Origin of the sequence: Actinoplanes sp. NPDC049118 (assembly GCF_040648555.1) — a bacterium.
In the GTDB taxonomy this organism is placed as follows: domain Bacteria; phylum Actinomycetota; class Actinomycetes; order Mycobacteriales; family Micromonosporaceae; genus Actinoplanes.
Window position 1 is genome coordinate 1 of record NZ_JBEZDY010000020.1, and the last position, 56599, is coordinate 56599.

A 56599-nucleotide genomic window follows, 5' to 3' on the forward strand; every position below is an offset into this window, starting at 1 on the left:
CGGTGGCGGTCTGTACGAGGTCGTCGGTGGGTTCGCCGCGGCCGGAGTAGCGGTGGGCGAGGTGGCGGGCGAGCGGCAGCCACGCCTCGATCGCCGCGTCCCGCAGGGCGGCACGCCGGCGGTCCCGCAGCGGGGTCACGGCCATCTGGTTGAGTAGGTCGGCGGCGCTCTCCTGCGCGGAGGCTTCACTCACCGTGATCGATGAAACGGAGACGGCGGTCATCTGAGGTGGTCCTCCATCAGCGGGCAGAGAGCCGTGCCCGCACGCGGCGACCGTTCACGTCCCCTCACGCTAGCCGAGCGGCCGAGGCTTGACTAGCCGAAAGTATGAGTGACATTCCGTTACCAAGCGCCGTTCCGCGTGATGAACTCTTCCGGGGGATGATCCCGGCCAAAGCGGTCATCGAGCGCCATCCGTTAGGGGTTGCAGCTCGCGCGTGTACCCCTTACCGAGGCCGATGACACGGCCTGATCGGCGGGGATGGCACGATTCGGTTCCGGGTGTGTGTGGGTACACGCATCGGAAACGCACCGGAGACGGAGTACTGGCATGGCCATCCTGGGCATCGACATCGGCGGTTCCGGCGTGAAGGGTGCGCCGGTCGACACGGTGCGCGGAGAGCTGCTCGCGGAGCGGCACCGGGTACCGACACCGCAGCCGTCCGACGTCGGCGCCGTCGTGGCGGCGGTGGCCGAGGTGGCCGCGCAGTTCGACGGCTTCGACGGCGTCGGCGTGACCTTTCCGGGCGTCGTCGTCGACGGGGTCACCCGGACCGCCGCGAACGTGGACAAGTCGTGGGTCGACGCGCCGGCCGCGCAGCTGTTCAGCGAGCGGCTCGGCCTGCCCGTGTCCGTACTCAACGACGCCGACGCCGCGGGCGTCGCCGAGGTCGCCTTCGGCGCCGGGCACGATCAGCGCGGCCTGACGATGATGCTGACCTTCGGCACGGGCATCGGCAGCGCCCTGTTCCTCGACGGCGTCCTGATCCCCAACACCGAGTTCGGCCACCTCGAGCTGGACGGCGGCGACGCCGAGCTGCGCGCCTCCGACCGCGCCCGCGAGCAGGCGGACCTGAGCTGGGAGAAGTGGGCCGGCCGGGTGCAGGACTACCTGCGGCACGTGGAGATGCTGCTGTCGCCGCGGCTGTTCATCGTCGGCGGCGGGGTGAGCAAGAAGTCGGACCGGTGGCTCCCGCTGATCGAGATCCGTACCCCGATCGTGCCCGCCGTCCTGCTCAACAACGCCGGCATCATCGGCGCGGCCGTCACCGCCGAGCAGGCGCACGGCCGGCCCGGCGCCATCGCCGTCGACGCCGCCATGCGGGGCTGAGCGCCGCCGTGGCCCGCACAGTCGCGACCAACACCGAGGTCGGGCGCGCGGAACTGCTCGAGTTCCTCCGCACCCGGCACCAGGCGATCCTGATGACCACCCGAAGGGACGGCCGCCCGCAGGCGTCGCCGAACACCTGCGGCGTGGACGCCGAGGGGCGCATCGTCATCTCCACCTATCCGGAGCGGGCCAAGGCGGCGAACATCCGCCGCGACCCCCGGGTCAGCGTCTGTGTGCTCTCCGACTCCTTCGGCGGGCCGTGGGTCCAGGTCGACGGCGTCGCCGAGGTCATCGACGTGCCGGAGTCGGTCGAGCCGCTGGTCGAGTACTTCCGGGTGATCTCGGGCGAGCACCCGGACTGGGACGAGTACCGCCAGGCGATGCTCGCGCAGGGCAAATCCCTCATCCGCGTGACGATCGAGCGCTGGGGCCCGGTCGCGACCGGCGGCTTCCCGGCCCGCCTGGCCTGAGCCGAACCGCCGGCACGGCACGCGACGCCGGCCGGTGTCCCCCGTTCGGCACCGGCCGGCGTCGCGGGTCTCAGCTGCGCCAGGCCTCCAGGCGCTCGGCGGCCCTGCGGGCGAAGTCCCCGGCGACCGTGCGCTCGGCCGAGATCGACTCGTAGCCGGTGTTCTCCACCAGCGCGACGGAGTCACCGATCCGGACCGCCGCGAGGTAGATCCGGTACGTCGACCCGTCGCCGGACGGTTCGCCGTCGTCACCGCGGGCCGGCGTCGACCCCTGCATCAGCACCGACTCGTCCCCCACGCCGAGCGAACCCAGCGACCGGTAGGTGAAGGTCAGGCTCTCCCGCTTCCCCCGCGGGCATTCGCGCACCGCCGCCCGGAACTCGTCCATGAAGTCCCCGGCGCCGTCGCCCCGGTAGACGGTGACCGTGTCGAAGACCTCGCCGGACGGGGTGTGGTCCGGCCCGTCGCCGGGCGCCCGGTAGAGGATCGCGACCGTGTCGCGCACCCCGGCCCGCGCGTCGGACGGGTAGTCGGCCGCCGGGCAGAGGTCCGGCGGACCGGCCGGGGAGTCGAGCCGCCGCAGAGTGGCCACATTGGCGTCCGAGCGGCCGAGGAACGCCCGGGCCGGGATCGAGGCCGGGATCGACGGCGTCCCGGACTCCACCGACGGCGGCGTGGACGTGCCGCCCGGCGGCGACGAGGGCGTGGACGAAGTGGACGGTGACGGCGCCGGCGAAGGTGTGGCCGTCGGTGCGGTGCTCTGCGCCGGCGGGAGCGGCGGGCGGGCATCGTCGGCCAGGACCAGGCGGGCGCCGACGGACACCCCCGCCACCAGGACGGCGGCCGCGGCCACGCTGGTCAGCGTGCGGGTGAGCACGCGGCGGTCGGCGCGGCGGCGCACGGCGGCGGCGGGAGCGAGCCGGGCCCGGCGGGCGTCGCCGGACAGCGCGGCGAACGCGCTCTCGAGATCATTCGGCATCCTGAACCTCCATGGGTCGTCCCGCCGAGAGGATCGCGGCCAGGTCGGTGCGGCCGCGGTGCAGCCAGGACGTGACCGTGCCGACCGGCGAACCGGTCTCGGCCGCGATCTGGGCGACGGACATGTCGAACAGGTAGTGCAGGGCGACCGCCTGGCGCAGGTGGGCCGGCAGGCGGCGCAGGGCGGCGGTCAGCACGACCGTGTCCTCGCTCGGCGGCGGCGCGGGTTCGGGTGGGCCCGTCCGGCTCAGCGCCGCCCGCCAGCCACTGAGCCGCCGCCACCGGTCGGTGGCCAACCGGGAGATCGCCAGCCGGAGCCAGCCCTCCGGTGCCGGGTGCGTGGCCACCGTCCGCCAGTGCCGCCAGGCGCGCGTGTACGCCTCCTGCACGATGTCCTGCGCCTCGGCGAGATCACCGGTCAGGGCGTAGCCGTAGCGCACCATCCGTAGCGACGTGTCCCGGTAGAACTCGTCGAACCCCTGCGCATCGCGCATCCGTCGTCCCCCGTCGTCCTGCACTGTTATCACCGAAACGGGTAGGCGCGGAGAAATGCTGCGCGGCACGCCGACTTTCCCGGGCGATTCTGCGAGAGGTTGGTGCGGTGACATCCGCTCGCGTGCGCCAACCGGGGACGAGGGAGCGGACGACGGCAAAGGAGCCGATCATGACCGACGTCGCGAGCAGGGGTCCCGCACCGGACGACCGCCGGGAGGTGCTGACGACCCGGCAGGGCCATCCGGTCTACGACAACCAGAATCAGCGCACGGTCGGCGCCCGGGGGCCCGCGACGCTGGAGAACTACCACTTCCTCGAGAAGATCAGCCACTTCGACCGGGAGCGGATCCCCGAGCGGGTCGTGCACGCGCGGGGCGTCACGGCGTACGGCTACTTCGAGGCCTCCGGCCGGTGGGGCGACCGGCCGATCGCGGACTTCACCCGCGCCGGGCTCTTCCAGGAGGCCGGCCGGCGCACCGACGTGGCGGTGCGCTTCTCCACGGTCATCGGCGGCCGGGACTCCTCCGAGGCGGCACGGGACCCGCGCGGCTTCGCGGTGAAGTTCTACACCGCGGACGGCAACTGGGACCTCGTCGGCAACAACCTCGGCGTGTTCTTCATCCGCGACGCGATCAAGTTCCCCGACGTGATCCACGCGCTCAAGCCCGACCCGGTGGACTTCGAGCAGAAGCCGAACCGGATCTTCGACTTCATGTCGCAGACGCCCGAGTCGATGCACATGCTTGTCAACCTCTTCAGCCCGCGCGGCCTGCCCGCCGACTACCGGCACATGCAGGGCTTCGGCGTGAACACCTACAAGTGGATCAACGCGGCCGGCGAGAGCGTGCTGGTCAAGTACCACTGGATCCCCGACCAGGGCGTGCGCAGCATGACCGGTGAGGACGCCGCGAACCTACAGGCGGGCTGCCTCGGTCACGCGACCAGGGACCTGTACGCCGCCATCGGCGCCGGCGACTTCCCGGTGTGGGAACTGCGGGTGCAGATGATGAGCGACGACGCGCACCCGGAGCTGGACTTCGACCCGCTCGACGACACCAAGACCTGGCCGGAACAGGACTTCCCGCCGCAACCGGTGGGGCGCATGGTGCTGGACCGCATGCCGGAGAACTTCTTCGCCGAGAACGAGCAGATCGCCTTCGGTACCGGCGTGCTGGTCGACGGCCTGGACTTCTCGGACGACAAGATGCTGGTCGGCCGCACCTTCGCGTACTCGGACACGCAGCGCTACCGGGTCGGCCCGAACTACCTGCAGCTCCCGGTCAACCAGGCCACGAACGCCGAGGTGCGCACCAACCAGCGCGACGCACAGATGCAGTACGTCGTTGACAGCAGCGGCGCGAACCCGCACGTCAACTACGAGCCGTCGATCACCGGCGGGCTGCGCGAGGCGCAGTACCCGACCCACGACGACCAGGGTCCGGAGATCACCGGGCGGCTCACCCGCAAGCGGATCCCGCGCACCAACGACTACCGGCAGGCGGGCCAGCGCTACCTGCTGATGGAGCAGTGGGAACGCGACGACCTGGTGCGCAACCTCGTCGACCAGCTCTCGCAGACCGTGCCGGCGATCCGGGAGCGGATGGTCTGGCACCTGCTGATGGTCGAGAACGAGCTGGGCCTGCGGGTCGGCGAGGGCCTGGAGATCAGCCCGGACGACGTCCGTCAGCTCAGGCCGCTGCCGGGGCAGACCCTCACCGACGAGGACCGCGAACGCCTGGCCAACCTGGGCAAGAACCCGCAGCGCGACGTCGCTCGCCTGAAGATGACCCACTGCGTACCGAACGAGCGCGCCAAGATCACCCGCTGACTAGTCGCAGAGCAGGTACAGGAGGTCCTCGCGGTGCAGGTCCGACACGGCCTCGAGCAGGTCGGGGTGGCGCAGCAGGGCGGCGGCCTCAAGGTCACGGGCGTCGGGGGCGGTCAGCCGGCGGAACTCGTACGGCAGATCGCCCACCCGGCGCGGCCGCGGCCTGGGCCGGGTGTCGGTGGCCGGCACGGCCGCGGCGACCGAGTCCACGGCGCGGGCGGCCAGCAGCGGGTCGGCGAGCAGGCAGGCGGCCCAGCTGACCACGACCTCGTCCACCCACGTGCGCCAGCCCTCCCCGTCGGCCAGGTCGTCGTCGGGCTCGCTGCCGGCCCGCCAGTCCAGCACCGCGGAGCCGCCCGGGCCGGCCATGGCGACCAGCTCAGCGTCGAACGGCGTCGGGTAGCGCAGCCAGGCGGCGACCGTCACGGCCTGCCGCGCCTGCAGCTCGGCGAGGGTGTCGGCGGACCGGTCCGCGCCGCTGGACGGGTACGCCCGGACCAGCCAGTGCGTGCTTGCCGCGATGACCGGCGACAGCGCGGTGGAAGGTCCGGCCATTGAGAGCCCCCAGGGTTCGGTGCGCACCCCGTACCGGGGTGTGTCACCCGTACCTCTCGGCGCTGAGCGGGCCGGGATGAGTAGCCTCGCCCGATGGCAACGCACGGCAACCGACGCGCAACGAGCTTCACACGCGTCGCCTCCGGTACCGCCTCGCTCGTGCCGGACCGGGCCCGGGAGCGGGGCTGGACGCTGCTCGTCGAGGGGGTGCCGCAGTCGTACGTCGACCTCGGCGACCCCACCTATCTCGCGTTCGAGTACGTGCGCCGGCTGGCGACGGTGCTGCGGCTGGCGGCGCCCGCGGGCGTACCGCTGACGGTCCTGCATCTCGGCGGCGGCGCGCTGACGCTGCCCCGCTGGGTCGAGGCGACGCGGCCCGGGTCCGCGCAGACCGTCGTGGAACGCGACGGCCTGCTGCTCGCGCTGGTCTCCCGGTCGCTGCCGTGGCCGGCCCGCTTCGAGGTGGTGGCCGGTGATGCCCGCGAATTCGCGGACAAGGCCGAACCGCAGGGGTACGACGTGATCGTGGTCGACGTGTTCGAGGGCGCGGCGATGCCGGCGAGCGTGGCCGGCGTGGGCTTCGCGGCGGCCGCGGCCCGGCTGCTGCGCGCCCGCGGCGTGCTCGCGATGAACCTGACCGACGTGCCGCCGCTGAGGAATTCGCGGATACAGGCGGCGACCCTGCTCGCCGCGTTAGGCGACGTGGCGCTGATCGCCCCGCCGGGCATGCTGCGCGGCCGCCGGGCCGGCAATGTGGTGCTCGCGGCGACCCGGGAGCCGGGCGTCCTGGACATCGAGCGGCTCACCCGCTCGATGGCGCGCGACGCCGAGCCGGCGCGGGTCTGGCACGGCAGGGAATTGACCACCTTCGTGGCGGGTGTGAAGGCGCGCCACGAGGGGCCGCGCTGACCGGTCTCCGGTAGGTTTAACGCCACCGGGTGCGTGGCCGTTCGCGGTTGCTCCATACCGGAGAACCGATGGTCGACGGCTGCCCGCAATTCGCCCGTCGCCATGCCCGCCCCTGCGCTTTCTGATTACGGTGGAGATCATGACCGGTCGCTTTCCCATCGAAGATGTGACGCCATCGGTGTCCTGTGGCCGCTATCCCGCGAAGGCGGTGGTCGGCGAACTCGTGCCCGTTTCCGCGGTGTCCTATCGGGAAGGCCACCACGCCCTCGGCGTGAACGTGGTATGGAAGGGACCACACGGCGCGGTCGAGCCGTTCACCCGGCTCGTGCCCGGCGAACCCGGCCTGGACCGGTGGCACGGGGTGATCAGGCCGGACCGGGTCGGCCGGTGGACGTTCACCGTCGAGGCGTTCGACGACCCCTACCTGACCTGGCGTAACGCGGTCACCAAGAAGATCGGCGCCGGGCAGGGTCTCGAGGATCTGGCCAACGACCTGGCCGAGGGCGCCGACGTGCTGGACCTCGCCGCCAAGATCGTGCCGGCCGCCGACGAGGAGCGGGTCCGCGCCGCGGCCGCGGCGATGCGCGACGAGGGCCGCTCGCTGTTCTCCCGGGTCTCCCCCGCGCTGGAGTTGGAGAAGCTGCTCTGGCAGAACCCGGTGCGCCACCTGGTGACCACGACCCGGTCGTACGCGATCTGGGCCGACCGGCAGCGCGCGCTGTACTCCTCGTGGTACGAGTTCTTCCCGCGCTCCGAGGGCGCCGAGATCGGCCCCGACGCCACGCCGATCAAGCACGGCACGTTCGCGACCGCGGCCGAGCGCATCCCGGCCGTCGCGGCGATGGGCTTCGACGTGCTCTATCTGCCGCCGATCCACCCGATCGGCAAGATCAACCGCAAGGGCCGCAACAACACCCTGGTCGCCCGCGAGGGCATCGACGTCGGCTCGCCCTGGGCGATCGGCTCCGACGAGGGCGGCCACGACGCGATCAACCCGTTGCTCGGCGACCTGGCGGACTTCCGCGCGTTCATCGCGGTGGCCCGGGACAACGGCATGGAGGTCGCGATGGACCTGGCGCTGCAGGCGGCGCCGGACCATCCGTGGGTCAAGTCGAACCCGGAGTGGTTCACCACCCGGGCCGACGGCACCATCGCGTACGCGGAGAACCCGCCGAAGAAGTACCAGGACATCTACCCGATCAACTTCGACAACGATCCCAAGGGGCTGCGCGAGGAGGTACTGCGGATCGTCCTGCACTGGGTGGAGAACGGCGTCAAGATCTTCCGGGTGGACAACCCGCACACCAAGACTCTGACCTTCTGGCAGTGGCTGATCTCGAAGGTCAAGGCGGTCGACCCGGACGTGCTGTTCCTGGCCGAGGCGTTCACCCGGCCGGCCATGATGAACGGGCTCGGCAAGATCGGTTTCACCCAGTCTTACACCTATTTCACCTGGCGCACCACGGCCTGGGAGATGCGGGAGTACCTGGTACAGCTCAAGGCCTCGATCGACTGGATGCGGCCCAACTTCTGGCCCAACACCCCGGACATCCTGCACGAGTCGCTGCAGCACGGCGGCCCGCCGATGTTCAAGATCCGCACGGTGCTGGCGAGCATGCTCTCGCCGTCCTGGGGCATGTATTCGGGACTGGAACTCTTCGAGCACATCAACCGGCCGGGCGCGGAGGAGTACATCGACAACGAGAAGTTCGAGCTCAAGCCGCGGGACTGGGCCGGCGCCGAACGGTCCGGGCTCACGCTGGCGCCGTACATCACGAAGCTGAACGCCATCCGGCGCGACAACCCGGCCCTGCACTGGCTGCGGAACCTGGAATTCCACGAGATCGACAATCCTTCGCTGCTGTGCTGGTCGAAACGCGATCCTGAGACAGGCAACACCGTTCTGGTGATCTGCTCGTTCGACTCGGCAAACGTGCAATGGGGGAACACGACGCTCGACATGCCGGCCCTGGGCATGGACTGGCACGAACGGTTCACCGTCACCGACCAGTTGACCGGGGCGACGTACGAGTGGGGTCAGCACAACGCGGTCCGGATCGACCCCTTTGTCGAACCGGCACACGTCTTCGTGGTGCACCCTCGCCGCTAGCGGCACAAGCGATTCAGTTCCTGCGGGGTGGGGTAGGTGAACGTCTGATGGATCTGACGAGCGAACTCGGCGCGAGCGTCGAGCACAATCCCGCGGAGGGCAGCCACGTCGAGGACGGTGTGGTCGAACATCCCACCGCCGACGACTTCGGCCATGCCCGGACACTGCCGGCGGACCGGACCTGGTTCAAACGCGCCGTCTTCTACGAGGTTCTGGTCCGGGCCTTCTACGACTCGAACTCGGACGGGGGTGGCGATCTACGCGGGCTGATCGAACGCCTCGACTACCTGCAGTGGCTCGGCGTGGACTGCCTCTGGCTGCCGCCCTTCTACGACTCGCCGCTGCGCGACGGCGGCTACGACATCCGCGACTTCTACCGGGTGCTGCCCGAGTTCGGCACGGTCGACGACTTCGTCGCCCTGCTCGACGCGGCGCACAAGCGCGGCATCCGGGTCATCACCGACCTGGTCATGAACCACACCTCCGACTCGCACGCATGGTTCCAGGAGTCGCGCCGCGACCCCGACGGCCCGTACGGCGACTACTACGTGTGGAGCGACACGAGCGAGCCGTACTCCGACGCCCGGGTCATCTTCGTGGACACCGAGGAGTCGAACTGGACGTTCGACCCGGTGCGCCGGCAGTTCTACTGGCACCGGTTCTTCTCGCACCAGCCGGACCTCAACTACGACAACCCGGTCGTGCAGGAAGCGATGATCGACGTTCTGCGCTTCTGGCTCGACCTGGGCATCGACGGCTTCCGGCTGGACGCGGTGCCGTACCTGTTCGAGCGCGAGGGCACCAACTGCGAGAACCTGCCCGAGACGCACGCGTTCCTCAAGCACTGCCGCAAGGTGATCGACGACGAGTTCCCGGGGCGGGTGCTGCTCGCGGAGGCGAACCAGTGGCCCGCCGACGTGGTCGAGTACTTCGGCGACTCCGACACCGGCGGCGACGAGTGCCACATGGCGTTCCACTTCCCGCTGATGCCGCGCATCTTCATGGCGGTGCGGCGCGAGTCGCGCTTCCCCATCTCCGAGATCCTGGCGCAGACGCCGCCGATCCCCGACATGGCACAGTGGGGCATCTTCCTGCGCAACCACGACGAGCTGACGCTCGAGATGGTCACGGACGAAGAGCGCGACTACATGTACTCCGAGTACGCCAAGGATCCGCGGATGAAGGCCAACGTCGGCATCCGTCGCCGGCTGGCGCCGCTGCTGGAGAACGACCGCAACCAGATCGAGCTGTTCACCGCCCTGCTGCTGTCGCTGCCCGGCTCGCCGGTGCTGTACTACGGCGACGAGATCGGCATGGGCGACAACATCTGGCTCGGCGACCGTGACGGCGTGCGCACCCCGATGCAGTGGACGCCGGACCGCAACGCGGGCTTCTCCACCGCCAACCCGGGGCGGCTCTACCTGCCAGCCAACCAGGACCCGATCTACGGATACCAGTCGGTCAACGTGGAGGCGCAGCGGGACAGTTCGACGTCGCTGCTCAACTGGACCCGCACGATGCTGGCGGTGCGGCGCCGCCACGACGCGTTCGCCACCGGGACGTTCCGCGAACTCGGCGGCTCCAACCCGTCGGTGCTCGCGTACCTGCGCGAGGACGGCGACGACGTGGTGCTCTGCGTCAACAACCTCTCGCGCTTCCCCCAGCCCATCGAGCTGAACCTGCAGCACTGGAACGGGTACACGCCGGTCGAGCTGACCGGGCACGTGAACTTCCCGCGCATCGGCCAGCTGCCGTATCTGCTGACCCTGCCGGGACACGGGTTCTACTGGTTCCAGCTGTGCGGGTCCGAGGAGAAGCAATGACGCTGCCCTACGCCGACTGGCTCTCCCAGCAACGCTGGTACGCGGGCCGCAGCCGGACCCTGCAGGACGTCAGGCAGGCCTCGTCCACCCCGCTCAAGGACGACCTGGACCTGGTCCTGCTGGACGTCTCATACACCGACGGCAGTTCCGAGCGCTACCAGGTCCTGGTGGCCTGGGACTCGGGACCGATCTCCGAATTCAGCACCGTGGCGACGATCGGCACGGACGGCGAACGCACCGGCTACGACGGCCTGTACGACCCGGCCGCCGCGGCCTACCTGCTGTCGCTGATCTCGTCCGACGCCACCGTCGGCGACGTCGTCTGCCAGTCCGAGCCCGGCGCCTCGTTCCCGCTGGAGTGCGAGGCGCGGGTCTTCGACGCGGAGCAGAGCAACACCAGCGTGATCTTCGAGCAGGAGGCCATCCTCAAGGTCTTCCGCCGGGTCGAATGCGGCATCAACCCCGACATCGAGCTGAACCGCGTGCTCGGCCGGGCCGGCAACCCGCACGTCGCCAAGCTGCTCGGCTCGTTCGAGATCAACTCCGGCGGCGAGCCGTGCCCGCTCGGCATGGTCACCGCGTACGCGGTTAACTCCGCCGAGGGCTGGGCGATGGCCACCGCCAGCGCCCGGGACCTGTTCGCCGACGCCGAGATGGGCGCCGACGAGGTCGGCGGCGACTTCGCGGGAGAGTCCTACCGCCTCGGCGAGGCGGTCGCCTCGGTACACCGGACCCTCGCGGCCGAGCTCGGCTCGGGTCCGTCGCCGTTCCCGGTCGACGCCGTCATCGCGCGGCTCGCCACCGCGGCCGCGGCCGTGCCCGAGCTGGGCCCCTACGTGCCGGCGATCGAGGAGCGGTTCCGCAAGCTCGCCGGCGAGCACGTCGCCGTGCAGCGGGTGCACGGCGACCTGCACCTGGGCCAGGTGCTGCGGGTGCCCGAGGCGTGGCTGCTCATCGACTTCGAGGGCGAGCCCGGACAGCCGCTCGACCAGCGGCGGCTGCCCGACTCGCCGCTGCGCGACGTCGCCGGCGTGCTGCGCAGCTACGAGTACGCGGCATACCAGCTGCTGGTCGACTCCGACGGCGACGAACACCTCGCCGCCCGGGCCCGCGAGTGGGTCGACCGGAACCGGGACTCCTTCTGCGACGGGTACGCCGCGGCGGCCGGGCACGACCCGCGCGAGCACGGGGCGCTGCTCGCCGCGTACGAGCTGGACAAGGCGGTCTACGAGGCACAGTACGAATCACGGCACCGGCCCGGATGGCTGCGGATCCCGCTGCGGTCGATCTCCCGGCTCGTCGGCTGATGACCCCCGGAGAAGGAGTACCGATGATCGGGCAGAGCACCCCGCCGCCCTCCGTGGCCGGCGACCAGCGCGCGATGAACGCGGTGATATCCGGAGACACGCACGACCCGCACGGGCTGCTGGGCGCGCACCCCTCGGGTGGGCACACGGTCATCCGCACGATGCGCAAGGGCGCCAAGGAGGTGTCCGTCGTCGCCGGCGGCGAGCGGACGGCGATGACGCAGGTGCACCCCGACGGCATCTTCGCCGTCGAGGTGCCCGGCACGGTGCTCGACTACGAGCTCGACGTCGACGGCACGGTCTGCGACGACCCCTACCGGCACCTGCCGACCCTCGGCGAGCTCGACCTGCACCTGATCGGCGAGGGCCGGCACGAGAAGCTGTGGAAGGTGCTTGGCGCGCAGCCCAAGGGCGACGGCGTCGGCTTCGCCGTCTGGGCGCCGAGCGCCCGCGGCGTGCAGCTCATCGGCGACGTCGCCGGCTGGGGCCCGTTCGACGGCTGGCCGATGCGCTCACTCGGCAGCAGCGGCGTCTGGGAGATCTACATGCCGGGCGCGTCGACCGGCACCAAGTACAAGTTCAAGATCCTCGGCCGGGACGGCATCTGGCGGGAGAAGGCCGACCCCCTCGCGCAGCACACCGAGGTGCCGCCCCGCACGGCGTCGGTCGTCTACGAGTCCTCGTACCAGTGGCAGGACGCCGACTGGATGTCCGAGCGCGCGACCAGGCAGTGGCACCAGGAGCCGATGAGCGCCTACGAGGTGCACCTCGGCTCGTGGCGGCCCGGCCTGACCTACACGGAGCTCGCCGAGCAGCTGGTCGACTACGTGGTCGAGACGGGCTTCACGCACGTCGAGCTGATGCCGGTGATGGAGCACCCGTTCGGCGGCTCGTGGGGCTACCAGGTCACCGGCTACTTCGCGCCGACGGCCCGGTTCGGCTCGCCCGACGAGTTCCGCTACCTGGTCGACAAGCTGCACCAGGCCGGCATCGGCGTCATCCTCGATTGGGTGCCCGCCCACTTCCCCAAGGACGAGTGGGCCCTCGCCCGCTTCGACGGCACCCCGCTCTACGAGCACGGCGACTGGCGCCGCGGCGAGCACCCGGACTGGGGCACGTACGTCTTCGACTTCGGCCGGCGCGAGGTCCGCAACTTCCTGGTCGCCAACGCCCTCTACTGGTGCGACGAGTTCCACGCGGACGGGCTGCGCGTCGACGCGGTCGCGTCGATGCTCTACCTGGACTACTCCCGCAAGGACGGCGAGTGGACGCCGAACCAGTACGGCGGCCGGGAGAACCTCGACGCGATCAGCTTCCTGCAGGAGATGAACGCGACGGTCTACCGCAACTACCCGGGCGTGGTGACCATCGCCGAGGAGTCGACGGCCTGGCCGGGCGTCACCCGGCCGACCCACCTCGGCGGCCTGGGCTTCGGCTTCAAATGGAACATGGGCTGGATGAACGACACCCTCACCTACATGGGTAAGGAGCCCATCCACCGGCAGTGGCACCACCACCAGATGACCTTCGCAACCGTGTACGCCTGGAGCGAGAACTACATCCTGCCGATCAGCCACGACGAGGTGGTGCACGGCAAGGGCTCGCTCACCGGCAAGATGCCGGGCGACCTGTGGCAGAAGCTGGCGAACACCCGCGCGCTGCTCGGTTTCATGTGGGCCTTCACCGGCAAGCAGCTCCTGTTCATGGGCGCCGAGCTGGGCGACGAGGCGGAGTGGAGCGAGGAGCGCGGGCTGGACTGGAACCTGCTGGCGGACCCCGCCCGCGGCGGGGGCATCCACCGGCTGGTGCAGGACCTGAACCGGGAATACCGGCGGACCCCGGCGATCTGGTCACAGGACACCACCCCGAGCGGCTTCCGCTGGATCACCAGCGAGGACTCGCAGCACAACACGTTCTCGTTCCTGCGCCTCGGGCCGGACGGCGACACGATGGCCTGCGTGGTGAACTTCGCCGCGATACCGCACGACGGCTACCGCATCGGCCTGCCACACGCCGGCGTGTGGCGCGAGGTGGTCAACACCGACAGCACGCTGTACGGCGGTTCCGGCGTGGGCAATCTCGGCGAGGTGCACGCGGAGCGGATGCCGTGGCACGGGCTCGACGCGTCGGCGTCGCTGCGGGTGCCGCCGCTTGGCGCGGTCTGGCTCCGCTTCGAGGGTTAGGTGACACGGGCGCATCCCCAGGCGGGATGCGCCCCGTTCCCGGTCGGGCGGCTTATCCACAGGCGGGTGAACGGGCCTCCGCGAGGGTCTATCGTGCGAGGGGTGGTTTGCTGCTGATCTCGGCAAAGGAGCCGGTCATGCCCGTTCGCCTGAACCCCTACATCGCCTTCTCGGGCGGCGACGCCCGCGCCGCGATGGAGTTCTACCACTCCGTCTTCGGCGGGACTCTCGTCATCAACACCTTCGGTGAATTCGGCGCCCCCGACCCCGCGCTCGCCGACAAGGTCATGCACGGCATGCTCGAGACCGGGGACGGGCTGGCGCTGATGGGCGCCGACTCGCCGCCCGGCATGGAGCACACGCCCGGCAACAACATCGCCGTCAGCCTCAGCGGGGACGACGCCGACACCCTGCGGGAGTGGTGGGCCAAGCTCTCCGAGGGCGGCTCGGTCAGCACGCCGCTGGAGAAGCAGATGTGGGGCGACGAGTTCGGCGCCTGCCGCGACCGGTTCGGCATCGAGTGGATGGTCAACATCGGCGCGCCCCGGTCCTGACAACCCGCGCCCCGGGTGCGCTCAGGAGGGCGCGCCCGGGCCGAGGTAGTCCACCTCCAGCAGGCCGTAGAGCAGGTCGTCCGTCCACTCGTCCTTGATCCAGGTGTGCCCGCGCAGCAGGCCCTCGCGGGTGAAGCCCAGCCGCTCCAGCACCCGGGCCGACGCCACGTTGCGGGCGTCGCACTCCGCGGAGACCTTGTGCAGTCCCCGCACCCGGAAGAGCTGGTCGAGCACGCCCCGGACGGCCTCGGTGGCGTAGCCGCGACCCTGCCGCTCCGGGGCGACGGTGTAGCCGATCTCCGCCTGCCTGAGGTTGTCGTTCAGGTTCACCCCGACGTCGCCGATGTGCGCCCCGCCGTCCTTGAGCTCGACCGCGTACTGGAACCAGCCGGGCTGCTCCGGGTCCGCGGCGGCCATCGTCTCGATCGCGTAGCGGGCGCGCTCCACCGAATAGGGCGCCCGCCACGACTGGTAGCGCGCCACCTCCGGCGCCGACCGGTAGGCCGCCAGCGTCTCCGCGTCGCCGGGACGGAACCGGCGCAGCACCAGCCGTTCGGTCGCGATCAGCACGGCTCCGAGCCTAAGCCCTGCCTTGCCGGGGCCGGTTCCAGCCCGCGCCGGGCCGTCAGCGCCGCCTACGGTCCCGGCGTCCGGCGACGGTGTAGGCCACGGAGCCGATCAGCAGTCCGGCGAGCGCGCACAGCAGACCCGTGCCGAGCATCGAGTCGCCGGCCTCGTAGCCACCGCTGCCGAACCAGCCCCAGAGCACGCCGCCGATCCCACCCAGCACGAACCCGACGACGGGCCGACCACTCCGTCCCATGTGGTCATCGTGTCCGGCGCCCGGTCGGTGCGCCAGCGTCCGCCGGCGCGAGGAGGGTTGCATCCCGCCGTCCGCCCCGCGCCCCGAGGCGGAAGCCGGCCCGGGCGCAGGTCGCCATGGTCCGCGAGCCACCCCGAGGGCGGGCGCGGAGCGGCGCCCCCGTGGCAACCGCGCTCCGCGCCCACCGCGCCACCCGCCGGCCCGGGCGCAGGCCGCCATGATCCGCGAGCCACCCCCAGGGCGGGCGCGGAGCGGCGCCCCCGTGGCAACCGCGCTCCGCGCCCACCGCGCCACCCGCCGGCCCGGCGACGGTCAGTCGGCCGCCCGGCGACGGTCACGCCGCCAGCCCGGCGACGGTCAGCCGCCGGCCGGGGGCGCCGTCAGGTCGGCGTGGCGCACGGTGTAGTCACCGCTGGTCACCGGCGAGAACGCGGCCGGCGCGACGCAGGTGCCGACCCGGGCCGGGCCCCACTCGCCGGCATCGCTCTGGTCCGCGCTGAATGCCCAGCTGAAGCCGACGCGGTCGCGGCTGTGGCCCCGCCGGTCGTGGCCCCCGTCCCGCACGCTGAAGCCGACCCGTTTGCCGACCCAGTCCCGGACCGGCTCGTCGGCCCTCGTGACGACGGCGGTCAGCGTCGCGGCGCCCGGACTGGTGATCAGACAATCGACCGCCGCCTCGAAGGTGACCGTCCTGCCGTCCTGCGCCAGCCGGTGCGCGACCCGGACCGTGCCGGTGGCGTCGGCGGGCGAGCCGCCCGGGAGCCCGGGCAGCGGCCGGCTGTACGGCGCGGCCCGCGCGTCGAACGCGAACGAGCGCACGTCGTCGTCGGGCCAGTAGGGCAGCGCGAACTCCGCCGTCCCGGTCACCCGGGCGGGTGCCGGGGCCGGCGCCGAGTACGCCGCGCCGGCCGTCACGGCCAGCGCGGTACCCACCAGCGCCGTTGTGACAGCGCACCAGAGCGTGGTCTTCTTCATCGTGTCCTCCCGATCCGGCCGCGCCGTTCGCGGCCCCGTTCGCATCCACGCTCGCGGAACCGGCCCCAGGGTGGATCCCGTGCGCGGGGGGCGCGCGCTCCCCCGCGGGAGGGAGCACGGCGGACCACCGGGCGGGTCAGAATCGTGGCCGTGAGGATCCCGGCGCCGCTGGCGCCCCTGGTGAGCGGCGCGACCTACCGGCGCGGGGTGCACCTGTTGCTCGGCGCGGTGCTCCTGCTGCCGTATGTGCTGCTGGGCTTCGGCTTTCACCGGATCATGACCGACGGCGATTCGCCGGGCGGCATCCTGCTCTCCCTCGGCGCCGCCGTGGTGATCGGCACGGTGCCCGCGTTCCTCGGCGGAACCCGGGAGCTGGAGATCTCCGCCGCCCGGTCCCTGCTCGGCGCCCGGCTGCCGGAGCCGGCGCCCGCGGTGGGGAGGCCGCGGCCGCTGGAGCCGGAGACCCGGATCCGTGCTGCACTGTGGTTCGCGCTGCATCTGCTGTTCGGCGGCGTGATCTCCGCGCTGCTGCTGCTCGCGGTCCCGATGGCGTTGACCTTCATCGGGCAGCGGTTCGGGATGCCGGCCGGGCCGCTCGACGAGCTGCCCGGCCCGCTCGGCGCCGACGACCCGTGGGGCTGGACGCTGGTCGGCGTCGGGCTGCTCGTGGTGACGGTCTACGCCGTGGCCGCCCTCGGCGCCCTCGCCGCGCTGATGGCGCCGGTCCTGCTCGGGGAGTCGGCGACCGAACTCCGGGCGGCGGCCGAGGCCCGCTCGCGGCGCCTGGCGGAACGCAACCGCCTCGCCCGCGAGCTGCACGACTCGGTCGGGCACGCGCTGACGGTGACCACGCTCCAGGCCGGTGCGGCGCGGGAGCTGTTCGACGCCGATCCGGAGTTCGCCCGGCGGGCGCTGGCCGCGATCGAGGAGGCCGGCCGTACCGCGATGGACGACCTCGACTACGTGCTGGGTGTGCTCCGCGAGCGCGAGCGCGAGCGGGGGCCGGCCGGGCCGCTCCGGCCACAGCGCACCCTGGCCGACCTGGACCGGTTGCGCGCGGACGCGCGCGCCGGCGGCCTGCCGGTCCGGCTCGAGGTGACGGGGCCGGTACCCGCGGTGCCCGCCGCGGTGTCCCGGGAGGGGTACCGGATCGTGCAGGAGGGGCTGACGAACGCCGCCCGGCACGCCGGCCGGGTGCCGGTGACGCTGCGGGTGGACGTCGCGCACGGTGCGCTGGCCATCGAGATCGTCAACCCGGTCGCCGCGGAGGCGCCGACCGGCGGCGGCCGCGGACGCGGGCTCGACGGCATGCGGGAGCGGGTCGGGCTGCTGCGGGGAAGGCTCGACGTGGGCCGGGCCGGCGGGACCTGGCGGGTGGCCGCGTGGCTGCCGCTCGGCGATCCGGAGGACGGCGCGTGACCGCGGTGACGACGGTGCTGCTCGTCGACGACGAGGAGCTGGTCCGGGTGGGGTTGCGCGCCGTCATCGACGCCCAGCCGGACCTGCGGGTGGTCGGCGAGGCCGCCGACGGCGCGGAGGTGCCGCCGCTGGTGGCCCGGCTCCGGCCCGACGTGGTGCTGATGGACGTACGGATGCCGGCGATCGACGGCCTCCAGGCCACCCGGCACCTGCTCGCACACGCCGCCGCCCCGCCGCGGGTCCTGGTCATCACCACGTTCGAGAACGACGAGTACGTCTACGAGGCGTTGCGGGCCGGCGCGAGCGGCTTCGTGTTGAAGCGGGCCCGGCCGGCCCAGCTGGTGGACGCGGTCCGGGTCGTCGCGCGCGGCGACTCGCTGCTGTTTCCCGCGGCGATCCGGCGGCTCGCCGGCGCGTACGCCGGTGGCGGCGAGGCCGGCCGGCTGCCCGGTGTCCCGCTGACCGGGCGCGAGCTGGAGGTGCTGCGCCTCATGGCGACCGGCCGTTCCAACGCCGAGATCGCCGCCGACCTGGTGCTCGGGCTCGAGACGGTCAAGACGCACGTCGGTAACGTCCTCGCCAAGCTCGGCGCCCGGGACCGCACCCAGGCCGTGATCGCCGCGTACGAGTACGGCTTCGTCACGCCGGCGCGCTGACCCCGGCTCAGGACTCCTCGACGTCCGCGACGATCACCGAGACGTTGTCGGGCGCGCCGGCCTCCAGCGTGCGGGCGATCAGCTCGGCCGCACAGACCTGCCGGTCCGGGTACGACCGCAGCGTCGTCGCGATCACCTCGTCCTCGACGTAGTCGCTGAGCCCGTCGCTGCACAGCAGGAACCGGTCGCCGACCCGGATCGGCACCATCCGCCCGGCCGGGCGGAACGGCCCGCCCTGCACCGCCTGGGTCACCAGCGCCCGCTGCGGGTGCCGCCGCGCGTCGGACGGCGTCAGCACGCCCTGGTCGACCAGCGCCTGCACGTACGTGTCGTCGCGGGTCAGCTGCGTCAGCTCCCCGTCGCGGCTCAGGTAGCAGCGCGAGTCCCCGACGTTCAGCGCCGCCACCCGGTCGCCCGACAGCAGCAGCGTGGTCACCGTCGTGCCCATGCCGTCGCGGGTGTCGTCGTCGGCGACCGCCGCCTCGATCCGCTCGTTCGCCGTGTCCAGTGCCGCGACCAGGTCCTGCAGCGGCTCGCCGGTGTCCGGCAGGTCGTCGACCTCGGCCAGGGCGCGGACCAGGATGTCGCTGGCCAGTTCCCCGGCCGGCAGCCCGCCCATCCCGTCGGCGACCACCAGCAACCGGCCGCCCACGAAGACGGCGTCCTCGTTGTTCGACCGGACCAGGCCCTGGTCGGAGGCGGCCACCGCACGAAGCACGACACTCATGTCACAAGACTGCCAAAGGGCTGAGGCCGTGTCTGTAGTACGTAGTACGTAGTGTTGAGAGGTGATGCCGGTACCGATGGTGGGTCGAACGGGCGCGCTGGACGAGCTCCGGGGCGCCTGGGAGCGCGTGGACGCGCGCCGCAGGTGCGTTCCCGCCGTGGTCACCGGCCTGCCCGGCACCGGCAAGAGCACCCTGGTCGCCGCCGCCCTGCAGGTCACGACGCCGCAGGTGGTGCTCTCCGGCTCCGCGCGGCTGCACTCGCCCGCGCCCTACGACTGGCTGGCGGCCGTGCTGGCCGGGCTCGGCCCCCGCCCCGACCTGCCGGTGCCGCCGGACGCGCTGGCCTGGCTGGCGCAGGACCCCGATGTCCCCCGGGAGCGGTACACGCCCGACGCGCTGCTGCGGCTCGCCGTCACCACGGTGCGGACGCTCGTGGCCGGCCGTCCGGCCGTACTCGTGGTGGAGGATCTTCATGCGCTCGACCCGGCCAGCCTGAACCTGATCGGCGAGCTGGCCGCCGCGGAGCTGCCGGCGCTGCTGCTGGTGACCAGCCGGCCGCCGGACGCGGCGGTCTCCCCGCTCCTCACGGCCCGGGTCCTGGCCCGCCTGTCGGGGGCACCGGGCGCCGTGCGCCAGCATCTGGGTGCCCTGAGCGCCGGGCAGGTGGCCCAGATCCTCGACCACGTGTACGCGGACAGCCGCCCGCCGGCCGACGTCGCCGAGGCGGTGTGGCGCCGCACGGGCGGCAACCCGTACCGGCTGACCGAGCTGCTCGCGATGGCCGGCGGCCCGGAGGCGCTCGCCGACGCCACCCTGCCGACGTACCTGCAGGAGCAGCCCGACCTGACCGCCCGCGAGCGGGAGGTGATCGGCTGCCTGGCCGAGGGCATGTCCAACAAGCAGATCGCCCGGGCGCTGGGCATCTCGGTGCGCACGGTCACCGTGCACGTCTCGAACCTGCTGCGCAAGACGGGCGCGGTCTCCCGCACGGAGGCCGCGCTGTGGGCCGTTCAGCGCGACCTCAGGGCCACAGCAGCGTCTTGATCGACCGGCGCTCGTCCATCGCCGCGTACGCCTCGGCGACCTGCTCCATCGGCAGGTGCAGGTCGAAGACCGCGCTCGCGTCCAGCGCGCCGGCGAGCACGTCCGCGAGCAGCTCCGGCAGGTAGGGCCGCACCGGCGCGACGCCGCCCGCCACCGCGATGTTGTCGTCGAACATCTTCCGGATCGGGAGCTCGGCGCCGCCCAGCGGCACGCCGACGTAGCCGATGTTCCCGCCCGGGCGCACCGACGCCATCGCCTGCGCCATGGACTCTTTGTTTCCGACGCACTCGAGCACCGCGTCCGCGCCCTCGCCGCCGAGCAGGTCGTGCAGGGCCGCGGCGCCCTCGTCGCCGCGCGCCGCGATGATGTCGGCGGCGCCGAAGCGGGTGGCGACCTCCTGCCGGTCGGCGTGCGAGGAGAAGGCGATCACCCGTTCCGCGCCGAGCCGGACGGAGGCGAGAACCGCGCACAGGCCGACCGCGCCGTCGCCGACGACCGCCACCGTGCGGCCGGGCCCGGCGCCACCGGACACGGCGGCGTGGTGGCCGGTGACCAGCACGTCGGAGAGGGCGAGCAGGGCCGGGATCTGGTCGGTGTCGGGCAGGCCCGGCGTCGCGAACAGCGTGCCGTCGGCCAGCGGCACGCGCACGTAACGGCCCTGGCCGCCGTCGAGGACGCGGCCGTCACGGTCCGTGCCGCCGTACCACTGGAGCTGGTCGCACGACGTGGTGACGCCCCGCCGGCAGTGCGCGCAGGTGCCGTCGCTGATCGAGAACGGCGAGATGACGAAGTCGCCGGTGCTGAGCGTGCCGACCCCGGCGCCGATCTCCTCGACCACGCCGACGAACTCGTGGCCGACCGGGTGCGGGTCGGCGGGCGGCCGGGCGCCCCGGTACGTCCACAGGTCCGAGCCGCAGACACAGGCCGCGACGACCCGCACGACGGCGTCCGTCGGCAGCTGGATCGCCGGATCGGGGCGTTCTTCCCAGCGGATGTCCCGGGGGCCGTACCACATGGCAGCGTGCATGAGCTCGACCCTACCCGCGCCCGGCCCGGGTGATCATTAACTGCTGTTTCGTGGGGCGGGGCGACAAGCGTCGGACGCCTGGTTCACAATCGTCGGCGTGACGACCACCATCCATCAGCGCATTGCCCAGGAGCTCGGGGTCCGCGAGGGCCAGGTGACGGCCGCGGTCGACCTGCTGGACGGCGGTGCCACGGTGCCGTTCATCGCCCGGTACCGCAAGGAGGTCACCGGCACCCTCGACGACCAGCAGCTGCGTACGCTCGAGGAGCGGCTCGGCTACCTGCGGGAGCTCGAGGACCGCCGGGCCGCCGTGCTCGAGTCGATCCGCTCGCAGGGCAAGCTCGACGACGCCCTCGAGGCGCAGATCCTCGGCGCCGAGTCCAAGGCCCGGCTCGAGGACATCTACCTGCCGTTCAAGCCGAAGCGCCGGACCCGGGCGCAGATCGCGCGCGAGGCCGGCCTCGAACCGCTGGCCGACCTGCTGGTCGCCGACGCGACCCGGGACCCGAAGGCGGAGGCGGCGGCCTACGTGGACGCCGACAAGGGCGTCGCGGACGTTGCGGCCGCCCTCGACGGCGCCCGGGCGATCCTCGTCGAGCGCTTCGCCGAGGATCCCGACCTCATCGGTGAGCTGCGCGAGCGCATGTGGACCAAGGGCCGGCTGATCGCCAAGGTGCGCGACGGCAAGCAGACCGACGGCGCCAAGTTCGCCGACTACTTCGACTTCGCCGAGCCGTTCACCAGGCTGCCCTCGCACCGCATTCTGGCCATGTTCCGCGGCGAGAAGGAGGACGTCCTCGACCTGACCATGGAACCGGAGGCGGGCGCCGAGGACGGTGTGCCGTCGTCCTTCGAGGCGTCGGTGGCCGGCCGGTTCGCCATCTCCGACCATGGGCGCGCCGGTGACCGCTGGCTGCTCGACACGGTCCGCTGGGCGTGGCGCACCCGGATCCTGATCCACCTCGGCGCCGACCTGCGGGTCCGGCTCTGGCAGGCGGCCGAGGACGAGGCCGTGCGCGTCTTCGCCGCCAACCTGCGCGATCTGCTGCTCGCCGCGCCGGCCGGCACCCGGGCGACGATGGGGCTCGACCCCGGTTTCCGCACCGGGGTCAAGGTCGCCGTGGTCGACGCGACCGGCAAGTGCGTCGCGACCTCGACGATCTACCCGCACGTACCGCAGAACAAGTGGGACCAGTCGCTGCACACCCTGGCCAAGCTCGCTCAGGAGCACAACGTCGACCTGGTGGCGATCGGCAACGGCACCGCCTCCCGGGAGACCGACCGGCTGGCGGCCGACCTGATCAAGCTGCACCCCGGCCTCGGGCTGACCAAGGTCATGGTCTCCGAGGCGGGCGCGTCGGTCTACTCGGCCTCGGCGTACGCGTCGCAGGAGCTGCCCGGCATGGACGTCTCGCTGCGCGGCGCGGTCTCCATCGCCCGCCGCCTGCAGGACCCGCTCGCGGAGCTGGTGAAGATCGACCCCCGGTCCATCGGCGTCGGGCAGTACCAGCACGACCTGTCCGAGGTGAAGCTCTCCAAGTCGCTCGACGCGGTGGTCGAGGACTGCGTCAACGCGGTCGGCGTCGACGTCAACACCGCGTCCGCTCCCCTGCTGACCCGGGTCTCCGGCATCGGCGCGGGCCTGGCGGAGAACATCGTCCTGCACCGCGACGCCAACGGCCCGTTCCGGAACCGCTCGGAGATCAAGAAGGTCGCCCGGCTCGGCCCCAAGGCGTTCGAGCAGTGCGCCGGCTTCCTGCGCATCCCCGGCGGCGACGACCCCCTGGACGCGTCCAGCGTGCACCCGGAGTCGTACCCGGTGGTCCGCACGATCCTGGCCACGGCCGGCGGCGACCTCAAGACGGTGATCGGCAACAGCCCGCTGCTGCGCGGCCTGCGCCCGGAGAGGTTCGTCACCGACACCGTCGGCCTGCCGACCGTCACGGACATCCTGCGCGAGCTGGAGAAGCCGGGCCGCGACCCGCGACCGGCGTTCACCACGGCCACGTTCGCCGAGGGCGTCGAGAAGATCGCCGACCTGCGGCCGGGCATGATCCTGGAGGGCGTGGTCACGAACGTGGCGGCGTTCGGCGCGTTCGTCGACGTCGGCGTGCACCAGGACGGCCTGGTGCACGTGTCGGCGCTGTCGAACACGTTCGTCAAGGACCCCCGCGAGGTGGTGAAGTCCGGCGACGTCGTGAAGGTGCGGGTCGTCGACGTCGACGAGGCCCGCAAGCGGATCTCGCTGACGATGAAGCTCGAGGACAAGCCGGAGCAGCGCGCCCCCCGCGAGCCGCGCGAGGGCGGCGGCGAGAAGCGCCACGGCGGCGGACAGCCCCGGCAGGGCAGCGGACAGCCGAGGCAGGGCGGCGGACAGCGGCAGCCCCGGCAGGGCGGCGGGCAGCGCTCGGGCGGCGGCGGCCGCGGGCAGGGCTCGTCGGGCGGCGACTTCAACGGCGGCGCGATGGCCGACGCCCTGCGGCGCGCGGGACTGACGAAGGACTGAACCGGTGCGGCCGGGCCCGGGCGGGCCCGGCCTCAGCGGTTGATCGGCCAGATCCGGATGTCGTTGAAGGCGACCTCGTACGGCCCCTGCAGCGGCGCGTCGCGCTCGGTGTAGATGCCGAGCACCACCCGGCCCCCGGTGATGTCCTTGTCCTGCACCGGCACGCTGCCGACCAGTTCGCCGTCGCGCAGCACCTCGAGCGTCTCGCCGACGATGCTTACCGTGATCCGGATCGCCGGGGCGCCGACGCCGATCGCGTTGTCGTCCAGCGGGAACGTCTTGTAGACCTTCAGCTCGGTCGACTTGTGGGTGCCGACGTACACGTTGTGCTCGCACACCCGGACCTGGTAGCCGCGGTACGGGCTGTACCGCAGCCAGATCGAGGCGCAGCTGTCCGGGGTCAGCAGCCGGACGCCGACCTCGGCCTGCAGGTCGTCGGGCTCGGCGTCCTCCGGGCCGCGGCAGCGGAAGACCCCGCGGGTCTCGCGGCGCACGACCAGGCCGCCGTCGAACGAGCAGCTCGCCTTCTCGCGGGCGTCCGACGAGGGGTGCCACAGCCGCTGCTGCAGCAACGGGTCGGCGAGCAGCACGTCCGCCTCCGGGTCCGGCTCCGGCGGCACCGGGGTCGGGCTGCCGCCGATCGTGCGGCCGGTCGCCTCGTCGCGCGGCCAGTACGTCGCCGCCGCCCCGCCGATGGCGAGGACCGCGAGCACCAGGAGCGCGACGGCGGCCGGCAGCACCCAGGGGCGGCGCGGCGTGGGGTCGTGGCCGAACGGGGTCGTCGGTCCGGCCGGCGAGGTCGGCACCGGCTGGGTGACGATCGAGTTCTCGTCGTACCCGACCAGGTGCGACGGCGTCACCGCCGCGGTCAGCTGCCGGGCCGAGTGGTACCCGGTGACCGCCTGCGCCTCCTCGGCGGCGATCCGCAGCCCGGGCTGGTGGTCGAGGGCGGCGCCCGCGGCGGCCGGCCGCTGCGGCCCGGTGATCAGCAGGTCGAGCAGCTCACGGGCGCTGGGCCGGTTGGCCGGGTCCTTCTCCAGCGCGTGCCCGATCAGGTCGCGCAGCGGACCGCTGAGGCCGGACAGGTCCGGCGGCTGGGTGAGGATGCGGGCCGCGGTGGCCGGCGGCGAGTCCGCGCTGAACGGGGTGCGCCCGGTCCCCGCGTACGCGACCACGCCGCCCCAGGCGAAGACGTCCGCGGCCGGGGTGAGCGGGGTGTCCGAGCCGAACCGCTCGGGCGCCATGTAGGCGACCGTCCCGACCATCTGATCGGTGCGGGTGTGCGCGCTGGTCGCCTCCATCGCCCGGGCGATGCCGAAGTCGATGACCTTCGGGCTGCCCGGCGCGAGCAGCACGTTGCGCGGCTTCAGGTCGCGGTGGATGATCCCGGCGCCGTGGATCGCCGTCAGCGCGGTCGCCACCCCGATGGCGACGCTGTGCAGGTTGGAGGCGGTGAGCGGGCCGCGCTCCTCGACGACCTCGGCGAGGCTCGGGCCGTCCACGTACTCGACGACCAGGTAGGGATGCTCGTGGTCGGGGTCGGCGTCGAGCACTTCGGCGGTGCAGAACGGCGGCACCTCGCGGACCCGGTTGACCTCGCTGCGGAACCGGCGCCGGAACTCGTCGTCCGGCGCCAGGTCGGCGCGGACCATCTTGACCGCGACGAGCACACCGGCGGCGCTGCGGGCCAGATAGACCGTGCCCATGCCGCCCTCACCGAGCCGGCTGAGCAACTCGTAAGGACCGAGCTTACGAGGGTCGAGTGGGCGCAGCGGGCTGGTCCGCTCGTCCGACATGCCATTACTCCTACGCCCCCGGCGGCACAATGCCGACCGCCCGCCCCCGACAGAAAGGTCACCCTATCGGGCGCTGTCAGTACCTGCGAAGACCCATCCACCTGTTGCCGCCTAACCGACACAGATTCGCGCCCGGGTGCGGATCAACCGGGGCGGCCGGCGGGGCCCGGTGCGGGTTAGATTTACCGGCATGAAAGCGCGCGCATGACGCCCACGCAGTTGCGGGCGTACTCGGCCGTCGTGCGACTCGGGTCCGTCAAGCAGGCCGCCGCCCAGCTCGAGGTCTCCGAGTCGGCGGTCTCGCTGCACATCGGCCAGCTCCGCCGCGAGCTGGGCGATCAACTGTTCTCCCGGACCGCGGCGGGCCTGGCCTTCACCCCGGGCGGGCTGCGCCTGGCCAGCCGGGCGGCGGAGCTGCTCGGCCTGCAGGACCGCACGGTCCTCGAGGTCAGCGCGGCCGGTCGCGGACGGCGGCTGCTGCGGGTGGCGTCGTCGAGCCTGTTCGCCGAGCACGCGGCGCCCGGCCTGATCGAGCTGTTCGCCAAGCGGGCGGCGGACCTGGACGTGGAGCTGAGCGTGCGCGACCCGGCACAGTTCGACACGCTGCTGCTGACCCGCACCGTCGACATCGCGATCGGCCCGCAGCCGGCGGTGGTGGACCCGGCGCTGACCTGCCGCGCGGTGATGAACCACCGGATCGTGCTGGTCGTCGGTCCGACGCACCCGCTGGCCGGGGTTCCGGCGGGACCACACCGGCTGCGCGAGCAGACGTGGCTGATGGGCCCGTCGGCGGCGGGCGCGGGCGCGGTGCCGGCGCTGCTGCGCCGGCTGGGCGTGCCGGAGGACCGCCAGCGGATCTTCCAGAGCCACGCGGCGGCGCTGGAGGAGGCGAAACGCGGCAAGGGCGTGGCGGCCGGCCTGTCGTTCACGGTGGCGCAGGACGTGGCGCGCGGGCAGCTGGTGCAGCTGGCGGGTCCGCAGGTGACGTTCGACGCGGTCTGGCACTCGCTGATGCTCACCGAGCAGGGTGGCCCGACGGCCGCGGCGGAGCTGAGCCGGTTCGCGGCAACGCCCCGGGCGATCCAGGCGATGATGCGCGGCGCGGGCGTCACGGTCGGGCACTTCCGGCCGTCGATCCACGTGACCCTCTGGAGCTGACCGCGGCTCGCCGGGCGCCCGGGCCGGCGCCGGCGGCGATCTCCGCGGCGACGCGTTCCAGGTCGTGGAACGTGCCCGCGGGCAGCAGCCGGTCGCAGAACGGCAGCGCGGCCGCCATCGAGCCGACCAGCGGCGCGAACCCGGGCACGCCGGCGCGCGGATTCATCCAGACGATCCGGTGGGCACGCCGCCGCAGGCGTGCCAGCACCGCCGCCAGCTCCGCCGGCGGATCGCTGTCCCAGCCGTCCGAGCCGATCACCACGACCGCGCCCCGCACGGCGTTGCCGTGATGCGAGGCCAGCAGCGAGCGCAGGTTCGCCGCGATCCGGGTGCCGCCGAACCGGTCGGTGACCAGCTCGCCGGCCCGGGCGACGGCGGCGACCGCCGAGGCGTTGCGCAACACCACCGTCAGCCGGGTCAGCGTCGTCGCGAAGGCGAAGACCTCCGCGTCCGCGACGGCGGCGAAGGCGCGCATCAGGTGCAGATAGGCGGCGGCCTGTGCCTGCATGGACCGGCTGACGTCGCAGAGCAGCACCACCCGGCGCGGCCGCCGCAGCGGGCGGGACCGCACCAGGACGACCGGCTCCCAGCCCGTGCGGCGGGCCCGGGTCAGCGTCGGCCGCAGCGCGATCCGCCGCCCGGCGACGCCGGTCCGCCGCCGCCGCGTACGCCGGGTCGGCCAGTCGGCGGCGCGCAGCCGCTCGCCCAGCAACGCCACCTGCGCGGCGTCCAGCTCCTCGAACGGCCGGTCGGAGAGCGCGGCGAGCGCACTCGGCCGCCGCTCGGGCACGCCGCGCTCCCCCGCGGCACCCTCCGCGTCGGCGACCACCGGCGGCAGCGTCGCCCACGGCAGCCCGCCGGAGTCGGGCGAGCCCTCCGCGGCCGGCAGCGACACGAACGATTCGCCGCGCGGCGCGGGCCCGCGGCGCCCGGAGACGGCCGGTGCGTCGTCGAAGACCCCGGCGAACGCCCGCTCGAACGCGGCCAGGTCGGCCTGGCGCCGGACCAGGGTGACCCGCGCGGTCCAGTAGAGCCGTTCGCGCGACAGCGGCGGGCAGGCGCCGAGCGCACGCACGAAGTCGTCCACATCGGTCAGCCCGCAGGGCACCCCGGCGCGTCGCAGCCGCCCGGCGAGGCCGACCGCGAACGCGGCCCGGTCGACGCCGCGCAGGAGGACGTCAGCGCCGGACAACGACCCAGACGATCACGGCGGCGACCGCGACCCCGATGCCGAGCGGAATCAGCCGCTTGTAGACGGACCGGCCGCCCAGTTCGAGGAGATCGAGGGCCGGCGCCTGCGCGGAAGGCGTCTCCGCCACGGGCGGCACGACCGACGGAGCCGGTGCGGGTTCCCCGGCGGCGAGCTTCGCCTCCAGATTCGCGACGAACTGGCCCAGCAGCCGCCCCGACACCTCCTTGATCATGCCGCTGCCGAACTGGGCCAGCTTTCCCGATATCTTCAGGTCCGTGTCCACGCTGACCAGCGTGCGGTCGCCGTCCGGCCGCAGCTGCGCGGTCACCACCGCCGCCGCGTTCCCCGCCGAGCGGGAGTCGCGGCCCTTGGCGTCGATCACCGCGCGCCGGGCCTGCTCGTCCTTCTCCAGGAAGCGGGCCGTGCCCGCGAAGTCCGACACCACCGGGCCGACCTTGACCTTCACCCGCCCGGCGTAGGTGTCGCCGTCGACCCCCGTCAGCGAGGCGCCGGGCAGGCACGGCGCGATGCCCTCGAGGTCGGTGAGCACCGCCCAGGCCCGCTCGATCGGGGTGTTCACGGCGAACTCGTTGGTGATCTTCATGGTTGCCTTTCCTGTGGTGCGGCCGGAAGGGCGGCCGTGATCAGATCACGGTCGTCGAGGGTCTTCGCGATGGCACCGAGGGTGCGGATCACGTGGTCCGGAATCAGTTCGGTGACGCCCAGCGCCGACAGCGCGGCGACCCAGTCGATGGTCTCGGCCATGCCGGGCGCCTTGTCGAGCTCCAGCCCGCGTACGTGTGCGATGAACGCCGTCGCGGCGGTGATCAGCGCGCCGTCCGCGCCGGGCACCGTGCGGCGCAGGATCTCCGCCGCCCGCCCCGCCGACGGGTAGTCGATCCAGTGGTAGAGGCAGCGGCGGCGCAGGGCGTCGTGCAGCTCGCGGCTGCGGTTGGAGGTCAGCACCACGATCGGCGGCCGTACCGCGGTGAAGGTGCCCAGTTCGGGAACGGTGACAGCGGCCTCGCCGAGGAACTCGAACAGCAGCGCCTCGAACTCGTCGTCGGCCCGGTCGATCTCGTCGATCAGCAGCACCGGCGGCACCGGCCCGGCGTCCCGGACGGCGCGCAGGATCGGCCGCTCGAGCAGGAAGTCCGCGGTGAACAGGTCGGCCTCGCCGAGCCGCTCCGAGCGCGCCTCGGCGAGCCGGATGGCCAGCAGCTGCCGCTGGTGGTTCCACTCGTACAGCGCCTCGGGAACGCCGAGGCCCTCGTAGCACTGCAGCCGGATCAGCGTGGCGTCGAGCGCGCGGGCGAGGGCCTTGGCCGCCGCGGTCTTGCCGACGCCCGGCTCGCCCTCGAGCAGCAGCGGCCGCCCGAGCCGCAACGCCAGGAACAGCGCCATGGCCAACCCGTCGTCGACCAGGTAGTCGACGGCATCGAGGCGGCGCCGCACCTGTTCGGGCGACGGGATCGGGCAGTCAGCGGGCAAGGCGGTCTCCGGCCAGCAGTCGCTCGTAGTCCTCGCGGGTGTCGACGTCGATCGGCACCGGCCCCGGCACCGCCACCTCGACCACCGGATGCACGCCCGAGTGCAGCAGCTTCCACACCGCCTTGTCGCCGTGCAGGCCCGCCAGCGCGCCGAACACCTCGCGAGCGAACCAGAACGGATGGCCGAGGCCGTCGTCGTACCGGCAGACGCCGAGCGGGCCGCCGCCGGCGGCGGCGAGCAGCGCGGCCACCGACGACGCCCGCACGCCGGGCTGGTCACCGAGCAGCAGCACGAAGCCGTCGGCGCGCGGGTCGATCGCGCCGACCGCGGTGCTCACCGAGGCGCCGCAGCCGGTGCTTCCCGCCGGCACGTCCACGGTGCCGAACCCGCTCAGGTCGACCCGCGCCCGCACCGCGCCCGCGGAGCCGCCGAGGGTGACCAGCCGCTGGTCGAACGCGCACCGCCGGGCCGTGTCGAGGGCCGCGTCCAGCAGGGTCCGGCCGCGGTACGGCAGCAGCTGCTTGGCCTCGCCCAGGCCGAGGCGCGCCGAGTTGCCCGCGGCGAGGACCACACCCGACACGTACACGGCTCAGCCCCGCGCGAGGAAGGCGTCGCGGCACCCCGTACCGCAGAAGTAGTCACCGTCCGCCGAGACCGAGTCCGGACCGATCAGGACGGTCATCCCGCAGATCGGGTCCGTCGCCGCCGCCGGCGGCGCGGCCGCGGGCGCGGCGGCCGCCGGCGCCAGGCCCTCGGCCCGGATCGCCCGGACCACCTCGGCCATGATCGACAGGGCGATCTCCTGCGGGGTGCGTGCGCCGATGTCGATACCCGCCGGCGTGTGCACGCGGCCGCGCTCGCCGGGCGTCAGCGCGAGCGCGTCGAGCACCGCCGCGCCGCGCGTGCGGCTCGCCACCAGGGCGATGAAGCCGACGCCGGCGTCCAGGGCCGCCCGGATCGCATCCTCCTCGCCCCGGCCCAGCCCGGCCACCACGGCCGCGGTCGCGCCGGCGTAGCCGCCGTCGGGCGACACCTCGAAGTCGAGGAAGGCCGCCAGCGTGGCGACCGCCGCGCCGATCGGGGTGTCGCCGGCCAGCCGGAGCACCGGCCGGGGCAGGACCGGCCGCAGGAAGATCTCGATCGCGCCGCCGGAGTGGCACGGGTTGACCACGACCAGCGCGCCGGGCGTCTCCGGGAACGCCGACCCGCCGTCGGGCAGCACCCGCAGCAGCAGGGTACGGCCGTCCCGCAGGGTGTCGAGGGCGGCGGAGCGCACGGAGCTCTCCGCGCAGTGTCCACCCACGAAGCCCTCGATGGAGCCGTCGTCGAGGATGACGGCGTCGTCGCCCGCGCGGGCCGAGGTCGGCTGCTGCGCGCGGACGACGGTGGCGTGCACGAACGGGCGCCGCTGCTGGGTCAGCGTCCGGGCGCGCTCGGCGATGTCGGTCATGGGTCGCTCAGATCGGCGGCCGGGCCGCGCCGCGCATCGCGTCCCAGACCCGGGACGGGGTGAGCGGCATGTCGGCGTGGCGGACACCGAAGGGCGCGAGCGCGTCCACGACGGCGTTGACGATGGCGGGCGGCGAGCCGACGGTCGCGGACTCGCCGACGCCCTTGGCGCCGATCGGATGGTGCGGCGACGGGGTGACGGTGAAGCCGGTCTCCCAGTCGGGCACCTCGAGCGCGGTGGGGATCAGGTAGTCCATCAGCGACGCGCCGAGGCAGTTGCCGTCCTCGTCGAAGGAGATCATCTCCATCAGCGCCATGCCGACGCCGTCGGTGAGGCCGCCGTGCACCTGACCCTCGATGATCATCGGGTTGATCCGGGTGCCGCAGTCGTCGACGGCGATGAACCGGCGAACCGTCACCTCGCACGTCCCCGGATCCACGTCGACGACGCAGATGTACGCGCCGTGCGGATAGGTCAGGTTCGACGGGTTGTAACAGATCTGGGCCTCCAGCCCGCCCTCGACCCCGTCCGGCAGGTCGCCGGCGCCGTGCGCGCGCATGGCGACGTCCTGGATCGTCACCGACCTGCCCGGGTCGCCCTTGACGTGGAACGCGCCCTTCTCCCAGTCCAGGTCGGCGACCGAGACCTCGAGCATCGCCGAGGCGATCAGCCGGGCCTTGTCGCGGACCTTGCGGGCCACGAGCGCGGCCGCCGCGCCCGAGACCGGGGTGGAACGGCTGCCGTACGTGCCGAGCCCGAACGGCGTGTTGTCGGTGTCGCCGTGCACCACGTCGATGTCGGCGGGCGGTATGCCGATCTCCTCGGCGACGATCTGCGCGAACGTGGTTTCGTGCCCCTGGCCCTGCGACTGCACGCTGAGCCGGACGACGGCCTTGCCGGTCGGGTGCACGCGCAGCTCGCAGCCGTCCGCCATGCCCAGCCCGAGGATGTCCATGTCCTTGCGCGGTCCGGCGCCGACCGCCTCGGTGAAGAACGCGATGCCGATGCCCATCAGCTCGCCGCGGGAGCGCTTCTCGGCCTGCTCCTTGCGCAGGTCGGCGTACCCGGCCATGTCCATCGCCAGGCGCATCGTCGGCTCGTAGTCGCCGGAGTCGTACACCCAGCCGGTCTTGGTGGTGTACGGGAACTGCTCGGGCCTGATGAAGTTCTTCAGGCGCAGCTCGGCCGGGTCCATCGCCAGCTCGGCGGCGAGGCAGTCGACGATCCGCTCGACCAGGTAGACGGCCTCGGTGATCCGGAACGAGCACGCGTACGCGACCCCGCCGGGCGCCTTGTTGGTGTACACCGCCGTCATCGAGCAGTAGGCGGCCTCGATGTCGTAGCTGCCGGTGAAGACGCCGAAGAAGCCGGCCGGATACTTGACCGGGGCGGCCGTGCCGTTGAAGGCGCCGTGATCGGCGAGCACGTCCGTGCGGATGCCGAGGATCCGGCCGTCGCGGGTCGCCGCTATCTCGCCGCGCATGATGTAGTCCCGGGCGAAGCCCGTGCTGATCAGGTTCTCCGAGCGGTCCTCCATCCACTTCACCGGCTTGCCGGTGACGATCGAGGCGACGATGGCGCAGACGTAGCCGGGGTAGATCGGCACCTTGTTGCCGAAGCCGCCGCCGAGGTCCGGCGAGATCACCTGGATCTTGTGCTCGGGCAGGCCGGCGACGATCGCGTACAGGGTGCGGTGCGCGTGCGGCGCCTGCGTGGTGGACCAGAGCCTGAGCCGGCCCTCGACGGCGTCGAAGTCGGCGACCGCGCCGCACGTCTCCATCGGCGCCGGGTGCACCCGCGGATAGACGATGTCCTGCCGCACGACCACGTCCGCGGCCGCGAAGACCGCCTCGGTGGCGGCCTTGTCGCCGGTCTCCCAGTCGAAGCAGTGGTTGTTCGTCTTGCCGTCGAGGTCGTCGCGGATCAGCGGCGCGTCCGGGGCGAGCGCCCGCCGCGCGTCGATGACCGGCTCGAGCACGTCGTACTCGACGTCGATCAGCTCGCACGCGTCACGGGCCGTGTACCGGTCCTCGGCGACGACGAAGGCGACCTCCTGGCCCTGGAAGCGGACCTTGTCCGTGGCGAGCACCGCCTGCACGTCGCCCGAGAGCGTCGGCATCCAGGCCAGGCCCTGCGCGGCCAGGTCGGCGCCGGTCACGACGGCCCGGACCCGGGGCAGCGCGGCGGCGGCGCTGGTGTCGATGCCGACGATCCGCGCGTGCGCGAAGGGCGAGCGCAGGATCGCCAGGTGCAGCATGCCGGGCAGCTGGATGTCGTCGGTGTACCGGCCGCGGCCGCGCACGAACCGCGGGTCCTCCTTGCGCAGCATCCGGCCGTGCCCGACGGGCTTCTGGTCGTTGTCCTCGAAGGACGTGAGCCTGCCGGACCCCTGCACGGTCGTCATGCCGTCACCTCCCGGTCGCCGGCCTCGTGCACCGAGGCCCAGCGCACCGAACGGACGATCGTCGCGTAGCCGGTGCAGCGGCAGATCTGGCCGGAGATGGCCTCGCGGATCTCGGCCTCGGTCGGGTCCGGGTTGCGGTCGAGCAGCGCCCGGGCGGTCATCAGCATCCCCGGCGTGCAGAAGCCGCACTGCAGCCCGTGGCACTGGATGAAGCCCTCCTGCACCGGGTCCAGCTCTCCGTTCTTCGCCAGCCCCTCGACCGTACGGACCTCGTGGCCGCCGGCCATCGCGGCGAGCACCGTGCACGACTTGACGGGCTCGCCGTCGAGCCACACCACGCAGGTGCCGCAGTTGCTGGTGTCGCAGCCCCAGTGTGTGCCGGTGAGGCCGAGGACGTCGCGCAGGAAGTGCACGAGCAACAGCCGTCCCTCGATCTCCTCGGTGACTTCGACGTCGTTGACGGTCATCGAGACCTGCATGCTCAGCCTCTCTCGGCGATGCGCGCCACGGCGCGGCGCAGGGTGCGGATGGTGAGCTCCTTGGCGAGGTGGCGCTTGTAGTCGGCGCTGCCGCGCTGGTCGGTGACCGGCTCGCAGCTCTCCGCGGCGATCGCGCCGGCCTCGGCGTACAACCGCTCGGAGGGCGGGCTGCCGCGCAGGGCCGCGGAGATCGCCGGCAGGCCGGTGGTGTTCGGGCCGACGGCGGCGAGGCCGACGCGGGCGTCGGTGACCAGGCCCGCCTCGTCGAGCCACACCGCGGCGCCCGCGGACACCACGGCCCAGTCGCCGGCCCGGCGCTCGACCTTCGCGTACGCGCTGCCGCCGCGCTCGCGCACCGGGATCTGGATCTCGATGAGGATCTCCCCGTCGGCGACCGCCGTCTCGTACGGCCCCTGGTGGAAGTCCTCCATGGTCACCGTCCGGGTGCCGCCGGGGCCGCGGATCACGCAGCTCGCGCCGAGCGTGGTGCAGACCGCCGAGAGGTCCTCGGAGGGGTCGGCCTGGCAGAGCGAGCCGCCCAGCGTGCCGCGGTTGCGCACGACCGGGTCGGCGATCACCCGCTCGGCGTCCCGGAAGATCGGCAGCGCCGCGGCCAGCGCGTCGGACTCGAGCAGCTCGCGGTGGCGGGTCAGCGCACCGATCCGGACCCGGTCGGCCTCAACGACGATGCTGCCCAGCTCGCCGTGCAGATCGTTGATGTCGATGAGGTATTCGAAGTTGGCCAGCCGGAGCTTCATCATGGGCAGCAGACTGTGCCCGCCGGCCACGAGCCGGGCGGTGTCGCCGTAGCGCTCCATCAGCGCGATGGCCTCGTCCACGGTGGTCGCCCGCGCGTATTCGAAGGGTGCCGGAACCTGCATGCCGCAGTATGGGCCGCGACCTGATCACGCTGTCAACGGCAACCTAAGCCAATGCTTAATCCGGCGTCGAGATTGGACGGACACGGCGCTAGAGCGACTGGATCTCCACGTTCGCGAACGTGACGGCGTACGGCGGGTTGGTCTCCGCGTCCTCGGCGCTGAGCCCGAGCAGGACCTGGCCCTCGTTCGGCCCGTCCGGCGGCAGCGTCACCGCGCCGGCGAAGTCCCCGTCGCGGAACACCTGGGCCTTGCCCTCGCGGACGACCAGGTGGATCCGGACGGACTGGCGCAGCCCGATCCGGCGCTCGAGCGCGACCCTGCCGTAGACCCGGCGGTCCTCCGGCAGGTCCGCGGCCACCGAGATCTCGCCCTGGCACACCCGCAGCAGCTGACCGCCGGCCTCGGAGTCCCAATGGAACCAGATCGCCGCGCAGCTGCCCGCGGACTGCAGCGCGGTGGTCACCTCGACGCCGGTGTCGTCCGAGACGACCTCGTCGGGGCCGGCGCACTGATGGGTGCCGCGGTCCGACCGGGTGGCGCGCAGGACGCCCCGGACGAGGCAGCCGGCGTCCTGCCCCGGCACCTCGCTGTCCGGCCACAGGCCGGGCCCGCTCAGCGGGTCCTGGATGATCGTCTCGCCGCCACCGGGGTCCACCGGCGCCGGGCCGGCCACCCCCGGCTCGGCGTTGTCGGCGGGGTCCGTGGCCGGGGCACCGGTCTCCTCCGGCCCGGAGGTCGCGGCGTCGCCGCTGGTCAGCGGGGCGCCCGCCGGCCCGTACGCGTTCAGCACCAGGGCGACCGTCGCCAGCCCGGCGAGCACGAGCAGGACGGCCAGCACGGCCAGCGTCCGGTGGCCGCGCGGCCGGCGGGCGGGCCCGGGTGGCGCGTAGGCGGGGTACGCCCGCTCGTACCCGGCCGGCGGGGCCGGCTCCTCGCGCGGCGCCGGGGCGGGTACCGCGAACCCGGTCGCCCGCCGGCGCTCGGTCGGCCGGTCGCCGAGCAGCAGGTCCAGCAGCTCCCGGGCCGTCGGCCGGTCCTCGGGATGCTTGGAGAGCGAGAGCTCGACCAGGTCGCGCAGCGGCTCGGGCAACCCGCCCAGGTGCGGCGGCTGGGTCAGGATCCGGGCGGCGGTCGCCGGCGGCGAGTCGCCGTGGAACGGGGTCCGGCCGGTACCGGCGTACGCGACCACGCAGCCCCACGCGAACACGTCGGCGGCCGCGGTCAGCGGCCGCCCGGGCTCGGAGGAGAACCGCTCCGGTGCCATGTACGCGACCGTGCCGACCATCTGGTCCGTGCGGGTGTGCTGGCTGGTCGCCTCGAACGCCCGGGCGATGCCGAAGTCGATGACCTTGGGGCTGCCGGGCGCCAGCAGCACGTTGCCGGGCTTGAGGTCGCGGTGGATGACCCCGGCGCCGTGTATGCCGGTCAGCGCGGTGGCCACGCCCACCGCGAGCGAGTGCAGGGCGGCCGCCTTCAGCGGGCCGCTCTCCTCCACCACCTCGGCGAGGCTCGGCCCGTCGACGTACTCGACCACCAGGTACGGCGGATTGTGGTCGAGGTCCGCGTCGAGCACCTCGGCGGTGCAGAACGACGGCACCTGCCGGGCCCGCTCGACCTCGCTGCGGAACCGCCCCCGGAACTCGGGGTCGTTGACAAGCGTGGCGTGCACCAGCTTGATCGCGACGAGGTAGTCGTCGCGGTCGGTGGCCAGGTAGACGACGCCCATGCCGCCGGAGCCGAGCCGTCCGGTGATCCGGTACTCGCCCAGTCGCTCGGGGTCGCCACGGCGCAGCGGGCTCACCCGGGAGGCGGTGTCCATCCGTCAGCTCCCCGCCGGGGCGCGCCGGCGCCGGGACAGCAGGAGCGCCGCCAGCACCAGAACGGCCAGCAGCAGCGCGAACCAGCCCGCGCCCACCCGGCCGACCGCACCGCTCAGCTCGTGCTGCACCCCCGAGGCGAAGTTCACCACCGGGTCCCGCCCGGACTGCCGCAGGTCCCCGGCGAGCCGCAGCTCGTACCAGCCGTAGTAGGCCACGTAGGCACCGGCGACGACGAGGACCGCGCCGCCGATGCGGGGCACGGCGGCGGACGCCCGGCGCAGCCGCGAGACCGCGGAGACCCGGACCAGCGCGACGGCGAGCGCGGTCACGCCGATCACCAGCCCCATCCCGGCGGCGTAGCTGACGAACAGGGCCACGCCCTCGCCGATCGAGCCGGCCCGCAGGCTGGAGACGACGATCGCCAGGAACGGCCCGACCGCGCAGCCGAGCGACGCGAGCGCGTAGGCCATTCCGAAGAGGACCATCGAGGCGGCCGAGCCGGTCAGCCGCGGCGCCCGCAGCCCCTTGCCCGGGTTCGGCAGCGAGCGGCCGGCCAGCAGCCAGCCGCCCAGAGCGAGCAGGCCCAGCCCGAAGACCACGGTCAGCCACGGCAGCCGCGGCAGCAGCCACCCGGTCAGCGGCGCCAGGACCAGCCCGAACGCGCCGAACACCGCGACGTATCCGGCGGTCAGCGCGGCGGTGCAGCGCAGCGCGCGGCCCACGGCCGCGAGGGTCGACCGGGAACCGTCGCTCTGATCACCGGCGACGAGCACCGACAGGTACGCCGGCAGCAGCGCGAACCCGCACGGGTTGACGGCGCCGAGCATCCCCGCGGTGAGCGCGAGCAGCAGCGTGGCCCCCACGGCTCACGCCACCAGCGACTTGACCTTGGTGGTGAGCTGCAGATCGTCGAGATAGCTGCGGACCACGACCTTGCCGGTCCGGTCCAGGATCACGTAGGTGCTCTGCTCGGTGATGCCGAACTTCTTCCAGAGCCGGCCCGGCTCGTCGTCGAGGTGCGGCACGTCTCCGACCTCGAGGTCGGAGACGAACTCGTGCATGTCCTTGTTGTTGCCCATGCCGGCGATGCCGAGGATGTTGAGCCGCCCGGCGTACTCGTCCTGCAGGTCGGAGATCGACATGGCCTCGCTGGCGCAGGTCGCGCACCACGGCGCCCAGAACCACAGGATGGTCGGCTTGCCGGCCATCGTCGCGGCGTCGAAGGTCTTGCCGTCCAGGGTCTTGCCCTTGAACTTCAGCGAAGCGGGCACCGCGGCGGGCGCCGCGGCCTCAGGCTCGGTGGCCCCGGCACCGGCGGCCGCGGGCTCGGCGGCCTCCGCGGCGACCGGCAACGGCGCCTCGGCCCGCGGCGCGGCGGCCGAGCCGCACCCGGCGAGCGCGCCGGCGGCCACCGTCGCCGCGATCAGGGCCCTGATCCTGAGTACGGTCACTTCTTACCTGCTTCCGTCAGCCGCAGAGCCAGTGCCGGGCACACGTTCACCGCCTTGCGGGCGCCGTTCTCGAGCCACGGCGGCAGCGGCGTCTGCGGGAACGCCGGGAAGCCGTTCGCGTCGAGCCGGATGATCTCCGGGGCGACCGCCGAGCAGAGGCCGTGTCCGTCGCATCGCGACCAGTCGACCGCGAGTTTCCGCGCGCCCTGATCGGTGTGGTACGGCAGGGGCAGGATGCCGCGTACCTGCTTGCCGCACCCCTCGCCGTTGGCGTGCAGCTCCACGTCGCGGGCGAAGACCTCGAGCGCGGAGAGCGCGAACCGGGCGGTGCCGTCGGGGTGGCTGCAGGCGCCGCGGCCCTTGACCACTCCGGCGGCCTGGCGCACGTTCTCCAGCGCGCTGCCGCCGAGCGCGACCAGGGTGACCGCGCGCGCCAGGTCGGGCAGGCCCAGGCGGCACGGGCCGCACTGGCCCGCCGACTCGCCGGCGAGGTACTGCACGACCTGTGCCACCTCGCCGAGCGGGCAGGTCGCCGAGCCGATCGGGATGAGCATGCCGGCGCCGAGGGTTCCGCCGACCTTGGCGAAGCCCTTGCGCGAGATGGTCACCGTCTTGGCGGCCTCGGCGGTGATCCACTTGCCGTGGTAGCCGCCGACGAGCAGCCCGGGTCCGATGTCGGCGCCGCACATGGTGAGCACGTCCATCAGCGGGGTGCCGGTCGGCGCCTCGACGACGGCGGGCGCCGTGGCCGAGCCGCCGACGGTCAGCATGACGGTGCCAGGCTCTTCGGGGATGCCGACCGCGTTGTACTCCCACGGGCCGAGCCGGGCCGCGATCGCGAGCTGCGAGTAGGTCTCAGCGTTGGAGAGCAGGGTCGGCAGCCCGTCGACGCCGTTGTCGCTCGAGCGGACCTTGCGGCCGGGCGGGATGTGCGCCTCGCCGTTGATGCCGCGGACGAGCGCGCCGCCCTCGCCGGAGATGAACCGGTGCGGGACGGTGACGATCCGGGTCGGCACCGGCATCCGCCGCTCGGCCAGCGCCGCCGCCAGCGAGTCCTGGCCGATGCCGTCGTCGGCGACGCCGATCACGATCTCCTCGGCGTCGAGCGCGGCGGCCGCGAGGGCCGCGCCGTCGAGGATCAGGTGGGGGCCGCGGGTCAGTACCGCCTTGTCCTTCCAGGACGGCGGCTCGCCCTCGGTGGCGTTGACCACGATCACCGGCGGCAGATCCTGGCGCTGGCAGGAGTCGAGCACGGCGCGCACCTTGCGGGCGAACGGGAAGCCGGCGCCGCCGCGTCCGCGCAGCTCGATGCGGTCGGCGAGGCCGATCAGCTCGCCGCTGGAGAGCGCCGCGAAGCCGCCGTGCACCTCCTGGTGCGCGATCAGATCGAGCCGGCCGTACTCGTCGAACCCGGCGGTGATCCGTGGCGTGCCGACGCTCGTGACCGGCGGGACCTTGCTCTCGCTCACGACGATCCCCCGCCGTCGCTGTGCCTTACGGTGCGCTCACTCACTGTGCTTCCCCTCGCAGCTGACGCCAGTACTGGTCGTCAGCCGATTCATCCCCGCCCTTACCGCCTCGGCGAGCCCCCCGGCTCGCCGTACGGGCGGGTTCCAGCTGTGTCGCTCTGCGTGCCCGCCGCGACGCCATGTCGACCAGGGTCGGCGTCTCGTCGGCTTCCAGGTAGTCCGGGTCGGCGCTGTCGATTTGAGCGCCCCGGTCGCGCCGGGCCCGGGGCGCAGTCTCCGCATCTTCGGAGTATCGCGAAGAGCGGGACGGCCTCGGCGGCTCGTCGTCCGCGTAGCGGGCGGACCGGCGCCTCGGCGGCGCCTCCTCGTACCGCTCCTCGTCGGGGTAGCGGCGTTGCCGCGGCGCCGGGATGTCGTCGCCGTCGGCGTAGCGGCGGGGGCGCGCCGCGTCCTCCTCGGCGACGCGGCGGCCGCGCGGCGCCGGCGCCTCGTCCTCGTCGGCGTAGCGCCGGCCGCGGGAGATCGGCGCCGGCTCCTGCTCGAACTCGGTGCCGGCGTAGCGCCGGGACCGGGCCGGCGGGCGCTCGTCGACGTAGTCCTCGTCGGCCCGGCGGCGCCCCCGCGGCGCGGGCATGTCGTCGTCCTCGGCGTAGCCGCGCGGGCCGTCCTCGACGGCGCGGCGCGACATCGCCCGGGTGGGCTCGTCGAAGCGCTCGGGCTCCGCGGCCCGGCGCTGGCGCGGCGCCGGGGCCTCGTCGTCGGCGTAGCGGCGCGAGCGCGGCGCCGGCATGTCGTCTTCCTCGAACTCCCACCGCTGGGTGGGTGCGTCGTCGTAGTCGCGGCGGCGGCGGGCCCGCTCGTCGTCGTCGACGCCGCGGCGGGGCCGGCGCTCGGCCTGCGGCGCGGGGCCGGGCGGTGCGGCGCTGACCGACTTCGCGGCCAGCTCGCTGAGCGCCGGGGCGCCCGAGGCGCGGGGGCCGGCGCCGGCCGCCGGCGTCCAGGCCTCGACCGCCGCCGGGGCGACCGCGTCGTCGCGGCGGCTCTTGCCGCGGCTCTTGATGCTCGGCGTGCTGGTCGGCACGAGCTTGCCGACGGGCTGGATCTTTCCGGTGCCGGTGCCCGCCTGTGACGCGAAGTCCTTCCTGCGGTTGAGGCTGACCGACAGCCGCACGGCGAGGCCGACGAGCACACCCAGCACGCAGACGACGTAGCTGACGGTGACCCAGGTGGCGGCGGGGCGGCCGGCGTTGAGGCCGTGCATCAGGGCGAGCGGCCACATCAGGTACGAGATGGCGTGGATACCGCGCCACATCCAGGGCTTGCCCTTGCCGATGAACCGCGACCGGGCGAGACCGGTCCACATGACCAGCACCATCACGTACGCGGAGACGCTGCCGAAGCCGATGAAGAGCCCGTTGTACGGCAGCAGGAACGGGATGAAGACGTCGATCACGCCGACGAGGTTCATGGCGACCTTCGTCCAGACGTGCACGAAGAGCGACGCGACCGCGATGACGCCGGTGGTGCGGTGCGCGGACTGCAGCAGCACCCGCTGCCGGATCGACAGGACCAGCCGGTCGGTGGCGACCAGTCCCAGCATGATCGTGATCGAGAGCGACACGAGGCTGACGACACCCATGTAGTACAGGCAGTACGAGAAGAAGTAGACGTAGCCCTTCTTGCCCGCGGGGGTCAGCATCGCAGCGGCCCAGATTGCCGCGATGATGGAGACGCCGAGTACCGCGAAGGTGATCTTCGACGGCGGTGTCCGGCCACCGGTGGCGCTCATCGGGACATCCACACGACTGGCGGATCGCTGGTTCGTCTTCGTCCGGGCCATAACTCCTCGTTCTCCGCAGCGGCGTGGCGTCCGTCCTGGGCGGTCGGGACGCCGGCATCCGTGGGGGATGCCCCGCGCTCGTTACTGTCAGGCTGATCTACCGGCCATCTACCTTTCCTCACGGTGCGTTGTCGCCGGTCTCCTGCCCTCCTCATCTACGTGCGTGGCCCGGGTTCGGATGAACATTCGGGAAGAACTTTCCGGCGAATCTTGGGCCGCCGCGCAGCCGCCCCAGATGATAAAGGCACTGAGCTGCGGAGATACCAATCGGTAACCAGGTCGTAAGGGAAAAATAAGTGTTATCCCGGGTGATCTCTCGAGCCGGGCTGAACCTTTCGCGCGGCAGCACCGAACTACCTTACGTGCGTGCGTTTTTGACGCCTCTGCGTAAGGAGATGATTGCTGTGCGGCATCGCACCGCTCTGCTGTCCACCGTTCTGGCCGTGGCCGCCGCGACGCTGGCCCTGCCGGGCCCGGCCTCCGCCGTCGAGCCCGGCTTCGCGGTGGCCGTCACCGAGGCGCCCGCCACCTTCACCGCGGGCGAACAGGCACGCACGGTGACCGTGGTCGCCTCCTCCGAGCTGAATCGCTGCCAGAAGGTCCGCTGGTCCCTGATCCTCCAGGTGGACGGCCCGGACCTGGACGAGATCGAGGTCGCCCGGGTCGAGGACGGCCGCGACTTCCCGGTACGGGTGGAGAACGGCGGCGCCGACACCGCCCGGATCACCGACGTGCGGCTCGATCCGGGTCAGCTCTGCCGCGGCCGCACGGTGACGGCGCGCTACCAGATCGCGTTCGACGACGACGCCGCCGCGGGTGAGGTGGTCTTCCAGGCGCAGGCCTTCAACGCCCGGCAGACGCTGCTGCAGGAGTCGACGGCCAGCAGCCGCATCGCCGGCCGGGAGGACGAGGCCGAACCGACCCTCTCCCCGTCGCCGGAACCCTCGCCCAGCGAGTCCTCCGCGGAGCCCGAGGAGTCGGCGGACGACCAGCCGGCGCCGCAGCCGGAGGAGTCCGACGACGACCTGGCCTCCGTGCCGGCCGCCGGCAGCAGCGGCACGCCGAGCCTGCTCGGGCCGGGCCTGATCGTGGGCGGCGTGCTCGTCTTCGTCGGCGTCGGCCTGCTGCTGCGCCTGCGGATGCGCAACCGCGACGCCGAGCCCGGCCCGGCACCGACCGGCTTCTATCCGGCCGCCTGACCGCGGGGCCGCCCCCGCCCGGGGGCGGCCCGCCGGTCACGGTCGATCTTCCTCCACAAAAACCTGCGGAAGACTTAGGACGCAGTTAAGAGAACGTAGCGGACGGTAGCCCTAGGGTAAGTCGGGCGTAACGCCAGCCCTACTGTGGAGGATCCTTGGTGACCAGGACTGTCCGTATCTCGGCCGGCGTCGGCGTAGCCGCGCTGGCGCTCGTCGGCATCTCCTCCGGCATCTCGTTCGCGGATGACAGACCCGCACCCGTCTCCCCGGCAAGCGCGGCGGACCGCTTCCTCGGCGGAGCGACCCCCGTGCCACCCGAGCTCGTTCCGCCCGCCGGAAACACCCTGACCTCCGTCTTCCGGGCGAAGGGCGTCCAGGTCTACGGCTGCACGGACGCCAAGTGGACCCTGATCGAGCCGGCCGCCACGCTGGCCGGCATCACGCTGAGCCCGGTGCGTCCGGTCTCGGCCCTGCACTTCCGCGGCCCGACCTGGGAGTCCGACGAGGACGGCTCGCTGATCGAGGGCACCGCGCCGAAGTCGGCGCCGTCGGCCACCCCGAACAGCATCCCGCAGCTGCTGGTCACCGGCGCCAGGACGCGCGGCCCCGGCGTCTTCGGGGACGTCACGTACATCCAGCGGCTGGCGACGGTCGGCGGTGTCGCCCCGGCCACGGCCTGCGCGGCGGGCCAGACGACGTCGGTGCCGTACCGGGCCGTCTACCGCTTCTTCAAGAAGGGCTGACCCTCTCCGGCACAGACATTCCCGAGGGGCCGGATGCCGGTGACCCGCCGATGCGGCGGGTCGCCGGCGTCTCCCGGTCACCCGCCGGCGATCACGGCCCGTCGAGGCGCAGCACCGTCTCCTCGATCTCCTTGCCGCGGGCCGTCGAGTAGGCGACCTCGATGCCCTCCGGGCGGAAGCCGGCCTTGCGGAGCACCGCGAGGGAGCCGGCGTTGTCGCTGGCCGCGCGCGCGATGATCGGCCGGACCGGCACGATGTCGAGCAGCAACTCGACCGCGCGGGTGGCGACGCCGCGGCCCCACCAGGCCCGGTCCAGCCAGTACGTGATCTCGGTGTCGCCACCGACGACGAAGCTCGCGATCGTCCCGACGAGCTCGTCGTCGACGGTGATCGCCCGCAGCATGATGTCCGGCGAGGTCCGCAACCGCACGAAGTGCGCGTCGAACGCCACCCGGTCGTCCGGATCCTCGGCGGTGAAGGCGGCCATCATGACGGCCTCCGGGTCGCGCATCTGCTCGTAGAGCGCGTCGAGATCGTCGTCGCGCACCGGCCGCAGGCGGATCTCACCCATCGGTCACTCCCGTCCCGACCCGGATCACCGCGGCCGTCGCGTCGTCGTCGCCCCGGCCGTCGCCCATCGCGTCCGCCACGGCTCGATGACCACACCCCCGATGCTCAGTGGCGGCAGCCTACCGAACGCGGCGTCAGGTCATGGACGGGACCAGTCGCTGCCGGGCGGCGGCGACCAGTGCGTCGGGGTCGTCGGCGTGGAATCTGATCTGCGTCACCGGCTCCCCGCCGGTCTTCTTGTGTTCGACGGTCAACGGCCGGCTCAGCACGACGTCGATGCTGGTCTGGCTGCCGACGCCGAACGAGAGGATGCGGGCGTCGCCGGCCTCCTCGACCTGCACGCCGCCGCCGGGCGGCATGGAGCGGCGGCGCACCTGGACGCTGGCGACGGCGTCCCACGGCACCTCGACCCGCAGGGTGGTGCTGTTGCGGATGACCAGCGCGCCCGGCGCGACCAGATGCGGGTAGAGCCGCAGGGTGGCCAGCAGGCCGATCATCCAGACGAGCCCGTAGAACCCGATGATCAACGAGATCGTGCGCGCGGTCTGCCACGGCAGGATCAGGTGCAGGATCGGGATCTCGACCGCGGACAGCCCGATGAAGACGCCGAAGAGCGGCGTGACGGTGCCGGCGTAGTGGAAATCGGCGGTGCCGGGCTCGACCGGGTAGGGCCGCCGGGCGATCCAGCGGAACAGCGCGGCCCAGAGGGCCAGCTCGTAGCGCCAGGCGAAGGCCAGCGCCTGCTTGACGGTCATTGCGCTCCCTCTGCTCATGACGTCACCGTCGGCCGGTGGGTGAGGCCGAGCCCGTGCAGGGTGGCGAGGACGTCGGTGAGCCCGGCCACGAACCCGTCGAACCGCTCCCGCGGCATCTCGGCGAACAGCTGCCGCCCGAACTCGCCCTGCGCCCGCTCCTGCGCCCGGATGGCGGCGGCGCCCCGCTCGGTGAAGGTGACCAGGGTGGCCCGCCGATCGCTGGGGTGCGGCTCCCGGACGACGAACCCGGTGGCGACCAGGCCGTCGACCAGGCCGGTGACCGTGCGGGCGCTGACGCCGAGGTCGTCGGCGAGGACCCGCTGGGTGCAGGGGCCGCGCTGCATGAGCGTCCAGAGCAGGGTCGCCCGGGAGACGGTGAGGCCCTCCTTGGCGAGGCTCTGCGTCATGTCGTCGTTGAGCAGCACGACGAGTTCGAGTATGCGGTCGAGGGCTCCCCGGAACCGGGAATCGTCATCCGACATCGTGATGCCCCTTCATAGTGAGCGTGCATCACCATTGTGCCAGGCGATCATGTGCGTCCGCCGGGCGGGCGGTAGCAGAACGGGTGCGGTTCAGGGGCGAACCGCGCTGAGGTACGCCGTCGCCATCGTGTGCCGGGTCGGAGTACCGGCCAGGCTCTCCACGTGTGCGTCCAGGCGCTCGCGCTCCGCGGGGGTCAACGCCGCCTCGATCGCCTCGGCGTACGTGGGCACCAGCGGGTTCGGGGCCGTCCGCTTCAGCGCCGCCCAGTCCATGACGGGCGGGCCCGGCACGTCGATCTCCGCCCGGTAGTCGAGCGACACCCGGGTGAACCCGGCCTCCCGGGCCCACCGGAGCAGGTCACGCTCGTCGAAGTCGAGCATCGGGTCGCCGTCCGGGGCACTCGCCGCGTACCGGGCACGCACCTTCGCGGCGAGGTCGGCCACGCCGGTGAGGTCCAGCCCGAACAGGTCGCCGGCTCCCGCCCGTACGGTGAAACCGTTGATCGGCTCGAAGATCGACAACCGGCCGCCGGGACGGAGCACCCGGAACAGCTCGGCGAAGGCCTCCCGCTTGCGGGTCACGTAGATCAACACCGACCGGGTCGTGACGACGTCCATCGACACGTCCGCGATTCCCGCCAGGTCGTCCGCCGCCGCCACGACGAAGGCGCTGCGTTCCGGGTCGGCGAGCCGGCGGCACTCCTCGAGCAACTCGGCCGAGACGTCGCTGAACACCACGCGCCCGGCCCGGCCGACGAGGTCGAGGGCGCCGAGGCCGATCAGTCCCGTGCCCGTGCCGACGTCGAGGACCACGTCGCCCCGGGCGATCGCGGCGCGGTCGAGCACGCCGTCCCGGATGGCGATCAGCTCAGCGGCGAACCGCTCGCGAAGCTCCGCCGAGCCGCCGTCGCGGCGGCGCAGCAGCCAGCTCGCCCACCTGTCCGTCGTCATCGCAACACGGTAGCCGCAAAGGGGCGAGCGGCCCGGTCGTGGGAGAACCGGGCCGCTCGCGTCGGGAGTGGATCAGGAAAGGGGCGGGTACGCGTTCGCCATGAGCTGGCGGAACTGCGCCGAGAACCAGGCTCCCGAGATCGGGGCGCCGGACAGTGCTCCGGTCGCGCTGTTGCCGTTGCGCTCGTTGCCGGTGTAGGTCGGGTCGCACATCCGGTCGAAGCCCTTGCCCTCGTTGTTCGGGATGAGGGTGCTGGAGCCGTCCGACTCGCCCGGGGGCTTGACCCAGACGTAGGCGTCGATGCCCGTCGCCGGTGCCGACCGGGGACGTTCGCCGAGGCCGGCGCCGTCCTGGTTGCACCAGTTGCCGGCGTGGATCCGGCGGTCGATGCGCGACTGGTTGACGAACGTGTTGACGTCGGTCGACGTGCTCGCCGCGGTGGGCCGGTTGGCACCGCCCCAGCCGTTGCGGGAGGTGTCGATCAGCATGCCGATGCCGGAGTCGAAGCCGACCGAGACCAGCTTGCTGCGGAACGCCTGCGCGAAGGACAGCTCGTCGACGTAGAAGTTCCAGTCGACCCACTTGGACTGCCGCACCGAGGTGCCGTTCACCGACGAGTTGATGGTGAAGTACGGCTCGGTCAGCGCGGAGTAGTTCGCCGTGTTGGTGATGAAGCCGTGCACGTTGCGCACGTTGCCGGACGCCTGCGCGGCCTGCAGCATGATGTCCGCGGTCGGGCCGAAGTTGGTGTCCCAGCCGATCCAGCCGTGGTGCGCGGCGTCGACGTAGTTGTAGACGTTGCCGATCGCGCCGAGCTTGTTCAGCGCGTAGCCGACACCCTGGACGTACCCGCCGTTGGACTTCATCGTGGCGCAGGTCGCGACGTTGGTGTTGGTGATCAGGTTCGGCAGCGAGTCGATCTCGATCACGTTGATGATGCGCAGGCCCGCGTACTTCGCGCGGGACTGGATCGCCGCGATCGGGTCGATGTACTCGCTCTTGTAGCGGGGCAGGTCGTTCACGCCCAGCTCACCGTTGGAGGCCAGCGCCGAGCAGTCGCGGCCGGGCAGGTTGTAGATGACGAACTGGATGTAGCCGGCGCCCTGTGCGAGCGCGGCGTCCAGGTGGTCCTCGAGGCCCATGCTGCCGTTGGAGCTGCTGCCCGTCGTGCCCTCGATGGCCGCGATCCGGTCCAGCCAGACGGCCGTCGGGTTGCTGGAGACCCGGCTGCCGCCGGGCTCGGCCTCGGCCTTGGCCTTCCACTCCGGGTTCACGTAGCCCCGGGCACCCGCGTACGGGTTGTCGGCCCTGGTGCCGGTCGGCGGCGAGGTCGGCGGCGTCGTGGGCGGGGTGGTGGGCGGGGTGGTGGGCGGGGTCGTCGGCGGGGTCGTCGGCGGGGTGGTGGGCGGCGTCGTCGGGGCGGTGCCGGTGCAGGCCACGCCGTTGAGCGAGAACGTCGCCGGCGCCGCGTTGGTGCCGGAGTAGTCGGCGTTGAAGCCGAACGTCGCCGTCGCGTTGGTGGCCAGGCTGCTCGCCCAGGACGGGTTCACCGCGGTGACGTGCTGGCCGGACTGGGAGATGGTGGCGCTCCAGCCCTGGGTGATCCGCTGGTTGCCGGCGAAGTCCCAGGCCAGGTTCCAGCCGCCGGAGATCGGGTCGCCGAGATTGGTGACGGAGACGTTGCCGGTGAACCCGGTGCTCCACTGGTTGACCGAGTATGTGACGCGACAACCCGCGGCGGCACTGGCCTGTTGCGCCGCGACGGCGATGCCGGCGCCGGTGAGGAGGGTGATCGCGGCGGCGGCGGTCAGGCCGCGCGTCACGGTGTGGGGACGTGGACTCATGCGCAAGCGCTCCTGGAAGACATGGCAGCGCCCGGGGCAGGCGCGGCCGAGGGGAACGAACTTCCGCGCGGGGATCGATCGGTGTCGCTGACCTCCCGCGTCAGGCCAGCCTATGGGAGCGCTCCCATGACATCAATACGTAACGGCTTCGAAACTTTTCGCACCCGGCTTCTGGCACGCCGCGGCGGGCCCGGGTCGCCCGGGTCCCGCCGCGGATCCGGGCCGGGTCAGCGGCCGGAGTCGTGAAGTTCCCTGATCTCCGCCGCGGACAGGGCCCGGTCGTAGAGGTGGACCTGGTCGACCGTGCCGTCCAGGTAGTCGACCGGGTTGCCGCCGTACTTCCCGCGGCCGATCACCGTGTTGCCGGTCGGCGCCGCCTGCGGCAGGCAGGCACCGGTCCGCCCGGCGAGTTCCCCGTCGACGTAGACCCGCAGTTCACCCAGCACGCTGTCGCGCACCCCGGTCAGGTGGTACCAGCGGCCTGTCTCCGGCTTGCCCGGCGCCAGCGCCCGGACTCCGGCGAAACTCATCGCGAAGCGCTGGTCGGCACCCGAGTACTGCAGGAAGAAGTCGCTGTTGGACGGCCCGTCCTGGCTCACGACCGTCTGGAACGCGCCGTCCGCGCGATCGAGCTTGACCCACGCGGAGGCGGTGTAGTCGGTGGCCGTGTCCAGCACCGGCGCGCCGGCGTCCAGGTACTGGGTGGAGCCGTCGAGCTCGATGCCCTGGCCCGACTTCCCGGCGACGTACGCCGGGCCGCCGACCGCGGTGGCGTCGTGGTCGCCCGCGGCGTCCTCGGCCGTGCCGTCCAGCGGGTAGAACGCGATCCCGGTGAGCCCCGGCGTGCCCGGCGGCGGCTGCGGCACGTTGCCCGCGGTGCCGTCGGCCTTGGCGATGATCTCCCGGTTGACGGCCCGCACCTGCTTGAGGTCCATCTTGGCCACCTGCCGGTCGTAGGTCCAGAAGCCGTTGAGCTCGCCCTCGACGTCGGTGATCTGGGTGTAGATCGCCGCGCTGATGCCGCACGACGCGGCGGCGGTGATGACGGCGCGCTGGTTCTCCACGTACCTACGGGTCAGCGTCGCCGAGTCCGGCTCCATCTCGTACGCGTGCCCGTCGCCGAACCACATGTGGTTGGACGTCTTCAGGCCGAAGCCGCCGTGCTCGCCGTCGATGGACACCCGGTTGGCGTCCGGCGCCGGTGAGGCCGGGCCGAGGTACTGGTGGAAGTCGACGACGTCGCCCCTGCCGGAGTCGCCGTGGGAGTTGCAGCAGTTCACGCCGCTGTGCGCGTTGACGAGCCGGCTCGGGTCCTGCGCCTTCACCTCGTCGGCGATGCGGCCGGTGGCGGCGCGGTCCCACTCGCCCCAGCCCTCGTTGAAGGGCACCCAGGCGACGATCGAGGTCCAGCTCTGGTGCTCGCGGACCATCTCGTGCAGCTCTGCCTCGAACTGGCCGCGCCACGGCTCGGGAATCGGCCCGGTGTTCGCGGCCGGCATGTCCTGCCAGACCAGCAGGCCCAGCCGGTCGGCCCAGTAGTACCAGCGGTCCGGCTCCACCTTGATGTGCTTGCGCACCGCGTTGAAGCCCATCTCCTTGTGCTGCCGCAGGTCGAACCGCAGGCCCGCGTCGGTGGGCGCGGTGTTCAGGCCGTCGGGCCAGAATCCCTGGTCCAGGGTGGCCATGTTGAACAGGATCCTGCCGTTGAGCGCGATGCGCAGCTTGCCGTCGGCGCCCTTGGTCGTGCCGATCTCCCGCATGCCGAAGTACGACCGCACGGTGTCGACGGCCTTCCCGCCGCTGAGCAGCGTGACGTCGAGGTCGTACAGGAACGGCGAGTCCGGCGACCAGAGCCGGGCGGCGGGTACCGGGAGCCTGAGATCCGTACCGGCGGCCCCGGTGACCGTGCCGACCGCCCTGCCGTTGCTGCGCGCGACGGCCTTGACCGTCAGGCCGTCGCCGCGGACGGCGTTGACCTTGATCTTCAGCTCGGAGGCCGCCAGGTCCGGGGTCGTCGCCAGCGAAGAGATGCTGGAGGCCGCGACGGGCTCCATCCAGACCGTGCGCCAGATGCCGGAGCTGCCCTGGTAGAAGATGCCGCGGTCGGAGACCCGGCGCTGCTTGCCGATGGGCTGGCCGGTGGCGTCGGTGAGGTCCTCGGCCCAGACGATCAGCTCCTGCGGGCCCTGGCCGGCGAGCGCGTCCGTGACATCGATGTCGAAGCCGTCGTAGCCACCCCGATGGGTCGCGACCTGCGTGCCGTTGACCCACACCTTCGCGTCGTAGTCGACCGCGCCGAAGTGCAGCACCAGCCGCTGGCCCCGGCCGACGTTCCAGCCGGCCGGCACGGTGAAGGTGCGCCGGTAGAACATCCGGTCCTCGTGGCGCTGGATCCCGGAGAGCGCGGACTCGATCGGGTACGGCACGAGGACCCGTTCGCCGAGTTCCCGGCCGACGGGCGGCGCCTCGTCGACGGCGGCCTTGGCGAACTCCCAGACGCCGTTGAGGTTCAGCCAGCGGCTGCGCACCAGCTGGGGCCGGGGATATTCGGGCAGGGCGTTGCCGGGGCCGACCTCGGCGGTCCACGGCGTCGCGATCGGAGGGATGCCCTTGTGCCAGGCCGGCCCGGCAACCGGCGCGGCGCCCGATGCCCCGGCGGTGCCGACGGCGAGAAGAGTGACGGCGGCCACCGTGATGGCCCGCCGCCCCGGTGTCCAGGGTGCGATCATGCGCGAAGTCCTCTCGGTGGGAAAGAACGCGGGCAGCACCGATCGGCGCTCCATGTTGGACGAAGATCACATGAAGCGCCGGTGGGGTGCCGCCCAGGAGTAAACACAGTTCAACAAGATTGCTCAGATGACGTCAAGGTTTCGAGCGAAGAACCTCGATGCTCCGACACTTTCCACCATGGACGCCCATACGAACGGGCATCGCACACAGCGGGATGTGCGACGATGCCGCGGTGCCAGAATCGATCTTGGAAGTCATCGCGTTGAACGCCGTCGATGCACTCGCCGCACGCGACGGCGGCGCCGACCGGGTCGAGCTGGTCGCCGACATGGGCCGGCAGGGCCTCACCCCGGACCTCGCGACCTTCGTCTCGGTCCGGGAGGCGGTCGACATCGGCGTCCGCGTCATGCTGCGCGCCGAGGACGGGTACGGGCTGAGCGACGCGGACGCGTTGATCGACGCCGCGGGCGCACTGCGCGCCGCCGGTGCCGACGAGTTCGTCCTGGGGTTCCTCGACGCGCGGGCCGCCGTCGACCTGGTGGCGGTCAAGGCCGTGCTGGGCGCGATCGAGGGCTGCCGGTGGACCTTCCACCGGGCCCTGGACCACGCCGCGGACCGCGCGGCCGCCCGGGTGGCCCTCCAGGGGCTGCCCGGCCTGGATTTCGTGCTCACCGCCGGCGGCCCGACGACCGTCGCCGAGGGCCTGGCGACCCTGGCGCCGGAGGCGGGCCTTTCGCCGCGGATCCTCGCCGGCGGCGGGCTGCGCCGCCACCACCTCGGCCCGCTGCTGGCGGCCGGGGTGGACGCGTTCCACACCGGCAGCGCGGTGCGCCCGCAGGGCCGCTGGGACGCGCCGGTGGACGCGGACCTGGTCCGCGCCTGGCGCGCCGCCCTGCCCTGACCGGCCGCGCCGCGGGGCGGCCGCCCCGGGTGCGGATCAGCGGCCCGAGACCGACAGGTAGCGGTAGCCGAGCTTGACGAGGCGCTCGGGGTCGAGGCAGTGCCGGCCGTCGAGGATCACCGGCGTGCGCATCAGCGGCGCCAGCTTCGCCCAGTCCAGGTCCAGATACTGCGCCCACTCGGTGACCAGCACCACCGCGTCGCTGTCGTCGAAGACCTCCTCGACGTCGTCGGCCAGGTACGCCACCAGGTCCGGCTGCTCACGGCGGAGGCGCTCGGCGGCGACCGGGTCGTGCAGGCGCACCCGCGCCCCACGCTCGATCAGCATGCGGGCGATGTCCAGCGCCGGCGCGTCGCGCATGTCGTCGGTCTCGGGCTTGAACGCGAGCCCGAGCAGGCCGATCCGGCGCCCCTTGAGGATGCGCAACTCGCCCAGCAGCCGGTCGACCACCAGTCGGCGCTGCAGCTTGTTGACCTCGCGGGCGGCGGAGACGATCGGCATGTCGTGGTGGTACTCGGCGCTGGTGGCGATCAGGGCGGCGGTGTCCTTGCCGAAGCACGAGCCGCCCCAGCCGATGCCGGGCTGCAGGAAGCGGGGCCCGATCCGGGTGTCCAAGCCGATGCCGCGGGTGACCTGGGAGATGTCCGCGCCGACCCGGCCGGCCAGCTGACCGATCTCGTTCGCGAAGCTGATCTTCAGGGCCAGGAAGGCGTTGGCGGCGTACTTGATCAGCTCGGCCGAGGCGAGGTCGGTGGAGACCATCGGCACCGCGCCGAGCCCGGCCGGCCGCGGCAGGTACGTGGGCGGCGTGAACGTCTGGTTGAGGATGGTGCGGTAGAGGCGGTTGAGCACGTCGAGGCTGCGCGGGTTGTCCGAGCCGACGACGATCCGGTCCGGGTAGAGGGTGTCCTGGATCGCCGCGCCCTGGCGCAGGAACTCCGGGTTGGAGGCGACCGAGAACTCGCCGTTGCTGCGCCGCTCGTGGGTGCGCTCGAACGACTCGCGCAGGATCGAGTCGACCCAGTTGCTGCTGCCGATCGGCACGGTCGACTTGTTGATCACGACGGTGAACTCGCCGTCGATGTGACGGCCGACACTCTCCGCGGCCGACCGCAGGTACTTCAGGTCCGGATTGCCGTCGGGCAGCGAGGGGGTCTGCACGGCGATGAAGACCACGTCTGCGCCGGGCACGGCCGTGCTGTAGTCGGTGGTGAAGGTCATCCGTTCGGCGGAATCGCCGAGCAGGGCCTCCATGTGCGGCTCGTAGATCGGCGACCGGCCGCCCGAGAGCAGGTCGACCTTCGCCTGGTCGAGGTCCACGCAGATGACGTCGTGACCGAGAAAGGCCAGGCTGACACCGGTGGTGAGACCTACGTAACCAGTTCCGACCACACACACCCTCATACCCGCACTCCCCTTCGCTCCGGCGGGCCCGCTGCACCCGATCGCTGCACGGTAATCCGTCGGGTCCCGTGTCACGTCACCACCGGGATCCTCAAGCGCGTCGCACCACTGCCGATCCACCTGTCGTGACTGTGGGCAACGAAGTGCTAACCATGGGTGCCGCGGCGACGGGCCTGGCGTCGATCGTCCTGGACGATCAGGCCCAGTTGCACCTTGACCTCATCGAGGCGATGACCAGGGACATCCCCTCGGTCGCGCACGTACTCTCGATCATCGCCGGCCGGCTCGCCGGCCCCTGCGGCATGCGCTCCGCGTCCGTATTCGCCCTCGAGCCCGACGACGGCCGGCTGCTGCTCGAGGCCAAGTACGCCGACGCCGCGGCCGACGACGTCAACGTCGCCGGGCGCGTGTTCCGGGCCTCGGCGGCCGCGCCGCCGGTTCAGCACGGCGAACGCATGGCCATCCGGCTGCGCATCGGCGGCCAGACCCTCGGCGTGCTCGTGCTCACGGGCAGCGCCATGGCCGAGCTGCGGCCGAACGTGTCCAGCATGATCGCCCTGCAGCTCGCCTCGACGCTGCAGGTCCTCGCCGCCGAGCGGCACCACCAGTACGTGACACACGCCAACGGCACGATCCGCCGGCTCTTCGAGGAGGGCACCTCCGCGACCAGCGTCGAGGACGCCGGCCGGCTGCTGGCCAAGGCCACCGGCGAGGCGTTCCGGACCGAGCGGGCCGCCCTGCACCTGATCGGGCCCGACGGCCGGATCCGCTACGCCGCCGGCGTGGGCCTGACCGAACAGATGAGTGCCGAGATCGCCGGCAGCCTGATCGGCAAGCTGGCCGCGGACTCGCCCGCGTGGCAGGCGATGCAGCTGCTCAACGGCCCGCTGCTGGTCGGGGACGTCACCCGGGCCGAGGTCAGGCCGGGTGGATTCGCCGAGACGCTGCAGCTGAGCTCGTTCATCGCGATACCGCTGATGTCCGCCTCCGGCCCGGTCGGCGTGGTCATGTGCGGCGACTCCGGCACCACCCGGCACTGGACCGGCCGCGACCGCAGCCTCGCCCAGCAGGTGGCGATGGAGGGCACGCTGATCGTCGACAGCGCCCGGCTGCGCCAGGCCGAGCGGCAGCACGTCGCGGAGCTGACCCGGCAGGCCTATCACGACGGGCTGACCGGGCTGCCGAACCGCTCGCACCTGCTGGAGCGCGCGGAGCAGGAGGTCGAGGCCGCCCTGGCGAGCACCGGCAGCCTCGCCCTGCTCCTGCTCGACCTGGACGGCTTCAAGCGGGTCAACGACACCGTCGGGCACCACGCCGGCGACGCCCTGCTGCAGTCGGTCGGCCGGCGCTTGCAGGCCGAGGTGCGCGACCGCGACATCGTGGCCCGCCTCGGCGGCGACGAGTTCGCGATCCTGCTGGCCGGCAACCCCGACCTGCGCGCGGCGACCGCGATCGCCGAGCGGATCCACACGCGGCTGTGTGAGACGTACCACATCGATGGCGGCGAGATCCGGGTCGGCGCGAGCATCGGCGTCGCGCTGCTCCCCGCGCACGCGAGCGACATCACGGCCATGATGCGGGGCGCCGACGCGGCCATGTACAGCGCCAAGCGCGAGGGCGGTGGGGTCCGGACCGTCTCCTGACCCCGGCCCTGGCGGGGTGCCTCGATCAGGCCGCCGACAGTGCCTTGACGACCTGCCGCGCGGTTTCGGTGCTGGACTGCGGGTTCTGCCCGGTGATGAGGTTGCGGTCCACGACGACCGTGCTCGACCACGCCGGGCCGGCCTCGATGACGGCGCCGAGCTCCCGCAGCCGGCTCTCCACCAGGTACGGCGACGCGTCCTGGAGGCCGCCCTGCCGCTCCTCCTCGTCGGTGAAGGCGGTCAGCCTGCGGCCGGTGAAGGCGAAGCCGGCGTCACCGCCCGCGCTGAGCAGCCCGGCGGGGCCGTGGCACAACGCCGCGACGATCCGGCCGGAGCGGTCCGTGTCGGCGAGCAGCCGGCCGAGGTCCGCGTCCTGGGCCAGGTCCTGCATCGGGCCGTGCCCTCCCGGGAGGAAGACGCCGTCGTAGTCGGCGGCCGCGACGTCGGCCAGGACCAGCGGCTCGGCCAACCGGTCGGCGATGGCGTCCAGGTACGCGCGGAACCGCTCGCCGTCGGCCTGCGGCACGCCACCGCGCTCGTCCAGGCTGATCGGGTCCACCGTGGGCCGCACCCCGCCCGGGGTGGCGATGTCCACCTCGATGCCCGCCTCCCGCAGCGTCCGGTGCGACTCCACGACCTCCTCGGCCCAGTAACCGGTGGGGTGTGCCGTGCCGTCGGCCAGCGTCAGGCTGTCCGCGCCGGTGATGACCATCAGGACCTTCGTCATGGCGAACCTTCTCTCTCCTGCTGTCGCGTGATCTTTGCCGTCCGCTCCATGCAACCCTGTGATCCTCGGAATTCCACCCTCAGCCCGATTCATGCCATCACAATTCTTATGGAGGGGGGCTTGCATGCCTGACCTCGACCTGCTCTCGACCTTCCTGGAGATCTACCGGAACGGGTCGATCACCGCCGCGGCGCAGCGGCGCGGGCTGTCGCAGGCCGCGGTCAGCGGACACCTGGCGCGCCTGGAGCGGCAGCTCGGCGAGCGCCTGTTCGACCGCTCCCGGCGGGGCGTGGTCCCCACGGAGCGCGCCCTCGACCTCGTCCGGCGGATCGGCACCCACATCGACGAACTCCAGCAGGTGCTCGACGCCACCGCGGCGGGGCCGGCCGGCTACGGCACGGTGCGCCTGGCCGGCCCGGCGGACCTCATGGCCATGCGGGTGATGCCCGTGATCGCCCCGCTCGCGGCCGCGGGGCTCGGCCTGAGGATCACGCTGGGGCTCGCGGAGGAGCTGCTCGCGGTGCTCGCCGCCGGCCGCGTCGACGTGGTGGTGTCCGCGGTGCGGCCGCGGCTGCCGAACGTGGCGGCCACCGCCTTCGCCGACGAGGAGTTCGTCCTGGTGGGCCCGCCCGGGCTGGCCCGGACGGTGGACCCCGGCCGGCTGGCCGTGGAGCCGCTGCGGGCGCTGGCGCACCTGCCGCTGGTCGCGTACGCGGAGGAGCTGCCCATCATCCGCCGGTACTGGCGCAGCGAGTTCGGCCGGCGCCCGCCCAACCCGGTCTCGGTCACCGTCCCCGACCTCCGCGCCATGCTGGCCGCCGTGGTCGCCGGCGCCGGCGTGTCGGTCCTGCCCCGCTACGTGGCGGACCCGGCGCTCGCGGCCGGCTCGGTGGAGCTGCTGCATCAGCCGCAGGTGCAGCCGCTGAACACCCTCTACCTGGCCACCCGGGTCGACGGCCGCACCGATCCGGGGGTGGCCATGGTCCACCGGCGGCTGGCCGAACGGTCACCCGACTGGGTGCTGTGAGGCGGCGCAGGCCATCAGGTAGGCCCGCCGGCTGGGGAACTCGGCATCCGCGATCGGCTCCCTGATCAGGGTCGACCGCACCGAGAACCCGGCCGCGGCCAGGTCACGGCCGACCACCTCGGGGTCGAGGAAGTACACGTCCACGTCGACCTCCGACCCGAACCAGGTGGTCAGATGGGTGCTCTCGCCGGCCGCGACGCCGGCGGCGTCGACGTGGAACGAGACCAGCAGCCAGCCGCCCGGGCGGATCGAGCGGGCCAGCTCGCGGAACGCCGCGAGCCGCTCCGCCGGGCTCAGGTGGATGATCGAGTAGAGCGCGACGGCGCCCGCCCACTCGCCGTCGCCGGCGGGCAGCGACAACATTCCCGCGACCGCGAACGGCAGGCCCGGTGACCGCTCCCGGGCTATCTCGATCATGCCGGGCGACAGGTCGACGCCGAGGACGTCGGGGTGCCGGCCGGCGAGGAACCG

The 56599-nt window shown here is 72.7% G+C and carries 50 protein-coding genes and 1 pseudogene (1 of these 51 cut by a window edge); 19 read left to right on the plus strand and 32 right to left on the minus strand.

Going from position 1 to position 56599, the window contains the following annotated elements:
- Positions 1–223 (minus strand): annotated as a pseudogene (locus AB0B58_RS28430) (RNA polymerase sigma factor SigF); the annotation flags it as partial.
- 327 nt (positions 224–550) lie between these two features.
- Between AB0B58_RS28430 and ppgK the strand changes: the two are divergent.
- Positions 551–1330, plus strand: a complete 780-nt coding sequence (gene ppgK / locus AB0B58_RS28435) for a polyphosphate--glucose phosphotransferase (RefSeq protein WP_360229719.1) — start codon at positions 551–553, stop codon at positions 1328–1330.
- A gap of 8 nt (positions 1331–1338) precedes the next feature.
- Entirely contained in the window at positions 1339–1800 is a 462-nt protein-coding gene (locus AB0B58_RS28440; protein WP_360229721.1) for a PPOX class F420-dependent oxidoreductase, read from the plus strand.
- Between the two features lie 70 nt (positions 1801–1870).
- On the opposite strand, the gene AB0B58_RS28445 is transcribed toward AB0B58_RS28440, so the two are convergent.
- Together AB0B58_RS28445 and AB0B58_RS28450 are read right to left on the minus strand one after the other, a co-directional pair.
- A complete protein-coding gene (locus AB0B58_RS28445) occupies positions 1871–2779 on the minus strand; it encodes a hypothetical protein (RefSeq protein ID WP_360229723.1) in 909 nt (302 codons plus the stop codon).
- Positions 2769–3272 (minus strand): sigma-70 family RNA polymerase sigma factor, encoded by a 504-nt coding sequence (locus tag AB0B58_RS28450; RefSeq protein WP_360229725.1) that lies wholly within the window; start codon positions 3270–3272, stop codon positions 2769–2771. The genes AB0B58_RS28445 and AB0B58_RS28450 overlap by 11 nt, the downstream gene beginning before the upstream one ends.
- Positions 3273–3442: 170 nt before the next feature.
- On the opposite strand from AB0B58_RS28450, the gene AB0B58_RS28455 reads away from it, so the two are divergent.
- Positions 3443–5101: a catalase gene (locus AB0B58_RS28455; RefSeq protein WP_360229727.1), complete on the plus strand. Its 1659-nt coding sequence runs from the start codon at positions 3443–3445 to the stop codon at positions 5099–5101.
- Here the strand turns inward: AB0B58_RS28455 and AB0B58_RS28460 are convergent, their stop codons facing one another.
- A complete protein-coding gene (locus AB0B58_RS28460; protein ID WP_360229729.1) occupies positions 5102–5656 on the minus strand; it encodes a hypothetical protein in 555 nt (184 codons plus the stop codon). It abuts the gene before it with no gap.
- A 93-nt stretch (positions 5657–5749) separates the two neighbouring features.
- Here AB0B58_RS28460 and AB0B58_RS28465 point away from each other — a divergent pair, with 93 nt between their 5' ends.
- The 6 genes from AB0B58_RS28465 to AB0B58_RS28490 all read left to right on the plus strand — a co-directional run bounded on the left by AB0B58_RS28465 (position 5750) and on the right by AB0B58_RS28490 (position 14542).
- On the plus strand, positions 5750–6565 hold the full coding sequence (locus AB0B58_RS28465) for a fused MFS/spermidine synthase (RefSeq protein WP_360229731.1): 816 nt from the start codon (positions 5750–5752) through the stop codon (positions 6563–6565).
- Between the two features lie 139 nt (positions 6566–6704).
- On the plus strand, positions 6705–8675 hold the full coding sequence (locus AB0B58_RS28470) for a maltotransferase domain-containing protein (protein ID WP_360229733.1): 1971 nt from the start codon (positions 6705–6707) through the stop codon (positions 8673–8675).
- Positions 8676–8722: 47 nt separating this feature from the next.
- Entirely contained in the window at positions 8723–10498 is a 1776-nt protein-coding gene (gene treS / locus AB0B58_RS28475) for a maltose alpha-D-glucosyltransferase (RefSeq protein ID WP_360229735.1), read from the plus strand.
- Complete coding sequence (locus tag AB0B58_RS28480; protein WP_360229737.1) at positions 10495–11805, plus strand: maltokinase N-terminal cap-like domain-containing protein; 1311 nt, start codon at positions 10495–10497, stop codon at positions 11803–11805. Before treS ends, AB0B58_RS28480 begins: the two co-directional genes overlap by 4 nt.
- Before the next feature lie 74 nt (positions 11806–11879).
- Positions 11880–13988 (plus strand): 1,4-alpha-glucan branching protein GlgB, encoded by a 2109-nt coding sequence (gene glgB, locus AB0B58_RS28485; protein ID WP_360230007.1) that lies wholly within the window; start codon positions 11880–11882, stop codon positions 13986–13988.
- Between the two features lie 137 nt (positions 13989–14125).
- Entirely contained in the window at positions 14126–14542 is a 417-nt protein-coding gene (locus AB0B58_RS28490; protein ID WP_360229739.1) for a VOC family protein, read from the plus strand.
- A gap of 21 nt (positions 14543–14563) precedes the next feature.
- Here the strand turns inward: AB0B58_RS28490 and AB0B58_RS28495 are convergent, their stop codons facing one another.
- The 3 genes from AB0B58_RS28495 to AB0B58_RS28505 all read right to left on the minus strand — a co-directional run bounded on the left by AB0B58_RS28495 (position 14564) and on the right by AB0B58_RS28505 (position 16340).
- Positions 14564–15112, minus strand: coding sequence for a GNAT family N-acetyltransferase (locus AB0B58_RS28495; RefSeq protein WP_360229741.1), 549 nt, complete (start codon positions 15110–15112; stop codon positions 14564–14566).
- A 55-nt stretch (positions 15113–15167) separates the two neighbouring features.
- Positions 15168–15365, minus strand: a complete 198-nt coding sequence (locus AB0B58_RS28500) for a hypothetical protein (RefSeq protein WP_360229743.1) — start codon at positions 15363–15365, stop codon at positions 15168–15170.
- Positions 15366–15722: 357 nt separating this feature from the next.
- On the minus strand, positions 15723–16340 hold the full coding sequence (locus tag AB0B58_RS28505; RefSeq protein ID WP_360229745.1) for a hypothetical protein: 618 nt from the start codon (positions 16338–16340) through the stop codon (positions 15723–15725).
- 150 nt (positions 16341–16490) lie between these two features.
- Between AB0B58_RS28505 and AB0B58_RS28510 the strand changes: the two genes are divergently transcribed.
- On the plus strand, positions 16491–17759 hold the full coding sequence (locus AB0B58_RS28510) for a histidine kinase (RefSeq protein WP_360229747.1): 1269 nt from the start codon (positions 16491–16493) through the stop codon (positions 17757–17759).
- 5 nt (positions 17760–17764) lie between these two features.
- Positions 17765–18415 (plus strand): response regulator transcription factor, encoded by a 651-nt coding sequence (locus tag AB0B58_RS28515; RefSeq protein WP_360230009.1) that lies wholly within the window; start codon positions 17765–17767, stop codon positions 18413–18415.
- Between the two features lie 7 nt (positions 18416–18422).
- Here AB0B58_RS28515 and AB0B58_RS28520 read toward each other — a convergent pair whose 3' ends face one another.
- Positions 18423–19142 carry a protein phosphatase 2C domain-containing protein gene (locus AB0B58_RS28520; protein WP_360229749.1) on the minus strand — a complete coding sequence of 240 codons (720 nt, stop codon included), beginning with the start codon at positions 19140–19142 and terminating at the stop codon, positions 18423–18425.
- Positions 19143–19218: 76 nt separating this feature from the next.
- On the opposite strand from AB0B58_RS28520, the gene AB0B58_RS28525 reads away from it, so the two are divergent.
- Entirely contained in the window at positions 19219–20187 is a 969-nt protein-coding gene (locus tag AB0B58_RS28525; RefSeq protein WP_360229751.1) for a LuxR C-terminal-related transcriptional regulator, read from the plus strand.
- Here the strand turns inward: AB0B58_RS28525 and AB0B58_RS28530 are convergent.
- Positions 20165–21214, minus strand: a complete 1050-nt coding sequence (locus AB0B58_RS28530; RefSeq protein WP_360229753.1) for a zinc-binding dehydrogenase — start codon at positions 21212–21214, stop codon at positions 20165–20167. The two genes, AB0B58_RS28525 and AB0B58_RS28530, sit on opposite strands and share 23 nt — an antisense overlap.
- A 97-nt stretch (positions 21215–21311) precedes the next feature.
- Between AB0B58_RS28530 and AB0B58_RS28535 the strand changes: the two genes are divergently transcribed.
- Positions 21312–23720: a Tex family protein gene (locus tag AB0B58_RS28535; RefSeq protein ID WP_360229755.1), complete on the plus strand. Its 2409-nt coding sequence runs from the start codon at positions 21312–21314 to the stop codon at positions 23718–23720.
- 32 nt (positions 23721–23752) lie between these two features.
- Here AB0B58_RS28535 and AB0B58_RS28540 read toward each other — a convergent pair whose 3' ends face one another.
- Positions 23753–25516, minus strand: coding sequence for a serine/threonine-protein kinase (locus tag AB0B58_RS28540; protein ID WP_360229757.1), 1764 nt, complete (start codon positions 25514–25516; stop codon positions 23753–23755).
- 204 nt (positions 25517–25720) lie between these two features.
- Here AB0B58_RS28540 and AB0B58_RS28545 point away from each other — a divergent pair, with 204 nt between their 5' ends.
- Positions 25721–26674 carry a LysR family transcriptional regulator gene (locus AB0B58_RS28545; protein ID WP_360229759.1) on the plus strand — a complete coding sequence of 318 codons (954 nt, stop codon included), beginning with the start codon at positions 25721–25723 and terminating at the stop codon, positions 26672–26674.
- Here the strand turns inward: AB0B58_RS28545 and AB0B58_RS28550 are convergent.
- The 13 genes from AB0B58_RS28550 to AB0B58_RS28610 form a co-directional block, all read right to left on the minus strand.
- Positions 26625–27866 (minus strand): VWA domain-containing protein, encoded by a 1242-nt coding sequence (locus AB0B58_RS28550; protein WP_360229761.1) that lies wholly within the window; start codon positions 27864–27866, stop codon positions 26625–26627. The genes AB0B58_RS28545 and AB0B58_RS28550 overlap by 50 nt on opposite strands.
- Entirely contained in the window at positions 27853–28470 is a 618-nt protein-coding gene (locus AB0B58_RS28555; protein WP_360229763.1) for an SRPBCC family protein, read from the minus strand. The genes AB0B58_RS28550 and AB0B58_RS28555 overlap by 14 nt, the downstream gene beginning before the upstream one ends.
- Entirely contained in the window at positions 28467–29357 is an 891-nt protein-coding gene (locus tag AB0B58_RS28560) for a MoxR family ATPase (RefSeq protein WP_360229765.1), read from the minus strand. The genes AB0B58_RS28555 and AB0B58_RS28560 overlap by 4 nt, the downstream gene beginning before the upstream one ends.
- Positions 29347–29943, minus strand: coding sequence for a nucleotidyltransferase family protein (locus AB0B58_RS28565; protein WP_360229767.1), 597 nt, complete (start codon positions 29941–29943; stop codon positions 29347–29349). Before AB0B58_RS28565 ends, AB0B58_RS28560 begins: the two co-directional genes overlap by 11 nt.
- A gap of 3 nt (positions 29944–29946) precedes the next feature.
- Positions 29947–30807: an XdhC family protein gene (locus AB0B58_RS28570; RefSeq protein WP_360229769.1), complete on the minus strand. Its 861-nt coding sequence runs from the start codon at positions 30805–30807 to the stop codon at positions 29947–29949.
- A 7-nt stretch (positions 30808–30814) separates the two neighbouring features.
- The gene (locus tag AB0B58_RS28575) at positions 30815–33211 is read right to left on the minus strand and encodes an aerobic carbon-monoxide dehydrogenase large subunit (protein WP_360229771.1); all 2397 of its coding nucleotides are present in this window, start codon (positions 33209–33211) and stop codon (positions 30815–30817) included.
- A complete protein-coding gene (locus AB0B58_RS28580) occupies positions 33208–33690 on the minus strand; it encodes a (2Fe-2S)-binding protein (RefSeq protein WP_360229773.1) in 483 nt (160 codons plus the stop codon). The genes AB0B58_RS28575 and AB0B58_RS28580 overlap by 4 nt, the downstream gene beginning before the upstream one ends.
- A gap of 2 nt (positions 33691–33692) precedes the next feature.
- Positions 33693–34571, minus strand: coding sequence for a xanthine dehydrogenase family protein subunit M (locus tag AB0B58_RS28585; RefSeq protein ID WP_360229775.1), 879 nt, complete (start codon positions 34569–34571; stop codon positions 33693–33695).
- Positions 34572–34659: 88 nt separating this feature from the next.
- Positions 34660–36390: a protein kinase domain-containing protein gene (locus tag AB0B58_RS28590; RefSeq protein WP_360229777.1), complete on the minus strand. Its 1731-nt coding sequence runs from the start codon at positions 36388–36390 to the stop codon at positions 34660–34662.
- 3 nt (positions 36391–36393) lie between these two features.
- Entirely contained in the window at positions 36394–37254 is an 861-nt protein-coding gene (locus tag AB0B58_RS28595; RefSeq protein WP_360229779.1) for a cytochrome c biogenesis CcdA family protein, read from the minus strand.
- Positions 37255–37257: 3 nt separating this feature from the next.
- Positions 37258–37842 (minus strand): redoxin domain-containing protein, encoded by a 585-nt coding sequence (locus AB0B58_RS28600; protein WP_360229781.1) that lies wholly within the window; start codon positions 37840–37842, stop codon positions 37258–37260.
- Positions 37839–39311: an NADH-ubiquinone oxidoreductase-F iron-sulfur binding region domain-containing protein gene (locus AB0B58_RS28605; protein WP_360229783.1), complete on the minus strand. Its 1473-nt coding sequence runs from the start codon at positions 39309–39311 to the stop codon at positions 37839–37841. The genes AB0B58_RS28600 and AB0B58_RS28605 overlap by 4 nt, the downstream gene beginning before the upstream one ends.
- Before the next feature lie 40 nt (positions 39312–39351).
- Positions 39352–41100: a translation initiation factor III gene (locus tag AB0B58_RS28610; RefSeq protein WP_360229785.1), complete on the minus strand. Its 1749-nt coding sequence runs from the start codon at positions 41098–41100 to the stop codon at positions 39352–39354.
- A 455-nt stretch (positions 41101–41555) separates the two neighbouring features.
- On the opposite strand from AB0B58_RS28610, the gene AB0B58_RS28615 reads away from it, so the two are divergent.
- Positions 41556–42350, plus strand: a complete 795-nt coding sequence (locus AB0B58_RS28615) for a hypothetical protein (protein ID WP_360229787.1) — start codon at positions 41556–41558, stop codon at positions 42348–42350.
- Between the two features lie 158 nt (positions 42351–42508).
- Positions 42509–43093, plus strand: a complete 585-nt coding sequence (locus tag AB0B58_RS28620; protein ID WP_360229789.1) for a DUF3455 domain-containing protein — start codon at positions 42509–42511, stop codon at positions 43091–43093.
- 91 nt (positions 43094–43184) lie between these two features.
- Here AB0B58_RS28620 and AB0B58_RS28625 read toward each other — a convergent pair whose 3' ends face one another.
- The 6 genes from AB0B58_RS28625 to AB0B58_RS28650 form a co-directional block, all read right to left on the minus strand.
- On the minus strand, positions 43185–43664 hold the full coding sequence (locus tag AB0B58_RS28625) for a GNAT family N-acetyltransferase (RefSeq protein WP_360229791.1): 480 nt from the start codon (positions 43662–43664) through the stop codon (positions 43185–43187).
- A gap of 133 nt (positions 43665–43797) precedes the next feature.
- Entirely contained in the window at positions 43798–44418 is a 621-nt protein-coding gene (locus AB0B58_RS28630; protein ID WP_360229793.1) for a hypothetical protein, read from the minus strand.
- A gap of 14 nt (positions 44419–44432) precedes the next feature.
- On the minus strand, positions 44433–44900 hold the full coding sequence (locus AB0B58_RS28635; protein ID WP_360229795.1) for a MarR family transcriptional regulator: 468 nt from the start codon (positions 44898–44900) through the stop codon (positions 44433–44435).
- A 90-nt stretch (positions 44901–44990) separates the two neighbouring features.
- Positions 44991–45851, minus strand: a complete 861-nt coding sequence (locus AB0B58_RS28640) for a methyltransferase domain-containing protein (protein ID WP_360229797.1) — start codon at positions 45849–45851, stop codon at positions 44991–44993.
- A 72-nt stretch (positions 45852–45923) separates the two neighbouring features.
- Positions 45924–47696 (minus strand): glycoside hydrolase family 6 protein, encoded by a 1773-nt coding sequence (locus AB0B58_RS28645; protein ID WP_360229799.1) that lies wholly within the window; start codon positions 47694–47696, stop codon positions 45924–45926.
- Positions 47697–47923: 227 nt separating this feature from the next.
- Positions 47924–50425: a LamG-like jellyroll fold domain-containing protein gene (locus AB0B58_RS28650; RefSeq protein ID WP_360229801.1), complete on the minus strand. Its 2502-nt coding sequence runs from the start codon at positions 50423–50425 to the stop codon at positions 47924–47926.
- A gap of 233 nt (positions 50426–50658) precedes the next feature.
- Between AB0B58_RS28650 and AB0B58_RS28655 the strand changes: the two genes are divergently transcribed.
- The gene (locus AB0B58_RS28655; RefSeq protein ID WP_360229803.1) at positions 50659–51327 is read left to right on the plus strand and encodes a copper homeostasis protein CutC; all 669 of its coding nucleotides are present in this window, start codon (positions 50659–50661) and stop codon (positions 51325–51327) included.
- A gap of 36 nt (positions 51328–51363) precedes the next feature.
- Here the strand turns inward: AB0B58_RS28655 and AB0B58_RS28660 are convergent, their stop codons facing one another.
- Positions 51364–52731, minus strand: coding sequence for a UDP-glucose/GDP-mannose dehydrogenase family protein (locus AB0B58_RS28660; protein WP_360229805.1), 1368 nt, complete (start codon positions 52729–52731; stop codon positions 51364–51366).
- Positions 52732–52883: 152 nt separating this feature from the next.
- Between AB0B58_RS28660 and AB0B58_RS28665 the strand changes: the two genes are divergently transcribed.
- The gene (locus tag AB0B58_RS28665; RefSeq protein ID WP_360229807.1) at positions 52884–54374 is read left to right on the plus strand and encodes a sensor domain-containing diguanylate cyclase; all 1491 of its coding nucleotides are present in this window, start codon (positions 52884–52886) and stop codon (positions 54372–54374) included.
- Positions 54375–54399: 25 nt separating this feature from the next.
- Here AB0B58_RS28665 and AB0B58_RS28670 read toward each other — a convergent pair whose 3' ends face one another.
- Positions 54400–55101 carry a type 1 glutamine amidotransferase domain-containing protein gene (locus tag AB0B58_RS28670; protein ID WP_360229809.1) on the minus strand — a complete coding sequence of 234 codons (702 nt, stop codon included), beginning with the start codon at positions 55099–55101 and terminating at the stop codon, positions 54400–54402.
- 124 nt (positions 55102–55225) lie between these two features.
- On the opposite strand from AB0B58_RS28670, the gene AB0B58_RS28675 reads away from it, so the two are divergent.
- Positions 55226–56128 (plus strand): LysR family transcriptional regulator, encoded by a 903-nt coding sequence (locus AB0B58_RS28675; protein WP_360229811.1) that lies wholly within the window; start codon positions 55226–55228, stop codon positions 56126–56128.
- On the opposite strand, the gene AB0B58_RS28680 is transcribed toward AB0B58_RS28675, so the two are convergent.
- Positions 56108–56599 carry the 3' portion of a class I SAM-dependent methyltransferase gene (locus tag AB0B58_RS28680; RefSeq protein WP_360230011.1) on the minus strand. The gene runs 165 nt beyond the window's last position, so only the last 492 of its 657 coding nucleotides appear in the window; its start codon lies beyond the right edge, outside the window — the gene reads right to left on this strand; the stop codon is at positions 56108–56110. The genes AB0B58_RS28675 and AB0B58_RS28680 overlap by 21 nt on opposite strands.

Excerpts from the sequence above, each read along its gene's own strand:
- ppgK (WP_360229719.1), top strand. The coding sequence starts at position 551 with ATGGCCATCCTGGGCATCGACATCGGCGGTTCCGGCGTGAAGGGTGCG.
- AB0B58_RS28445 (WP_360229723.1), bottom strand. The coding sequence starts at position 2,779 with ATGCCGAATGATCTCGAGAGCGCGTTCGCCGCGCTGTCCGGCGACGCC.
- AB0B58_RS28450 (WP_360229725.1), bottom strand. The coding sequence starts at position 3,272 with ATGCGCGATGCGCAGGGGTTCGACGAGTTCTACCGGGACACGTCGCTA.
- AB0B58_RS28455 (WP_360229727.1), top strand. The coding sequence starts at position 3,443 with ATGACCGACGTCGCGAGCAGGGGTCCCGCACCGGACGACCGCCGGGAG.
- AB0B58_RS28460 (WP_360229729.1), bottom strand. The coding sequence starts at position 5,656 with ATGGCCGGACCTTCCACCGCGCTGTCGCCGGTCATCGCGGCAAGCACG.
- AB0B58_RS28465 (WP_360229731.1), top strand. The coding sequence starts at position 5,750 with ATGGCAACGCACGGCAACCGACGCGCAACGAGCTTCACACGCGTCGCC.
- AB0B58_RS28470 (WP_360229733.1), top strand. The coding sequence starts at position 6,705 with ATGACCGGTCGCTTTCCCATCGAAGATGTGACGCCATCGGTGTCCTGT.
- treS (WP_360229735.1), top strand. The coding sequence starts at position 8,723 with ATGGATCTGACGAGCGAACTCGGCGCGAGCGTCGAGCACAATCCCGCG.
- AB0B58_RS28480 (WP_360229737.1), top strand. The coding sequence starts at position 10,495 with ATGACGCTGCCCTACGCCGACTGGCTCTCCCAGCAACGCTGGTACGCG.
- glgB (WP_360230007.1), top strand. The coding sequence starts at position 11,880 with ATGAACGCGGTGATATCCGGAGACACGCACGACCCGCACGGGCTGCTG.
- AB0B58_RS28490 (WP_360229739.1), top strand. The coding sequence starts at position 14,126 with ATGCCCGTTCGCCTGAACCCCTACATCGCCTTCTCGGGCGGCGACGCC.
- AB0B58_RS28500 (WP_360229743.1), bottom strand. The coding sequence starts at position 15,365 with ATGGGACGGAGTGGTCGGCCCGTCGTCGGGTTCGTGCTGGGTGGGATC.
- AB0B58_RS28505 (WP_360229745.1), bottom strand. The coding sequence starts at position 16,340 with ATGAAGAAGACCACGCTCTGGTGCGCTGTCACAACGGCGCTGGTGGGT.
- AB0B58_RS28520 (WP_360229749.1), bottom strand. The coding sequence starts at position 19,142 with ATGAGTGTCGTGCTTCGTGCGGTGGCCGCCTCCGACCAGGGCCTGGTC.
- AB0B58_RS28525 (WP_360229751.1), top strand. The coding sequence starts at position 19,219 with ATGGTGGGTCGAACGGGCGCGCTGGACGAGCTCCGGGGCGCCTGGGAG.
- AB0B58_RS28530 (WP_360229753.1), bottom strand. The coding sequence starts at position 21,214 with ATGCACGCTGCCATGTGGTACGGCCCCCGGGACATCCGCTGGGAAGAA.
- AB0B58_RS28540 (WP_360229757.1), bottom strand. The coding sequence starts at position 25,516 with ATGTCGGACGAGCGGACCAGCCCGCTGCGCCCACTCGACCCTCGTAAG.
- AB0B58_RS28545 (WP_360229759.1), top strand. The coding sequence starts at position 25,721 with ATGACGCCCACGCAGTTGCGGGCGTACTCGGCCGTCGTGCGACTCGGG.
- AB0B58_RS28555 (WP_360229763.1), bottom strand. The coding sequence starts at position 28,470 with ATGAAGATCACCAACGAGTTCGCCGTGAACACCCCGATCGAGCGGGCC.
- AB0B58_RS28570 (WP_360229769.1), bottom strand. The coding sequence starts at position 30,807 with ATGACCGACATCGCCGAGCGCGCCCGGACGCTGACCCAGCAGCGGCGC.
- AB0B58_RS28575 (WP_360229771.1), bottom strand. The coding sequence starts at position 33,211 with ATGACGACCGTGCAGGGGTCCGGCAGGCTCACGTCCTTCGAGGACAAC.
- AB0B58_RS28580 (WP_360229773.1), bottom strand. The coding sequence starts at position 33,690 with ATGCAGGTCTCGATGACCGTCAACGACGTCGAAGTCACCGAGGAGATC.
- AB0B58_RS28585 (WP_360229775.1), bottom strand. The coding sequence starts at position 34,571 with ATGCAGGTTCCGGCACCCTTCGAATACGCGCGGGCGACCACCGTGGAC.
- AB0B58_RS28590 (WP_360229777.1), bottom strand. The coding sequence starts at position 36,390 with ATGGACACCGCCTCCCGGGTGAGCCCGCTGCGCCGTGGCGACCCCGAG.
- AB0B58_RS28610 (WP_360229785.1), bottom strand. The coding sequence starts at position 41,100 with ATGAGCGCCACCGGTGGCCGGACACCGCCGTCGAAGATCACCTTCGCG.
- AB0B58_RS28625 (WP_360229791.1), bottom strand. The coding sequence starts at position 43,664 with ATGGGTGAGATCCGCCTGCGGCCGGTGCGCGACGACGATCTCGACGCG.
- AB0B58_RS28630 (WP_360229793.1), bottom strand. The coding sequence starts at position 44,418 with ATGACCGTCAAGCAGGCGCTGGCCTTCGCCTGGCGCTACGAGCTGGCC.
- AB0B58_RS28635 (WP_360229795.1), bottom strand. The coding sequence starts at position 44,900 with ATGTCGGATGACGATTCCCGGTTCCGGGGAGCCCTCGACCGCATACTC.
- AB0B58_RS28640 (WP_360229797.1), bottom strand. The coding sequence starts at position 45,851 with ATGACGACGGACAGGTGGGCGAGCTGGCTGCTGCGCCGCCGCGACGGC.
- AB0B58_RS28645 (WP_360229799.1), bottom strand. The coding sequence starts at position 47,696 with ATGAGTCCACGTCCCCACACCGTGACGCGCGGCCTGACCGCCGCCGCC.
- AB0B58_RS28650 (WP_360229801.1), bottom strand. The coding sequence starts at position 50,425 with ATGATCGCACCCTGGACACCGGGGCGGCGGGCCATCACGGTGGCCGCC.
- AB0B58_RS28660 (WP_360229805.1), bottom strand. The coding sequence starts at position 52,731 with ATGAGGGTGTGTGTGGTCGGAACTGGTTACGTAGGTCTCACCACCGGT.
- AB0B58_RS28665 (WP_360229807.1), top strand. The coding sequence starts at position 52,884 with ATGGGTGCCGCGGCGACGGGCCTGGCGTCGATCGTCCTGGACGATCAG.
- AB0B58_RS28670 (WP_360229809.1), bottom strand. The coding sequence starts at position 55,101 with ATGACGAAGGTCCTGATGGTCATCACCGGCGCGGACAGCCTGACGCTG.
- AB0B58_RS28675 (WP_360229811.1), top strand. The coding sequence starts at position 55,226 with ATGCCTGACCTCGACCTGCTCTCGACCTTCCTGGAGATCTACCGGAAC.